This window comes from Roseicella sp. DB1501, assembly GCF_013112485.1.
Taxonomy (GTDB): domain Bacteria; phylum Pseudomonadota; class Alphaproteobacteria; order Acetobacterales; family Acetobacteraceae; genus Paracraurococcus.
In genome coordinates, this window is sequence record NZ_JABFHG010000006.1 from 1 (window position 1) to 56674 (window position 56674).

Genomic DNA, 56674 nt, shown 5'->3' on the forward strand with positions numbered 1-56674 from the left:
CGGAAGCCTACATCGCAGCCGTGCTCGACCGCCTCGCAAATGGCCACCCCATCACCCGTATCGACGAGCTGCTACCCTGGAACTTCAGGCCAAGCCGTCAACCCACCAGCGTGGGCTGACGCATACGGATGCCAGTCGATGGCGTCGCGCAGTGTCAGTGTTTGCATCGTTATTGTCAGCGGTGCAGTCGCTTGGGACGTACCGCCAAGATCCTTGGATTCAGTGAGTGTTGGGAATACTGCTTCAATCGACCGCGGCGCACAGCCGCACCATGGTGCGGCGCGCTGATCGATCAGACCCTTATCGGACCGCGTGGAACTAGAGCAGATCGCGTTCGGATGCGATCATCAGAACGTGTGAAGATGCCCTGAAAGCAACAAGCTGGAACATTTGCCGTGAACCTGAATGAACGGGAAATGCTCTAGTCCGGGCGCAAGGCAGGTGGGCGCGCGAGCACCCACCCGTGGTATTGGCCGGTCAGCCAAAGGTCAGTCGAGGCGCAGGTTGCAAGCAGACATCTTGCCCTGCTGGCCGCGCTGGACGTCATAGGTGATCTTGTCACCCTCATTCAGGGTGGAGATGCCGGCACGCTGCACATCGGAGATGTGGACGAACACGTCATTACTGCCGTCTTCCGGCTGAATGAAGCCATAACCCTTGGTCGCGTTGAACCACTTGATAGTGCCGTTGGACATAGAGAATTCCGCTTACGTATGGCGTGCCACCACGCGCAATCGCATGGTGGATCAATCTTCTGTAGGGGGCGGGCAGCGGGCTCGGCGCTCGATCACGAGCTTGGAGAGCAGGCCGAACCAAACGAGGCTGACCAGAGTGATATAAACCATCGCGGAGCGATTACAAGGAGTTTCGGTTGCCCCACGCTCTGCGCCCACCTGCGCCGCGGAATGGGTGCGAGCGTTCTCGGCGCAGGGGATCGGCGCCGCCACTGGCACGGTGGTGACCTGCAGATTACGCTGCAGAATTATAACGGCACGTGCGGTACAGTGACGCGGCTCAGGCCGCGGCCAGCGCTTCCTCCGCGGCGTCCCGCGTGGCGGTGAGGGCCGCCAGCATGTGCCGCGCCTGCTTCACCGCGCCTGCATCGCTTGCATCCACGTCGGACATGGCTTCCTCGGCCGCAGCGACGCCGGCCACCAGTTGCTCGCGCAGCTCGTCCATCTGCTCCTTGAGATCGGTGCCGTCCTCGCCCTCTACACCCCGCCGCCACTCAGCGGCGATGGCGTCCACCTCGCGGGCCATGCGGTTCGGAGACACGCCGCGGCCGGCGAGCGCCAGCAGGCGTTGCAAGCCGGTGTCGACGGGACGCGCCGCCCGGGGTTTCCGTGCAGCCATGGGGAAAGCTCCTGGGATTGGCGGCCAATGCAGCAGGTTCTCATTTTGTCCTAATAATGCAGCTCCGTCCAGGGCCGGGCTGCCCTATCACTACCCGGGCAGTCTGAAATCAGGCGATGGCCCGAGCTTGTGCCTGCAGTGCGGGCATCGGTTGGGCGTGACGAGGTCGACGAACGGCCGGATCATGATGACGTGGCGCAGGGCGGGCAGGCTCGGCGGTGGTGGCGATCCCGGAACCTGATCCGGCATTAGGAACAAGAAAGAATGCTATCCAACTCGCCGCCCAAACCAGGGTTATGTCCCCAGTTCTCCATCGGCCAAGTCCCAAGGTTTAGGGAGAATCCGCCATCCGGAGAGCGGCTTCCGGCCCGCCCTGGCCTCGGCGAGGTCTTTTCGCTGGCCCTGGCGAAACCTGCCGTTCCGCGCGCCAGCGGCCCAAACGAAGAGTGGTCGTAAAAAGTAGATGGTGTGGCGAGAGTAACCGGGAGCGAACACTCTCTGAACCGGCAGCCTGCGTGCGGGTCGTTAGTCACTCCGATGGCGGTTGATCGGCCAGAGCGGTCCCTGCGCGGGGATGAAGCGGATTGCCGCCTGCAAACCGGCCGGTTTGAAGTGCAGCTCGACGCTGCTGCCGGGTCCGAGGTCCATTGCGAGGCCGCGCTCCAGCAGCCGGGTGCCAAAGCCCCGCCGATCCGGCGGCCTTGCCACCGGCGGGCCCTCCGCCTCTGCCCCATGGATCGTCATAGCTCCGTCCGCTCCCGCCTCGCACTGGATCTCGACCTGCCCCTCGGAAACGGAGAGCGCACCGTACTTGGTGGCGTTGGTGGCCAGCTCGTGAAAGGCGAGTACCAGCGCCTGCGCCTGCCGCGGCGATACCGTCACGCCGAGGCAACCGCCCGAGATGTTGAGCTGAACGGCCCGGCCGGTCCCCAGCCACGGCGCCAGCGCATTCCGCGCGGTGTCCTCGATGCCGGCCGGCTCCCAGCCGCGCGCCGCCAGCATGTCGTGCGCCCGCGCCAAGGTGCGCAGCCGCGCTCCGAAGTGCTGGGCGAAACGCCGAGGATCACCACCGACTCCCTTTAACGTCTGCGCGGCAAGCCCCTGCACAGTGGCAAGGATATTCTTTACGCGGTGGTTCAGCTCGGCCAACAGCAGGTCCCGACGCCGCTCGCTCTCCGCCAGTTCGGCGTTAGCTCGGCGGAGCTCCGCGTTCAGCGCCTCGGAACTGGCGAGATCAATGTGCGCGCCGATGAGCTCGTGCGTTCCCACCTCGGCGTTCTTTGCAGCACGGCTCTCAGCGGCGGCAAGATCAGTCCGCAGACGCGCGTTCTCCGCTTCCAGCTCTGCCTCGTGCCGGCTTGATCGCGCGGTCATGCCAGCTCAAGGCCCTGGGGATTGACGTCGGCACGGAACCTCATCCCGGCCCGCTATGAAGGCGCGGTTCCCCGGCGGCCCGCACGGACGGGATGGTACTCGGCGTCGCCGAGTCAGTGCACATGCGAGTGCGACTGGCCCTGTTCGGGATGCGCTCAATCCAAAGCGGTCCGGTCAACGCGTCTTCCCTGGTCATCAATAACAGGCGCACCATTTTCCTTGCGGAAGGCGCCCTCTTGTGGAGCGGGCAGGATGTTCAAGACCGTTTCCGATGGCCGGCACAGCCGCACGCCAAGCGGACTGACCACGATCGGGCGGTTCATCAGAACGGGGTGCTGCAGCATCAGGTCGATCAGTGCGTCGTCAGCCCACTTGGCGTCATCGAGACCGAACTCCTCGTATGATGGCACTTCCTGACGCAGCAGGTCGCGCACGGGAATGTCCATGCGCCGGAGCAAGCCAACGAGCGTCTCGCGCGAGGGCGGCGCCTTCAGGTACTCGATGGTCTCCGGCTCCTCGCCACTGTTGTGAATGAGCGCCAGGACGTCGCGTGACGTGGCGCAGTTCGGGTCATGGTATATTGTGATCGTCACGATGTTCCCCCGATCCGGACTGCATCTTTGCAAGGACCCTGGCCCCACCGAGGGCCATCTCGCGCCCGGTGTTACGTCGCGCTGTTCCCATCGGTCACGCAGGTCTGCCTCAGAGCTGTTGGTGCGTCCGGCAGGGCGGCGCGGGCCTCGCCCAGGGCTAGGCGGCGTCGGAACCGGCCAGCGTGAGGGGCCGCCGACGAGGCTACGCTTCGGTTGAGCAAGCTTGGCCCGCCGCGAAGACCATCAAGCCCATCATTGGGCAGCGCCTCCTCGGCCTCCTTGAAGGTCACCATGCGGCCGGCCTCCTCGTCCCACAGCAGGTGGTCGAGCGCCGAGAAAGTCTCACGCAGCGTGACCACCCGCGCAGTGTCGAAGGCGGGGTGCGCGTCGTGGCAGGCCTCCAGCAGGTAATTCGGAATGCGCGGCGCGAGGTGGTGCACGTGATGGAAGCCGAGGCTCGCCGTCAACCACCGCAAAACCGCCGGCAATCGCAGGTAGGAGCTGCCCGCGAGCGACGCGGCCACCCGATCCCAGGCCGCGTGGCGAGCCCAATGCACCCCGTCAAAGCGGTGCTGCACCGAGAAGAGCCAGACGCCGGCGATGCTGGCCGGCATCATCACGGCGAGGACGCCGGCAGTCACCGGCCAGATGCCGAGCAGCGCCGAGAAGCCACCGTAAGAGGCGAGCAACGAAAGGTTCGTCAGGTGCACGCTGCGGTGCTCTCGGCCCCAGCCGACCGGTGCGTCATACGGGACACGGTAGAGCACGAGGAACACCAGGGGCGGGAATACCAGAAGCATGAGCAGCGGATGACGCAGGATGCGGTAGGCACGGCGGCGCCCGCGACCCATGGCCCGGTACTCGGCAACAGTCTCGCAGGTCGAGTAGATGTCGGTGCCGCGGTCGCGGCGGTCGAGGTCGTTCCAGACCGCGTGGTGCCCGGCGTGCTGCCGCCGCCAGTGCCCGTAGGGTGTGAAGGTAAACAGCGAGCAGATCCGCCCGACCAGGTCGTTCACACGCTGCGTGCGGAACAGCGAGCCATGCCCGCAGTCGTGCTGCAGGGCGAAGACGCGCACCGTCAACCCTGCCGCCGGCAGACCTAGTACCAGCGCCCACCACCAGCCTAGGGCAAGGCCAGCCTGCATCGCCGCGAGCAGCGCCAGCAAGGGCAGGAAGGTGGTGACGAGCTGCCACGCAGCGGTGCGCGGCACCGCCGTCTGGAAGCGCTGGGTTACGGTTCTCAGCTCCCGCAAGCCGACGGAGGGGAGTGGGGCCTCTCGCGCGCTGCCCGCCAGGGCGGCGGCACTAATTGTTTGAAGCATGGGGTCGACAACTCTCGATCAGGACGGGCGGCGCGACCGTTCCGGACCGGCGCCGTGGTCCAGGGCGGTGCGGGCGTGGGCTGGTGGAGAGGGGGCGGCACCAAATGACACCGCCCCCTTCCTACCCGGCCGCGGCCAACCTCATCGGTCAGCGACGCGACGCGGGATCCAGGCGACCCGACGATGATGCCGGCGCCGTGGCATTGCCCTTGGCATCGCTCACGCGGGTGTCATTCACCTCGACCTCGGTGCGCCGGACGGTGTCATGCACCGTCTCGACCCGCTCCTTCACGTCCTTCCGCACGATCACCTCCTCGGTGACGCGAGCGTCCTTAGCGATGACCGCTTCCTCGCCGGTCTCGGTCGCCTCAATCACGCGCTCAGCAAACAGTGCGTCATCGGCCGCGGTCGGGGCCCGGTCCATCGGCCGACGCTCGATCCCGATTTGCTCCTCGCGCAGGGATACCTGTTCCTCGACCGGGGTCTCGACCACGTAGGTGCGGACGCGCACCCGGCCACCCCCGACCTCCCGCTTGCCGACACGAAGCCTCTCCTCGACGAGTTCAATTTTCTCGTCGCCGGTCTCAGATGGACGATTCGCTGCGGGTGCCGAAGCGGCCGCCGTTGGGGGTATCGGCTGCGATACGGCCGGTGCGGCCGCGACCACGGTGCCATCGGCCAGGGTTGCCGCCGCGCCGGTGGACTGCTGACCGTTCATTTCCTCCATGCGCCAGGATTGTTGGCGATCGTCGATATCGACCGCCCCGTGCTCCTCCAAGATGTCTATGGCCCGCTCGGTGCTGCCCTGCCAGGCCCGCGCGGTCAGCAGGAAGCCGCCGCGGCGGACTGCCTCGGCATAGGTGTCACGGTCCTGGTCCGACACGAACAGGGATTTCAGGGAGGCTAGGAAGCCGCCCTCCTCTGCCGCGCCCGCGTCCTGTGTCGTCACGGTGATGTCGGACCGGGCAAGCCCGGCCTCCGTCATCAGCCGCTCGGCCGCGGTGTCGGCATCGCCACGCATATCATAGAGGGCGGTCAGGGTCGTCTGGGTCATGCTGGATCTCCGGTGCCGTCCTCGGGACGGGCTTGAGCATCGGGGCTGCGTGAGGCAGCCCCGGACAGGCGTTCCACGCTCGCCACCTGGCGGCGCAGCGGGACGGTCTCCTCGACAGTCTCGATCGTGGTAATGCGGCGGATCCGGAGCTCCTCCTTGAGGACGAGGCGGCGTTCCACCACCAGGATCTCCTCCAGCACGGGCACGACGAGGACCGCGCCGTCTTCCTCCTCCCGCACAGCCGGTGCAGTAGCGACCTCGTGACCGAGGGCGATGCGCTCAACCTCCAAGCGCTCGCCGCGCAGCGTCTCCCGCACCAGCGCGTCCTTGGTGGCGGTCGAGAGATGGACGCGGACATGCCCGGTCTCGACCAAGCGTCGCGCGATGGCCAGGTGCTCCTCGACCAGCGGGACCACCACCTCGGCATCGGCCTTCGCGTCATCTGCCACGCTGGGACATCTCCGGTTCCGGCACGGAGCCCGCGGCCTGGCCGGAGGGGCCGGATGGGCTGCTGGTCCAGCATCTGCCTCCCAAGGTGGTGGCTGGCAGGTGCCGCGGGCAGGCGGCAAAGGCGGTTAGTGCCTATGCGGAAATGCAACACCCCGCCCTCGGGCCGGGCAACGTTGGGTCGCTGAGCAGTTCATCCCTGAAAGGCACACCCATGCCATCCGACACGACCAGCACGGTCCGAGCCGCCGCCATCCTGCCCGAAGGCGGGCCGGCCCTGCCATCACGCATCTCCTGGGGCGCAGTCATCGCCGGCAGCCTCATCGCCGCCGTGATCGCGGCCATGCTCAACGTCCTCGGCGCCGCCATCGGCGCCACCACGGTGGACGCCGTCGCCCAGGCCACGCCGGGCGCGGCCCGGATGGGCATCGGCGCCGCAATCTGGCTCGTCATAGCGAACACCCTCGCCCTCGCAGCGGGTGGCTACACCGCGGCGCGGCTGTCCGGGACGGCCGACGACACGGATGGGATTCTGCACGGCCTTGCAGTCTGGGCCGTGGCCTTCCTGGTCTCCGCCGTGCTGATCGGCAACCTGCTCGCGGGCCTGGCCTCCACTGCTTCGACGGCGGTCGGCAGCGTGGCCGGGGGCGCCGGTTCGGCGATCTCCGGCATGGCCAGCCAGGCGGTGCCGGGCGTCTCGCCATCGGCCCTGGTCGATCGTGCGCGGGACACACTCCGTGGCACCGGCGGCGATCCGCAGGCGATGACCACCGAGCAGCGCAGCGCGGAGATCACCTCCCTGCTCGGGCGCCGCATCGCGCGCGGCGGTTTCGCCGACGAGGAACGTGCCCGGCTGGACGCGCTGGTCGCGGCCGAGTTTGGCATCGCGGCGGAGGAAGCTTCACGCCGAGTCCAGGCGATGGAGGCCGAGGCGCAGCGCACCGCGACGGAGGCCGCGACTCGCGCACGCCAAGCTGCCGACGCCACGGCGCGGGCCGCCTCGATCGGTGCCTTCGGGACTGTCGCGGCTCTGCTGCTCGGAGCGATTGCGGCGGTGCTCGGCGCCCGCCGTGGCACCCGCGACCGGATTGCCCTGCAGGCGCCTGATCTCGTCCGGCGCCCGGTCTGACCCCTGCGCGGCCGTGGTCTCCTTCACGGGGCCATGGCCGATGCAGCCTATACGCCCCCGAACCGAAGCATAGAGAGTCACCAATGAACCCCAATAATCAGGACGGGGCACTGGTTGCGCGGTTGGCATCCCGGCTGCAGGCCCTGCACGAGGCAAATGGCGGCGACTGGTCAGGCATCACACGGGACGCACTAGCCCTGATGCGAGAGACCCACAGGATTGAACCGCATGAGCTCCGGCGCCGGCCATTCTGACACCCCCGGACACCCCGCGCGAGGACGACTGAGCCCGCCCTCTCGAACCCGGTAACGCCTCCGCCCGTTACCTCCCTGTCCTGCCGATACACGGCAGATAGGGATGCATGAGCGAGCCTTGCTGGACTGGGATGACCTTCGCTTCTTCCTGGCCATCGTCCGGACCGGCAGCCTCTCCGCTGCCGCCCGGGATCTGCGTGTTACGCAGTCAACCGTTGGCCGCCGCCTCGCCTCGCTCGAGAGCGGCCTCGGGGCCCGGCTGCTGCACCGCACGCCGGAAGGCTACGTCCCGACGCTGGCGGGCGAGGCAATACTTGGTCAGGCGGAACGTGTCGAGGTGGAAGCGCTCGCGGTGGAGCGGACGGTCGGTGGCCGCGACGCCTTACTGGATGGGGTGGTGCGGGTCACGGCGATCGAGACGCTCGCCAGCCACGTCCTGGTGCCCGCCTTCTGCGCGCTGCAACTCGGCAACCCGGAGATCGGGATCGAGCTGCTGGCCAATGTGCGACATTTGAGCCTGGCCATGCGGGAGGCGGACATCGCGGTGCGCCTCACGCGCTTCGAGCAGCATGACCTCGTCGCGCGGCGGATCGGCACCATGGCGCACGGACTCTATGCCAGCCCTGGCTACCTGGAGCGCCATGGCGCACCGGACTTCGCGGCCGGCTGCCCGGGCCACCGGCTGGTGACCGGGTTGGACGGCGCGGAGGTGCCGCAGGTCGCCCACTGGCTCGCCGAGGTCGCTCCCCGTGCCACCGCGGCCTTGCGCACCGACAGCCCGGAGGCCCAGTTGCAGGCCACCGTGTGTGGCCAGGGCATGGCGTGCCTGCCGCGACTGCGAGGGGATGCCTTGCCGGACGGGCTGCGGCGCCTGCGGCCGCCCCGGGATCGAGTTCTGGTCGAGATCTGGGTCGCCGTGCACAAGGACAACCGCAAGATCCCGCGGATCCGCTTGGTACTGGACGCAGTGGCTGCCGCTGCCCGCGACCATGCCGGCCAGTTGGACCCGCCGGAACATCAGGACGCCAGGCAGCCCCGCGCCTAGCTGCCGTGCGCTGCGGACAAGCCGACGTTCAGTTCGGTCCCGTCGTGCAGCGTGTTGGCGACTGGTGACCGCAAGGTCGCCCGTGCCACCAGCGCGGCCAGTGCCTCCCGCGGAGCATCGGCCTCAATATGGACCGTGACACGCACTGCCTCGAGCCCGAGTGGTGCCGGCTGCCCCATGTCCATCGGGGCGGCGGCGATGTCCGCCTCCAGATCGAGCGCCAGGCGCGAGAGCGCGATGCCGCGGGCCATCGCGCCGACACGGATGCCGATGGTGAGATCGGAGCCGAGCGCGGCGAGCAGAACCTCCAGCGGCTCCGGCGCCGGCTCGGCATCGGCAATACCGCTCGGCTCATCCACGATCAGGGCCGGCAGGTCGCGGATCTGCGTGAATTGGCGGAAGCGGCTGCCCGCCACGGTCCGGGATCGAAGGGTCCGCAGCGCGCTCATGCCGGCATGCCGCGAGATCTCGGGGTCAGGATGCGCACCGCCGGCCTCCTCGTGTCGGCCGATCACCCTGGTGAGACAAGGGTCGGCATGTAGCTGCCATATGGCGCGCTCAGGGGTCTATGGCAGCCGTGCAAAGCCGCCGACCGGGTGTGCGCGGATGCGCGAGGGCCGCTACAACGCGAGCGCGTCCACCTCCCAGCCGCCGCGGACGAAGTCGCTGACCTCGAAGGTGCCATCGTCGGACCAGAGCATACTCAGCACCTTCGCGCCGGCGCGCCACACGTCGAGCCCGTAGGGCAGGTCGGGCGCGGTGTGCTGCCGCTGCAAGGCGTGGCGGTATCCGGGAGAGGAGGCCTCTCCCGGCATGAGGTCATTGAACGGAGTCCAGTGCTCGATGACCCACCCATCGGTCCTGAGCGCGATCAATCGGACCGCGTCGCGTTGGACTTCCAGGGTGCCGCGCTCCTGGACCAGCGGCAGGAGATGGTCGCGGATCTCCAGTGCCGGACTGTCGCCGGACGAGACCAGCCGAAGTGCCATGCGATTCTCCACCGGGTCGTAGCGCCGATCTCAACGCAGGGAAGGCTGTGTCGCTTCTTCTGCCCCGGGAGGGTGAGTCATTTCCCTCAGGACCGGTCCAGGAGCGCCCGGGACAAGCGTTGGCGCCCTCGTCAACCGAGCACCTTCCGGCGAGAGCATGCGACGGCGGCGCCTTGCGGCGTGCCATGTCACGCAGCGCCGGACGTCCACACGCTGTTATGTGATGATGGATCTCGGCCTCTCGTCTCCATATCGACGATGCAAACAGCCAGACGGCCCAGGTTGTCGCTTCGCCGTTGCATCCTCCTCCGTGGGAGGTCTTCCGCGATCCCAAGGGCGGGCTGCTCACGAACCCGGCCATCTCGGCAATCGGAGCGGCGCAGGCCTCGACGCAGGAGCGCCATCATGCCTACCCGCACCCACACCAGCACCCTCGTGTTCCGGCGCCCCTTCTCCCTGAAGAGCGTTCGGGAGCCGCTGCCGGCCGGCACCTACACGGTCGAGACCGAGGAGGAGTTGCTGGAAGGCCTTTCCTTCCCGGCGTACCGACGTGTTTCGACCACGATCACGCGCCAGGAAAACAGGGCCGGATCTCTTGTCCAGGTGCTTACCGTCGATCCGCAGGATCTGGCCAAGGCGCAGGCGGCAGACCTCGCCTGAGGCACATTCCGGGGTGGCCGGTCAGGATGGCGGTTGACCTGAGCCAAATGCCGCCCAGCAGTCTTCCGATGCGAGAGGAACTCCAGAGCATGGCTGGTTTGGGCACGAAGCCGATCGCCATGCACCCGCGAGGCGAGGGCAAGCGCGTGCTGTTTGAGATTGTGGACAGCGGACACCACGTCGTCCGCACCATCTCCACGATGGCTCTGGAGGATCTGAGGCACCGCCGGTGCTGCTACAAGCCAGCTGACCAGCTCAACTCCTCTGCCTTGGCGCGCCGGCAGATCGAGACCATCGCACTCGGCAAGATCGGGAGGCAGGTCCAGGATGCATCCGGCTTGCTGAGCATCCGGTCCAACGATGTCGATGATCTACTGTCGACGTCTCAGCGGTCCATCGCCGGGCGGCGGGCGAAAGGGTGCGGCTGAACTGCGTTGACCGAAACATCGGCATCGGAACATCATCGACGCCGGACTAACCAGCGGCCCTCCACCGGGCAGCCGCTCGCGTTACAGATCCCATCCGCAGAAGTTGGGTGAACTGGAGACTGCACGGCCTGCGACGACACCGCGATCTGTACCCTCATGGGGCCCATTCGGCTAGGGAGGCTGGCGCTGACGCTCGATCAGGTTCTCGTCTTTGCCATCCTGGCCGGGATGGTGGCGCTGTTCATCTGGGGCAGGTTCCGCTACGACCTCGTGGCGCTGCTCGCCTTGCTCGCCGCGATGATGTGCGGGGTCGTGCCTGTCGAGAAGGCCTTCGCAGGCTTCGGCGATCAGGTTGTGGTCATCATCGCCTCCGCCCTGGTGCTCAGCGCCGCAGTCAGCAAATCCAGCCTGATCGGGCGTTCGATCCGCCATGTCGAGCCACGGCTACGAACGACCAGCGCCCGGGTGGCAGCACTGACGACGGGCGTGACGGTTCTGTCGGCCGTCATGAAGAATATCGGGGCGCTGGCCATCTTCCTGCCGATCGCCGTCCAGGTGGCGCGGCGTAGCGGCACCTCCCCCTCCATGTTGCTGATGCCCATGTCCTTCGGTTCACTGGTTGGCGGCCTCGTGACCCTGGTCGGCACCTCGCCCAATATCCTCGTCTCGCGTGTGCGGGCGGAGCTGATCGGCCAGCCCTTTGCGATGTTCGACTTCGCGCCGGTTGGACTTGGGATCGCCGGCGCCGCGCTGGCCTTCCTGGCGTTCGGTTGGCGGTTGCTACCAGGCGGGCACGGCGCCCAGGCAGCCCGCTCAGCCATCTTCGAAGTTGAGCCCTACCTGTCCGAGGCGCGCCTGCCAGAGGGTTCGCCGCTCGTTGGCAAGAGCGTCGCGGAGCTCGAGGCACGCAGCGAAGGTGAGGTGACGGTAATGGCGATCCTTCGCGAGGGCGACCACCGCTACGTCCCGGCCGGGCACTGGACACTCTACGCCGGTGATCTACTGGTGCTCCGGAGCAATCCGCATGCGTTGCAGAGGATCGTCGCGCAGACGGGCCTGCGGCTGGGCGATGCAGGCAGCGGCCCGGTGAAGACAGTCTCCGGCAGCGACATCGGTGTGGTCGAGGCCGTGGTCATGCCAGGCTCCGCCCTGGTCGGATGCTCGCCAGCGCAGTTGCGCCTGCGCGAGGTGCATGGCGTGAGTTTGCTAGCCATCGCGCGACGCGGGCAGGCGATCGCGACACGGTTGCGGCAGCTCAGTTTCCAGGCCGGCGATGTCCTGGTGCTGCAGGGAGGCAGCGGGGCGATGCCGGACGCTCTCCGGACGCTCGGCTGCCTGCCACTGGTGGACCGCGCCACGGGATTGGGCGAGCGACGACACAATGTGCTGCCGCTGCTCCTGCTTGGCATGACCATGGCCGTGGTTTCGCTGGAGCTCGCTCCGGTGGCAGGCGCATTCTTCGGCGCCGCCGTGCTGGCCGTGCTGTCCGGCATCGTCACGCTGCGGGAGGCCTACGAGGCCCTCGACCTGCCGATCCTGGTGCTGCTGGCCTGTCTGATCCCGATCAGTGATGCGGTTGCCGGCACGGGCGGTGCCGGGATGATCGCCGGGGGACTCGCCGTCGTGGCCGGCGGACTGCCGCCGATCGGGGCGGTGGCACTCGTGCTGCTGGCCGCGATGGCGTTGACGCCGTTCCTGAACAACGCAGCGACGGCGCTGATCATGGCGCCGATCGCGGCGAGCCTCGCCACGAAGCTTGGCCTCAATCCCGACCCCCTTTTGATGGCCGTGGCGATAGGCTGCGCCTGCGACTTCCTGACCCCCATCGGCCACCAATGCAACACGCTCGTCATGGGACCCGGCGGCTATCGCTTCGGCGATTACTGGAGGCTCGGCCTGCCGCTCTCCATCACCGTCATCGTGGTCGCGACCACGTTGATTCCGATCTTCTGGCCGCTGCGGTAGCGAAATTCCCGGATTGACCGATCCGCTACCAGCACCGCTTGTCTCATCAGACCCATGCCCCTGCGACCGCCAACTTCTGTGATTCTTGATGAGTTGCTCGGCAACCTGCCCTCGGAGCAAGTGACCCTCGACTGGCTCATGGGCAGGCTCGGCAATCGGTCCTTCGGCATCGTCCTTCTTCTCCTCGCGCTTCTTGGCCTGCTTCCAGGAGTATCGGCCATCGCCGGCCTGCTGCTCACCCTGCCCGCGTCACAGATGGTCCTGGCGCGCCCCGGCCCGGTGTTCCCCCGCCGCGTCGCCGCGCGACGCTTCGAGGCACGGCGGCTGACCCCCGCATGGTCCGCCGGATCGTGCCGGCACTGCGATGGCTCGAGCGATTCATCCGCCCGCGCTGGGTCACGCCCTCCGAGACGACGAAGCGCGTGGTCGGCACCGTCGCCCTGCTGCTGGGTGGTGCCCTTCTTGCCCCGGTGCCGCTGAGCAATGTTCCTCCGGCTTTGGCCATCGCGCTGATTGCCTTCGCCTATCTGGAGGAGGACGGAGTCCTGCTCTGCGCCGGGCTGGCGGCGGCCGTTGCCATGCTCGTGGTGGCCGCGGCCGCCGTATGGGAGACCCTGAGCACGACCGGCATGGTGCCAGGTCTTCTGTAGGCGCCCACCAAGAGGTGCTCTTGGAACCGATCGTGCGGCAGGACCTTCAACCGGTGTCGCCGGCGACGTGCTGCCGGAAGCAGGAGTTGCGTCGTGACCATCATCGTCTCCGTGAAGATCAACGACGGCGTCGTCATGGCGGCCGACAGCGCCGGCACCATGGGCAGCGGGCAGATCTACGCCCATGCGAACAAGATCACGAACCTCTACCAGGGCCTGCCCATCGGGACGATGTCCACCGGCGCGGGCGGTATCGGTAGCGAATCCGTCGAGACCCTGCTGAAGGACCTGCGACAACGTTTCGACGGGCGTGACCCGATACATCCCGAGTGGCGGCTGGACCCGGCGGGCTACACCATGGAGCAGGTGGCCGCCCGGCTCCGCACCTTCCTGTTCGAGGAGAAGGCCGCGCCATGCTCGGAGCCGACCAACCTCCAGCTCCGGCTCTGCGGCTACTCCGCCGGCCGGCCGCTCGCCGAGGTCTGGGAGGTGAACATGACCGGGCAGGACTGCCCACCGCCGCGCCGGATCATGGAGGAGACCAGCTTCGGGGTGATGTGGGACGGGCAGTACGAGGCACTCAACCGGCTGATTCTCGGCCTCGGCTTCGACATCGGCGACGTCCTGGTGAAGCACGGCATGCCGCCACAGGAGGCCAGCCGGCTGCAGCAGGAGTTGGTCCGCGACCTCTATGCGACGCTGTCGGTTCCCGCCATGCCGATCCAGGACGCGATCGACCTCGCGCGCTTCCTGGTCGAGACCACGATCGGCTTCGTCCGCTTCGCCGTCTTCCTGCCGAAGAGCGTCGGCGGCGCGGTCGAGATCGCCGCTATCACCAAGCACGAGGGCTTCCGTTGGGTGCAGCGGAAGAGCTTTTACCCGGCCGGGGTCCCCCAGGACGACTGACGCAGGCGGCAGGGGGCGGGAGCGGGTGCGCTGCTTTCCACAGGCGCCTGTGCGCCACATGTGTGGGACGCGGCCGGCTGCGGCGGTCCCGATGCGGAGGCCCGATGCTCGATCTCGCCCTCGTCCTGGTCCTGGTGTTGCTGAATGGCGTCTTCGCGCTCTCGGAACTCGCCGTCGTCTCCGCCCGGCGGAGCCGCCTGCGCGCCATGGCCGAGGCGGGCCACTCCGGCGCGGCCGCAGCGCTGGCGCTTGCCGAGGATCCTGGGCGCTTCCTTTCGACGGTCCAGATTGGCATCACGCTGATTGGCATCCTCGCCGGCGCCTTCTCCGGTGCGGCCCTCGGCGGCCGGCTCGCCACTTGGCTGACGGGCCTCGGCGTGCCAACTGGGGTGGCGGAGCCGCTCGGCTTCGGCCTCGTCGTCGCGCTCGTCACCTATCTCTCGATCGTGGTGGGCGAGCTGGCGCCCAAGCGCCTGGCGCTCCGCCATGCCGAGGCGCTGGCCAGCGCCGTCGCCCCGACCATGACGATCATTTCGCGCATCGCAGCGCCCGCCAGCTGGTTGCTCGACGCTTCGACCGACCTGGTGTTCCGTCTGCTCGGCCGCGCGGAGGCGCCGGAGGAGAGGGTCACGGAGGACGATGTGCGCGCGCTTGTCGCCGAGGCCGAGCGGACCGGTTCGATAGAGACCGTCGAGCGGCGGATGATCGCGGGAGTCCTCAGGCTCGGCAACCGACCGGTACGCGGCGTGATGACACCGCGCGGCGAGGTGGACTGGCTGGACGCAACCGCCGGCGAGGCGGCGGCGCGCACTGTGTTGATGCGGACCGCGCATTCCCGCCTGCCAGTCGGCGAGGGCTCGACCGAGGCTATGCTGGGCGTCGTGCAGTCACGCGAACTGCTCGCGGCACTGCTGGCTGGGAATCCATTCGATTTGCGGGTGGCGGCCCGGCGGGCACCCGTGGTGCCGGACACGACGGACGCGCTCGATGTGCTCGCCACCCTACGGGCGGCCGAGGTGCCGATGGCGCTCTTGCACGACGAGCATGGCCATTTCGAGGGTATCGTGACGCCGACTGATCTGACCGAAGCGATCATCGGGGCTCTCCGCTCGGACGCCGAGCCGGACGAGGAACTGGCCGCGGTGCGCCGCGAGGACGGCTCCTGGATTCTGGCCGGATGGATGCCGGCGGACGAGATGGCCGAGACGCTCGGGATCGCCCTGTCGGAGGAGCGTGGCTACCACACCGCCGCCGGCTTCGTGCTAGCCGCCACAGGCCACCTGCCGCCGATCGGCGAGGCGGTGGAAGCGCAGGGCTGGCGGTTCGAGGTGATGGACCTCGATGGCCAGCGGATCGACAAGCTACTGGCGACGCCGGTGCGCGCCGCGGTCGCCCCTGCCACGAGGCGACCTGGCAGCGGCCCACCGGCCGGGTGACGCGCAGCCGCGCGGAGCCGGCCTTTTGCCGGCAGCTAAGCGGTGCCTTTCAGGTTCGTGTTGTGCTTCGAGCGGAAAGGCAGGCCGGCCCCGGCGTTGCCATGCAAGGACCCATAGCCGGGCGAGGCGGCCCACAGTTGGTGCCGAGGCAAGGCCGCCAATGGCGGGAGCGAGGCACCGTGCTTCAGGCAGCGAACATCACCGAGGCGGAACCAGGACCTGTGGATAGCGGGAGGGCGCCATCCTGAGTCAGGGCGCCCTCGACACTGCCGCCTTTCGGGCCGCGGTGGACATGACGCGCACGCCGATGGTGCTGGCGGATCCCAGCTTCACGGACTGTCCCATCGTCTACTGCAACGACGCCTTCTGCGCGATGACGGGCTATGAGCGGGCGGAGGTCCTGGGACGCAATTGCCGCTTCCTGCAGGGACCCGATACCGACCGAGTAGCGGTGCGGCGGATCGCCGAGGCTCTGGCCGGACATCGGCACGTCGAGGAGGAGATTTACAACTACCGCAAGGATGGGCGGGGAGTCTGGCTCGCCGTCCACATCAGCCCGGTTTTCGACGCGCAGGGCGCCCTGCGCTACTTCTTCGGCAGCCAACTCGACGTCACCCGGCGGCGGGGAGCCGAACGTCTCCAGGCTAGGCATATTGAGAGCATCGGTGCGCTGTGCACGGGCGTCGCGCACGAGTTCAACAATCTGATGACCACCGTCGTTGGCAGCGTCGCGCAAGCGCTGAAGCAGGCAGTTGACCCACGTCAGCGCCAACGTCTGGAACGGGCCGCCTGGGCCGCGCAGCGGGCGGGTGAACAGGCATCCCGGTTGCTCGACCTGGCCCAACGGCAGACCGCAGCGGGCGAGCCGGTTGACCTGAACTTCGCAGTTCAGGCGCTGCAGGGCACGATTGCGCGAGTGATTGGTCCTGAGGCGCGGATCGTGCTCGAGCTCGCGGCTCACCCGCTTGTCGCCAATCTCGACCACGGGCAGCTGGAGCGCGTCCTGCTCAGCCTCGTTCGCAATGCCGCCGAGGCGATGCCGGAGGGCGGAGCGGTGACGATTGCAACCTCGGCCACCGGTACTCCCGGCGTCGCGGCTACGGCCCAGATCGCGGTGTCGGATACGGGCTGTGGCATGCCACCGGAGGTCGTCGGGCGGGCGACCGAGGCCTTCTTCACGACCAAGGACGCCTGCACATCCGCTGGAATGGGTCTGTTCCTGGCCCTGGGCTTCGTAGAACAGGCGGGTGGCAGGCTCGCGATCGACACCCAGCCTGCGTGCGGCACCACGGTGAGGCTCTTTATTCCGTGCGACCTGAATGCGGCGTGAGTCGGGTTGGCACGCCGCTTCGCACCCCGACCAGCAAATTCACCGCTTCGGCGGGGGCTTCTCTCACCCCTGATGCCTTCCGGGCCGCGCGTCCTGCCCCGCCAAGGCCCTTTGGCCGCGTCGTGCTCAGGCGGTGCCGGAGCTCCTGGGCGCCCCCGGCGCCGTGCTACCCGGCCATCTCCTGGTCGGAGGCCGCATCGGCCGCCGCGGCTTCCTGCACCGTCTCCCTGCGTCGGCCGATCGCATGACCTTCATATCAAGCAGGCGTAACGATCGAGAAGGGCGTCGTTCGTGGCGGACCGCGTCCCCGTTCAGTGACGCACCAGCGCTGACGATCGACCCTGAGGTGCCCACGTCCGAGGAGCTGGATCGGCTCGGTTGCTCTGAGCTGCAGTGGTGGGCCGGCGTAGTCTGGGCCACAAGGTTCGTCACTGATGAGGTGCCGAGGCCTCCGAGCACGCGCTGCTGATCCGGCGCGGACGTGTCAATCAATGAGTTGAAGCTCCCCCCTCGATTCGGCTGGCCGCGGCTAAAGGGCGCCTCTAGACACAGGAGTGGAGGAACATCGGAAAGGGAGGTCGACCATGCCCCAAGACCCACGCGCCCTGACGCTGCGGATCCTGCAGGACATCTGGAACGCCAAGGACCCGAGCCTGATTGAGGAGGCGTACGCCGACGATTGCGTCATCCACACGCCGGATGGCGAGGTGCGCGGCGTCGAGGGAGCCAGGCGACTCTACGAGGCCTACACCTCGTCGTTCCCCGATGTTAGATTCGAGATCCGACAGATCGTCGCTGAGGGCGACACTGCGTCGGCGCAGCTGGTGTTCACCGGGACGCACGAGGGGCCGCTGGGTGCCGTGCCGGCCTCGGGGAACCGCGTGAGAGTTGCCAATAACTGCTTCTTTCGTTTTGTTAGTGGTAGATTGGTCGAACAGGAAGGAGTTTGGGATAGCTTGAGCCTGATGCGCCAGATCGGCGCCGACCTAGCCTGACGTGACGGTGGCGCCCCGACCCGCCGTCGACCCGTGAGCAGAGTGCGGACCTCGCGGCCGGGCGCCTCGGACTCAACGCCAAGGGCGCCGAGTTGGTGAAGCGCCCTCGGCGCTGACAGGCTCCCGTAACCTGTCCCGGCCTTGAGCCACGCCGTTAATTTTTGCCGGCAGCGGCAAGAACCAAGCGATCGCTTGCAAATTCAGGCGTCGAGCATGTGGTCGCTGCCGATGGAGACCCTCCTTCAGAGGGCCGATTTGGGCAAAGGGAATTCTCGTCAGCTTCACGTCAGCGCGGCACAGAGCGGAAGGTCGATCACGCGCCGTGATGGACGCCGGTGCGCTGCACCGACCGGCTTCTCCGGCGGGGCTATGGACGGTAGCACCCGGCGGGTCGGGTGCCGCATCATAAGCCAGAAATGGCCATCTCCGACACCGCGCTCCGCATCCTCACCGAGGCCCGCCAGCATCCCCTTCGGCTGGCGACGCCACCCATGCACCTTCCCGCCACTGCCTGCAACGCTGTGCTCTACAATCTCGTCGAGAGTGGCTACGTCGAGGAAGACCTCGCACCCTTCGAGAACATCAACCTCGGTGAGCGCCAGCAGCACGGCGCCTGCGCCGCGCTGCGAGTGTGCGGGTCAGGGGAACCGCCGCTTCGTCACCGCCAAGGACAATGCGGCAGTTGCGAGATCGAATGTCGCTCCTGGCGAAATGTTCCGCGCCATAATCCGGATGTTGTTGGTGGTCGAGGCCATCGCATCAAGCTCGATGAAGCGGGTCGATCAAGCTAGCGCGGCATCGGCCAAGTCGCCGACCCGGTAGTTGGACACCGTCAAGTTGAGTAGGCTGGTGACGCCTGGTCCCAGCGATGTCAGAGCCCAGGACACCTCAGCCAGAAGTTCCCGCGTGCCGATCGGCAGCGCTGGGGGTACCGCAGAGCAGCACCGGTGCCTCCCTCGGCAGGGCGTAAAGCCCGAGGGCCTCGAGCTTGATCATTCTATCAAACCGCAGATGCAAGCGCGATTTGTTCCCCCGCCGGGTTGCGCCAGACCGAGGCGGTCCGAAGCGAGATCTAAACAGTGATTGTCTTGCGTCGGGCCAACGGAAGAACGTAGTCCGCTAGCATCGAACCCGGCCCATGCGCCACGCTTTGCCCGACACCGCTCCGACGGCATCTGATTGCACCATGGCCCGGCAACAAGCATCCACTTCGAAAATGGCGAGTTGAATCTCCCGAATACGCGGGCGTAGTCTCGTAGAAAGGGGAGGACAATCCGATGCAATTAAGCGCATTACGCGCCGGACTTCTGGCGCTTTTGGTTGTGGCCCTCGGTCCTACCCCGCTCCGCGCGCAGCAGGTGAATGTCATCACCACCAGCTTCGGACCTGCCGCTGCTTCGGATCTCATCTCGCGGCTGCTTGCCACCGAATTCAGCCAGCAGTTCAACGAGAACTGGGTGGTGAAGAACATCGTCGGGGCTGCCGGCACGATTGCGGCCAATGAGGTGGTTCGCGCCAAGCCAGATGGCAGCAATCTGCTGCTCTCGCCGATAGGGCCGATCACCGTGCAGCCTTACTTCATGCGCAATGCCGGCTATCGTACCGAGGATTTGCTGCCGATCTGCATGACCACGCGCTCTCCGCTGGTGCTGATGGCGCACAAATCGTCCGGCCTGACGACAATGGCCGAGGTGATCTCACGCGCCCGCGGAAGCAGTGACCCAATGAACTTCGGCAGTACCGGACCCGGCACTCTACCGCACCTGTCGATGGTGACCTTCAGCCGCATGGCGGGCGTGCCATTGGTGCACATCGCCTACAAGGGGCCGTCAGAGGTGCAACTAGCGCTCGAGCAGGGCGGCGTACAACTCTACGCAGACCTACCTAACCTGGTGCTGAATGACCCGGCCTTTCGGGCCATCGCGGTCATGGCGCCGGCACGTCTCGAGCGTTACCCGGACCTGCCAACCTTCCGCGAAGCCGGCTACGAGATTGATTTCTCGATCTGGCTCGGCCTTTTTGCGCCGCGCGGCACGCCGCCGGCGATTGTCGCGCGCTACGAGGGCGCTTGCGAGCGGGCAACGCGGCAGGCCGCGGTGATCCTGGGGCATGAGCGCCTGCAGATGCCCATCACCTATCGCAACGCGAAGACATTCGCTGCCATCGTGCAAGCAGATGCCGAGCGAAACCGCAGCATCGTCGAGGAAGGCAACCTGCGCCAGGCGGAGTGATTCCGCCGGTGCCCTGGGCCGCGCATTCGGGCAAGCCAAGGACGATCTGCGCGACGATAATCGAAATTAATGGAAGGCGAGTAACGGTGCAGCTAACGGCGGAAGAACAGAGAATGTTGGCAGGTGCCGAGGGCGAGGCGGTGCAACGCGCGGTGGCCTACCAGATCGAGGTCGGGCGGTTCTTCGGCGCCGAGCGACTAGTGCCCGTCACCAACGCCCACATGATGGGCGATATTGAGGTGTTAGGTGACACCGGTCTTGCCTTCCTTCAGGAGATGCAAGCGCTCGGCGCCCGAGCTCGCATTCCCATCACCACCAACGCCCGCTGCATCGATTTTGCCTGGGCAAACAAGCTGGGCCAGGATCCCGGCGAATGCGCCAAGGAAAAGCAGGTTATCGGCGCCCTACAGGGAATGAACGTCCTGACTACGGACACCTGCATCAACTATCAGACGCTCTATCAGCCGCATCTCGGCGAACGAGTGGCCTGGGGCGACACCGGCACCTGCATCTACGCCAATGGCGTGTTCGGTGCACGCACCAACTTCGAGAGCGGGCCAGCGGCCCTGGCCTCGGCGATCACCGGCCGTACCCCGGCCTACGGCTTCCATCTGGACGAACACCGTCGCGGCAGTTTCGTCGTCGATCTCTCCGGCGCCACGTTGGCGGACCTGGCGGACTGGGGTGCCGTTGGCAAACTCGTCGGCGAGAGCCACCAAAGCTATTACGCGGTGCCTGTCTTCACCGGGTTTCGCCGGACGCCGTTGGCGGACGAGCTGAAGCAGTTGGGCTGCGCGCTCGCCTCCTACGGTTCGATGGGCATGTTCCACATGGTCGGCGTGACGCCCGAAGCACGCACCTTAGAGGACGCTCTCTGCGGCTCAGTGGCCACCGCGGTGGAGCGCGTGGCGGTGGACGATGCCGCTATCGACACGGTGTATCGTGGCTACTCGCTCGGCGCGGGTGATGCAAGGTTGGTGGTGTTCTCGGGCCCGCAACTCTCGCTCTTTGAGATGAAGCAACTTTCCCTGCTGTTTGCAGGACGAACCGTGGCGCGGGGCACATCGTGCTTCGTCACGGCCAGCAATGGCGTCATCAGCGCCTCCCGCAAGCTTGGCTATCTCGCACCGCTCGAAGCGGCGGGCGTGATCGTGCTTGAGGGCGTGTGCTTCTACATCCTGCAGAATCTGTCAGTCATGCGGGAGAAGAATGGCTGGCAGAACATGGTCAGCAACAGCGCCAAGATCGTGAACATTATCGGCGCACACCGGTTCAATACCATCCTGCGACGCAGCGCGGACTGCGTCGAGATCGCCTGCACAGGGAGGCTGACATGAGCGACACCGTGCTCGCGAGCGTCTCCTTGGCGCGCGCCTTCGGGCCGATGGTCGAGGGCGAGGCCGTACTGTCCGAGGAAGGCTTCTCCCCGCGCTACGATCTCGACCGCTGGACCGGCTACATCACCAAGCCGGGCCACAAGCTGGAAGGCACCAACATCAAGGACAAGATCTGCTTCTTCCCCACTGCGAAGGGCGGCATTGCCGCCGGCTGGGCCTTCAACGACATCAAGGGCAAGGGCATCGCGCCGAAAGCTTTCCTGTTCGGCGTCACCAACCCCGTGATGGTGCAAGGTGCTGTGCTGGCGAACATTGTGATTTCCGAAGGTTGGTCGCAGGACCCGCGCCAGGTGTTCCGCACGGGCGACTGGGTGCGAGTCGACCCCGCGCGCCGTGTGGTGGAACTGCTGCGCCGCACCGGGTGATGCATCGACGTCCACTGCTCGCCGGGCTGCTGGTCCCCAGCTTGGCGCGGGCCGACGGCTGGCAGCCCGATCGCCCGTTGCGCCTTGTGGTCCCCTTCCCGCCGGGCGGGCCGACCGACCTAGTCGCCCGCCCGCTGGCGCAGCGGCTCGGTGAAGCCCTGGGGCGGCCCGTGGTGGTGGACAACCGCGGCGGTGCAGGCGGCAACCTGGGTGCCGAGGCGGTGGCGCGGGCAACCCCCGACGGCATCACGCTGCTGCTGTCGAATGTCGGCGTGCTGGCGGTGAATACGACGCTGTACCGCAGCTTGCCCTTCGATCCCGTGGGCGACTTCGTGCCCATTGCGCTGATCGCCGGTGCCCCGGTTGCGCTGGTGGTGCGCGCCGACTTGCCCACGCCGACACTGCGCGACTTCGTCGCCTGGACCCGATCGACGCCGCAGCCCGTCCCCTATGGTTCTGCTGGCGCCGGGTCGCCGGGGCACCTGGTCGGTGAGGTGTTCCGCAGCGTCGCTGGCGCAGCGCTGGTCCACGTACCGTATCGCGGTAGCGCGCCAGCGCTGCAGGACCTGCTTGCCGGCAACATCCCGGCGGTATTCGATCCCGTACAGTCACCGCTGGCACAGGTGCAGGCGGGGCGGCTGCGGGCCCTCGCGGTGGCCGCCGCCGCCCGAAGCTCGGCACTGCCGGAGGTTCCCACCATGGCGGAGGTCGGCGTGGCGGGTATCGAAATGACGGCCTGGTGGGCGGTAGTAGCGCCTGCCGCAACGCCAGCTCCAGTGATCACCCGGCTGGCCGACGAGTTCGCCCGCATCGACGCCAGCCCCGGATGGCGCTACGACCTCGGACGACAGGGTATTACCCCAATGTACCGCGGCCCATCCGAGATGCCAGCTTTCCTGAGTGAGGAGAGGCGCCGTTGGGGTGCCGCCGTCCGCGCTTCCGGCGCAGTGCTGGAGTGATCGAGTGGAGCTGCCCCGGTGTGCCACCGCGATCCTCTTTTGATATCACGCCCTATGCGGGCAGGCCGTGTTAACGGCCGATGGAGATGCCCTTCCTCCTACAGCCGAGTGGCGAGTCCGCTTTCGGGATGGGGTGCCGAGTCGTTTATCAAATCAAGAGCTTGGCGAAGAGTAGAGCAGATAGGGCATGGTCAACGAGTTGGGGCGAATTAAAGGTGGTCACGCCTCACCCTGTGGCCAATGCGGCGCTCAAAGAATGTAATTAGATGGCCGACTATCCGCTTCACGTCAGCTGGACACAGAGCGAATGGTCAGACGCGCGCCACGGCGAACGCCGGCGCGCCGCCCTGACCGGCTCCCCGGTGGGGCTCGGGCTCGTAGCACCCGGCTCGTCGGGTGCCGCCCCCAGGAGCCCCGACCATGGCCATTTCCGACACCGCCCTCCGCGTCCTCGCCGATGCCGGCCATCATGCCCTGCGGCTGGTCACGCCGCCCAAGCACCTCCCAGCCGCTGCCTGTAGTTCGGTGCTCCGCAGTCTGCTCAGAGGCGGCTATGTCGAGGAATGCCCTGCGCCCTTCGAGTACATCGGCCTCAGCTGGCGCCAGCAGGACGGCGCCTGGACCGCGCTGCGCGTGACCAACGCCGGGCTGCTAGCCATCGGCGCCGCTCTCCCGGCAGTGCCAGCAGAGGCCTACAGCGCGTCGCCCACGGCATCGGCTGACCTGGAAGGGCAGCAAGCGCCAGACGCCGCGGACCCCGCACCTGACGCCGCTACGGTGGCGCCGGCACCAACCACCCAAGCCAGCCTCCGCAATGCTGCCTGGCGCGTGGTCAGTGCCTGGGACGGCGAGGCCAGCCAGCGCGCCGACCTGCCCGACGCCATCGCCGGCCTCCGCGCCATCGTGGTGAAAGCCGCACCGGCATCCCGCGCCACCGGTCCCCGCAAGCCGCGCGAGGGCACCAAACAGCACCAGGTTTTGGCGCTGCTCCGCCGGTCGGAGGGCGCCACCGTCGCCCAGGTGGCCGACGCTACCGGCTGGGCCAACCACACGGTCCGCGGCTTCTTCGCAGGCTTGAAGAAGCGCGGGCTCGAGGTCAGCGTGCTGGAGCGGGTCCGCAAGGTCGGACCGGGCAAGGAGGGCGCCAAGGGCAGCTACACCGTCTATCGCATCGCCGAGGCGGGCTGATGCGGCCGGCGCTGCCCCACGGCGTCGCCCGGCTGGCGGTCGGGTACCTGCGGGTCTCGACCGCCGAGCAGGGCCAGAGCGGCCTCGGACTGGAGGCGCAACAGGCGAGCGTCCGGTCCTTCGTCGCGGCGCAGGGCTGGACGCTGGTGGCCGAGCATCAGGACGTGGCCAGCGGCAAGGACGACCGCCGGCCGGGGTTTCAGGCAGCATTGGCCCGCAGCCGCCAGCTCGGGGCGGTGCTGGTCGCGGCGAGGCTCGACCGGATCACCCGGCGTGCCCACACCCTCTCCGGCCTGCTCGAGGAGGGCTACCAGATCCGGGCCGCCGACATGCCCGGCGCCGATGACCTGATGATGCGGATCTACGCCGCCATGGCGCAGAAGGAGCGTGAGCTGATCAGCGAGCGGACCCGCGCCGCGCTGAGAGCCGCCAAGGCACGTGGGGCGGTGCTGGGTGGCGACCGGGGCTACCGACCGGCCGAGGGCCCGAGCGCCGCGGCAGCGGCCAAGGCGCGGCGGGTGGCGGCGGAGCGGGCGGCGCACCGGCTGGCGCTGGAGGTGGAGCGGCTGCGGGCGGAGGGTATCACCGGCCAGGCGGCGATCGCGCGGGCGCTGACTGAGCGCGGGGTGCCGACGCCGCGGGGTGGGGCGGCCTGGACGCACACGACGGTGACAAGGGTGATGGCGCGGGCTGCAGCGGGCCAATAGCGCTCTTTGCGCCTGCAATGACCACCGTTTTGCCACGGCCAGATGGTGGACGAAGGGTCAATCGAGGTCCGACAGGATTCAGCTACGCAACCAGGGAGCCAACCCCATCCGTTACCTTCTCCCAGTCGTCGACATTTCGGTCCTGAGGCGCCACCAGAAGATGCTCGACGCCGATTGCAGCGTAGTCATCGACTAACGCCCGCAGGACGCCACGATCCTGACCGTCCCACTGCACCCTCATGGAGATCGTGAATTCCGACTCTGGGCGCGCCGCTCGCAATCGCCGCACAATCGGGGCCGCCTCATCCGCCGACAGCGCGCTGCCATGCCAGCCGTCCCCAATCCTGATGGTCCGCCGCAAGGCTGGCTCTGAGCTACCGCCGAACCAAAGCGGGATCCGACTGACCGGCATCGGGGTCATGGTCATCTCTTTGATCTCGGCCGAGATGTAGCGGCTCTCGAACGTCACCGGATCCTCGGACCAGACGGCCCGCATCATGGCGATGCCCTCGTCGAGCCGCCGGCCCCGTTCCTCGAAGGGTACACCGAGCGCCGCGAACTCCTCCTTCAACCAGCCAGAGCCGGCGCCTAAAATCAGCCGTCCCTCGGAAAAGTTGTGCAGCGTTGCAAGCTCCTTCGCCAACGGCAAGGGATGGCGCATCGGCAGCACCAGCACCGATGTCCCCAGCTTGACCCGCTTGGTTACCGCGGCGGCCCAGGAGAGGGACAGGACAGGGTCGAAAAACAATGGCGAGCGTGGAAATTTGTCGCGCGGAACGATGATGTGCTCGCTAACCCACACATCCTCGATGCCTAAATCCTCCGCGCGCTCGGCATGCTGCCGAATGAGCGCCGGCACCGCCTGCTCGCCGGCGTGGGGCAGATGGATGCCGTATTTCATTGCGGTTCTAATGCCTTCCTGGCCACGGCAGCATGTTCAGCCCTTCCCTGCGAGGGCGCAATCCCTCGATCGGAGCCGGCAGGTCTAGTTGCCCGCTGCGGAAGTGGATCCTGGGCGGAAGCTGCAATCTTGAAGTCAAGCCGCGTCTCGGTCCACGGCTTGCGTGTCGCATGTTCACCACCGAGCAACGGTCGTTGGTCCGTGGTGAACAGGCTCACGTCAGTCGGGCTCACCATCCTCGTGAGCGATGAGACCACCCGCTCCCTCATCTGCTTCTACGAGCGTGGTGTTCGAGGCGGGCGTATCGGTAACCGGATCACCGCCGATCGACAGATGGATCACTGCCGCCGGCAGCACAGCCGTCCCGTCGGCTCCCGTGTGCTCGACGCTAACCTTCTCCCGCCAGCCGGCGCGAGCCTTCAGCCAGAAGATGGCCGCCGAGACATTCTTGTCGACGGTGGCCAAGTGGAACAGCGACTGAGCCACCTTGGCATTCGCCTCGATCACGCCACGGTCCAGCTCCTCGCGGAAATGCCGGCGCAGAGTTTTCGGATCTATCCCGAGATGAATGGCGATGTCGTCCTGACGGATGCCAAAGCCTGCCAGGGCCCGCACGGTCCGGCGGTGCTCGTCGCTGGGCTCAAACGCCTGCATCAGCTTCACCCTCCTGCCGCGTTCGGATATTCGCCGTGGCCTGGAAGCTCTGCCCGCTCCCTTCCAGCACGGCTTCCCGGCCGGTGAAGGCCTTCCAGCGCTGGACAGCGACATCGACATAGGCGGGCGAGAGCTCGACGGCATGGCATATGCGGCCGGTCATCTCGGCGGCGATCAGGGTGGTCCCAGAGCCAGAGAATGGCTCGTAGACGGCCTGGCCAGGGCTGGAGTTGTTCTCGATCGGGCGCCGCATGCACTCGACCGGCTTCTGGGTGCCGTGCACCGTCTCAGCATCCTGGCCGCGGCTGGCGATCTGCCACAGGGTGGTTTGCTTGCGGTCGCCGGTCCAATGCCCAGTGCCGCGAACAGCGTACCAGCAGGGCTCGTGCTGCCAGTGGTAGTGGCCGCGCCCGAGGACCAGGCGGTCCTTCGCCCAGACGATCTGCGCCCTGATGCCAAAGCCGCAGGCAACCAGGCTCTCGGCCACTGTGGTCGCGTGCAACGCGCCGTGCCAGACATAGGCCACCTCGCCCGGGAATAAGGCCCAGGCCTCGCGCCAATCGGCCCTGTGGTCATTCTTCACCGCCCCGGTGCGGCGGGTGGTGCTGAGGCCGGCCCGGTTCCGCCAGGCGGGGTCGTATTCGACGCCATAGGGCGGGTCGGCGACCATGAGGAGCGGCCGCACGCCACCCAGCACCTGCCCCACCACGCCCGGGTCGGTGCTGTCACCGCAGATCAGCCGGTGATGGCCCAGGAGCCAGAGGTCGCCGGGGCGGCTGACCGGCTCAGCCGGAGGCTCCGGCACGTGGTCAGGATCGGTCAGACCTCCAGTGCTGGCCGCCAGCAGACGCTCGACCTCGCCCAGGTCGAAGCCCGTCAGGCCGAGATCGAAGCCCTCATCGCGGAGCTCAGCCAACTCCAGCCGGAGCAGCTCATCGTCCCAGCCGGCGTTCAGGGCGAGCTTGTTGTCGGCCAGCACGTAGGCGTGGCGCTGCGCCGGCGTGAGATGGCTCAGCTCGATGGTGGGCACCTCGGTGAGGCCGAGCTTGCGGGCGGCGAGCAACCGGCCATGACCGGCGATGATGCCGCGCTCACCGTCGACCAGGATGGGGTTGGTGAAGCCGAACTCACGGATGGAGGCCGCGATCTGGGCAATCTGCGCGTCGGAATGCGTGCGGGCATTGCGGACGTATGGGACCAGCTCATCGATACGCGCCGCCCTGTAGGGCGGGAAGGATGAACTGGCGTGCACAGCAGTCATTCACCAAACCCTCGCCGCCGCGGATGGCTGTCGGCTGTGCAGGATACCGCGACGCATATCGGGGCAACAACCGACCGCAAATGCGACCCGATGCGCTTGCCTACCACAATCGGCAGGAACATGAGAAAATCGTGCTGGCTTCGAGCGGCTTTGTAGTGCGGGACGATGCCGCCTCACGGCCATCGGTGTGACGCACGTGACGCATATGACGGACCGCTCTATATAATCCCTAATAACAAAACCACTTCATAACCACTCAGTATAGGAATGCGTCACTGTGCGTCATGCGTCACCTCTGGCGCGCGCACCCAGTACCTCGCCTTCCCGGTCCTTGCTCCGCGGCACCAGCCGAGCCGCTGAAGGATCTTTGCGATGCGTCGCTGATCGGGAGTGCCGATGCTCGGGGTTTGAATCTTCAGGCCGTTCTTGGCGACCTGCAGGATTGTCACCCTAGTCTCACCCTCGACAAACTCAGCGATTTGCTCCTGCCAGACATCCTCCTCGTAACGCGCCTCCTGCTGGGGCACGATGTGCAATGCCTCGAACTGCGCGTCGGGCCACCAAGGCTCCCCCCGACGGTAGAGTGCGACGGCCTCGGCAAACAGCTGATCGCGGTCCCGCTTGAGGGCCTCGAGGTCGATCCGGCCGACGCGCACCGGCCAGAACCGCCGTCCGCCGGTCTCATCGCGCAGATACGTCTCTTGGTTGGTCGTTCCGATGAGGATGCATTGCCGCGGCTGCACGACCTCGTGCCGGCCATAGCTCGGTCGATATTGCTCGATCGGACGGGTGATGAACGCCTTCAACGCCGCAGTCTCACTCCGATCCAGGGCCGCGAGTTCGGCCACCTCGATCAGCCATTTGCCGTTCAGGTGCTGCGAGACGTCTTTCCCTGCTCGGCCGAGATCCGGCAGGGCATCGGAGAACCACTTCCCGGCGAGGATGGCGCAGGCGCTGGACTTTCCGACGCCCTGCGGCCCTTCCAGGATCACCATGTAGTCGGCCTTACAGCCGGGCTCGAAGATCCGAGCCACCATCGCCAGGATAAACATCTGGCCGATGCCGGAGGCATAGTCGCTCGCGGTGACACCGAGATAGGTGGACAGCCACCCCTCTAGCCGAGGTTTGCCATCCCACCGGAGCCCGTCGAGGTAGTTTCGGACCGGGTGGAAGGCCGCCTCCCGCGCCCGCGCGTCGACTGCCTGATGGGCGACGTCTTTCGACAGACCCGGTAGGCCGGTAAGCTGCAGGTATTCCTGGATGGCCGTGACATCGATATCGCGGATCGGCCGCGGGTAGGGCCCGTCGGAGCCTGCCGGGCCGGGGACCTTCCGCCGAATCAGGGCGCAGCGCTGCATCTCGTCATAGGCCAGGAGGTCCCTCAACGCGGGGTCTTCGCGCAGGCCGAGCAGCGCGTTTGCCAAGTTGGCCCTCGGCTCGCCTCTCGCGGACTTCTGGCATCTGTTCAGCCAGTCGGCTTGATCGCCGACATTGGCCTGTTTGGCCAGGTGCTTGCTGTAGATATCCTGGACGCACCTCGGAATATCTTGGCGGCGCTCAGCCCACCGTTCATCTCGAAGGGCCTCGGGCACGGCCTCCATCGCCAGGGTCAGCCTGCTGATGGCCGTGTCGGCCGGCATTCCTTCTGCTGCCCAATAACCAGCGAGACGAACCATCGGTTCGTGAAAACTCTCGCCCTGGCGGATGGCGCGCAACGCCGCTTCGCAGTCGAGGCGGCCGCGTTTCGACTTCTGATCCGGAGTGGCAGGCAACGTCGCTCCAGCTGTTCCGGGCTTTCCCAGCCAGCCCTTGTCGAGCCCCTCCAGCTGATCGATCGGACGACCCTGCACGAGAATGACTCGGTGGGCAGGGTTCGCGTTCACCGCGCCGTAGTAGTAGCTCTGCGACTTGCTCCAGCTTTCGGGACTGAAGATGCCCCCGAACAAGCCGTTGAGGCGCCCCATCAGGTGGTCTCGTTGATCGGGCGCCAACTCAGCGGAGGTCGGACAGAGGATACGCCAGCGAGGCGCCTGCTCGGTATGGCCCGGGGAGGTGTAAGCCAGGGCCAGCAGACCCGCCTCCGTGAGGATAGCGGCCGCTCGCTCGATGGCCATTTCGCCACCGTCGTAGTCGGCCTCGATCCCTGTGATGATGTGGAGATTGGCATCGTGCCGCAAACTCCCCCGGCGGCTGCGGAAGTCACCGAAGCGGGCGAGCTTTAGCCAGGGCAACGCGCCCTTCTCCGGCCCGCTAGTCTGCTCGATCAGCTGCGCGAGCGTCCGGAGGCTGTGCGACTCCTCCTGCCTGGCTGATGCTGCGGCATTCACAAAGAAAGTGACGCAGAAGGGGCGATCCAGCCCCTCAGCCTCGCTCGCCTCGACCATTGGACTTGGATCGAGGGTTTCCGGCGCGCTCACGGACACGCTCCTGGCACGAAGGAGCCCTTCCCCCAGGAGCGCTCACGCAGCGTCAGCTGGCCTGTCGGTGGCAGCGCATCCCTGCCCCAGGCGGTGGCGGCCATCAGCGCCTCCCCTGGAGATGCGTGGCTTCGAAGTGCTCCACCTCCTCCAGCGGATAGACGACGCGCCCACCCAGCTTCAGGTGCCGCGGCCCGCGCCGGCCCTGGCGCCATTTCTCCAGCGTCCTGGTGCTGAGGCGCCAGCGCTCGGCCAGCTCACTCTGCGTGAGATGGGTATGGCCAAGGTTGGTCCCCCCGGCCTGTGTGTGGGTCGGGCGTGGCAAAACGTAGGGCATGGTCGCGGCTCGGCGCAGTGGATCGGGCTGGAGGAAGCCGCCGCTCCGAGGACGCGATCCAGACCCGATATTCAGGGATTCGATTTTTGAATCTCGGCCGTGGATCGCTGTTTTAGCGCTTTGTACTCGTTACCCAACGTTTTCTCGATCGTCTTCGCAGTGGGGAACTGATGCAGCGTAACCTTCGACCTGATCCAGGCTTCCAAAGCGCTCGCTTCAGCCGCGAGGGTAGTGCAAAGCTCCCCATTCTCGGCCCGCGCGCGCATCTTCCCCTTAACAATGGGCAACAGCGAGATTTTGCCGGGAGCGATCAGCTTCGCATCAGGACCGGCAATCACCCGCTTAGCATGCTCCTCCAGCAGGAGCAGGATCTCGTCATCGGTCAGGTCTCCGACATTTTCTACGGTAATCCGGGATCCAAGAGGGGGGAGCTTCTCGCCATCGAGGCGATGGGAGCTGACCCTCACCGCGGTGAACCGATGTCCATGGCCACTAACCGCGCCCACGGCGACGTCGACAGTGAGATCAAAGATCCAGACGCTCGGAACTTCCACCCTTTCGGTTTCCGGGTTGGGTTGAGTTCGGACTCCAGAGAGATAGATCTGGCCATCGCGGACACGGCCGCGGAAGTCATCGAGCAAATCGGTCCACACGTCTTTCGCTTCAGTCCAGCAATCTTCGAACTCGCCTTCGGTAAGCTCAGCGTTCTTCTCGGGCTTCGAACCTCCCGCCAGCCGGATCTGTTTGAGCTGGCGAAGCTGTCCGTTCGACAGGTTGGCCTGCACCTGCCGAACAGCGTCCTGCAGCGCCGAATCGCACCAATGGCTCAGCGCATCAGCAAGAGATATCCCCTGGCTGCCCGTGCTGTCGATCATCCCCCAAGGCTTCCTTCCGGTAACGGTGCTGCAGCATTCGGCAAAGGCATTGGCCAGGACAGGACGCAGCCCACCCGAAGCGGGATCGGCTCATGATTCCGCTAACCGATCCGAGAATGAACCACCTTCCGCCACATCTCCGCGAGGTTTGCATCCTGCTAGCCAAAGGGTTGGTGCGGCTTCGGCGCCGCACAGCCGAGGAGGCTGCCCGAGAGGCGGAGAAGGTTGGGCCAGGGGGAGAGAACGTCCTACACTTCACCGCCGACCAGAGCGTGCATGCGGTCCCCTTGGAGAGGACTTCCGCATGAAACGACGCCAAGCAGATGATCCAACCCAGCTCAGCCCGGGTCCAGTCATCACCACCATTCCACCGGCACAGGTACTATCCCGCCTTGCCGCCCTTCCAATGGCGCCAATCGCGGACCTGAAGCAGCAGTGGCGCGAGCTCTGCGGCACCGAGCCACCGTCATATAATCGCAAGTTCTTGGAGAGCCGCCTCGCCTACCGGATTCAGGAGGCCGCCTATGGCGGGCTGAAGGCGGAGACCGTCGCCCGGCTGGAAGCGCTCGGCGAACAGCTGGACGGCGGCAACGTCGTCCTCCGCCGCATCCGCGCCGGCGACGACCGACCCATCGCCGGCACCCGGCTGGTCCGGGAGTACCAGGGCGTCCAGCACACCGTCACCGTGCTGCAGGACGGCTTCGACTATGAGGGCCGGCCCTACCGTTCCCTCTCTGCTATCGCACGGCACATCACCGGCACGCGCTGGAACGGTTGGAGCTTCTTCGGCCTGAAGAGCCAGCGGGGGCAGGCATGAAGCGCAGGGCCACTGTAACAGCCGAAGCCCCCATGCCGGCTACGGTGAAGAAGCTCCGCTGCGCCGTCTACACCCGGAAGTCGACCGAGGAGGGGCTGGAGAAGGAGTTCAACAGCCTCGACGCCCAGCGCGACGCCTGCGAGGCCTTCGTCGCCAGCCAGCGCGCCGAAGGCTGGGTGCTGGTGCCGGACCACTACGATGACGGCGGTGTCTCCGGGGGCACCCTGGAGCGGCCGGCCCTGCAGCGTCTGCTGCGCGACATCCAGGCCGATCGGGTCGACGTGGTGGTGGTCTACAAGATCGACCGGCTGTCTCGATCGCTCATGCACTTCGCCAAGCTGGTAGAAGTGTTCGACGCCCACAACGTCACCTTCGTCTCGGTGACGCAGAGTTTCAACACTACGACGAGCATGGGCCGGCTGACGCTCAACATCCTGCTCAGCTTCGCCCAGTTCGAGCGTGAGGTCATTAGGGAGCGGGTGCAGGACAAGATTGCTGCCTCGAAGGCCCGCGGCATGTGGATGGGCGGCCCGGTGCCGCTCGGCTACGAGGTCCACGACCGCAAGCTGGTGGTGAACGAGGACGAGGCGGCGCGGGCGCGGCGGGCGTTCGAGCTCTTCGCTGCAACCGGCTCCGGCGTGGAGGCTGTCCGGCAGTTGCGCGCGGAGGACGTGCTGACCAAGACCGGTCGGCCCTTCGACAAGGGGACGCTGTACCGGCTGTTGAATAACCCGACCTACCTCGGCGAGGTGGCGCACAAGGGCAAGCTCTACCCGGGCGAGCACCGGGCCATCGTGCCGCGCGAGCTGTGGGACCGGGTCCATGCCATCCTACAGGAGAGCCCGCGAGTGCGGGCTAACCAGAACCGCCGGCAGACCCCGGCGCTGCTGCGCGGCCTGATCTTCGGGCCGGACCGGCGGGCGATGTCGCCCACCCACACCCGCCGACGCGGGCGGCTCTACCGCTACTACGTCAGCCAAGCCGTGCTGAAGGGTGAGACCAGCGACTGCCCGGTTCGGCGGCTGCCCGCGGCCGAGATCGAGGCCGCGGTCATCGATCAGGTCCGGGCGCTGCTGCGGCAGCCGGAGGTGGTGGTCGGGACCTGGCGAGCTGCGCGCGCCGAGGCGCCGGACCTGACCGAGGCCGAGACCCTTGCCACCCTGGAGCGGCTGGACCCACTCTGGGACGAGCTGTTCCCGGCCGAGCAGGCGCGCATCGTCCGGCTGCTCGTAGAGCGGGTGGAGGTCAATCCCGCCGGCGCCGAGATCCGGCTGCGGCTGGAGGGGCTGGCCAGCCTGGTGCGGGACCTCGGCGGCATCGGGGCCGAGACCCGGAGGGCAGCGTGACGGCGGCCACCAGCATCACGGTCCGCGTCCCACTGGCGATTCGCCGCCGCGGCGGGCGGAAATTGGTCATCGCCCCGGACGGCGGCGCGCTTGGCGCCGCGCCGGCGCGCACGCGGGCCGAACCGGCCCTGGTGAAGGCGCTGGCTCGGGCGCATCGGTGGAAGCGGCTGCTGGAAAGCGGCCGCTACGGCTCCCTTGGCGAGCTGGCCGCCGCCGAGAAGATCGACCGCTCCTACCTCGGCAAGATGCTACGGCTGACGCTGCTGGCCCCGGATATTGTCGAGGCTGTTCTGGACGGGAAGCAGGCAGAGACGATCGCCTTACCAACACTTCTGGGGGCAGGCTGGGCAGACTGGAGCGACCAACGCAGGCTCCTTGCATGCGGCCCCGCCTGCGTTCAGTGAGGGCAAGTATGCTCCGATCCGACGCTCGTAAGTTTCACGGCACAATATTTTCTTGACAGCGTCTTTCTTCCTGCTTTCAGCCATTCGTTGCGCAATGCTCCATATTCACGCAACCCGATCAGGGCGATAGTCTCGCTCCAAAGTAGCAGCTTGGGGCCAGCTTGGATGAGTGGTGGGTTTTTCGCGCATCCGATCCTGAATTCGCCCTACGACCCGCCATTTCGGCATTGGGAGCTCGATCCGGACGGGCAACCGACGTCGCGTATCCTCGAAAGCCGGCGCCGCTCCGATCTGATCACGCCCGTGCCCAAGCCGAAGAAGCGACGGGCCGGTCGCGGCCAGTCCCAGATGATCTTCGACGGTGGTGACGGGCTCTCCTCCGAGGCTCAGGAGTACAATCCTACGCCCATCATCAACGAAGTGCGCGGCTTCGTTGAGGCCTGGCGAAACCTGCCGAACCCGGACCAGTGGCTGGTTTCGCCGGAGACCGCCCGCCTGCTGCAGCACTGGCGGCATCACCCCTTCCAGGGCGTCCGCCCCTTCTTCTGCCAGGTCGAGGCGGTCGAGACCGCGATCTGGCTCGCCGAAGTCGCCCCCAAGCTCGGCACCCGCGCGGCGAAGTTTGCGGCCCACCTGAAGGGCGCCAACGCCCAGGCGAACCCGGAGCTGATGCGCCTCGCGCTCAAGCTCGCCACCGGCGCCGGCAAGACGACGGTCATGGCCATGCTGATCGCCTGGCAGATGGTCAACGCCGCCCGCCATCCGAACAGCAAGCAGTTCTCCCGAGGCTTCCTCATCGTGGCGCCGGGCATCACCATCCGGGATCGGCTCCGCGTGCTCCTGCCGAACGACCCGGACAGCTACTACCGGCACCGGGAGATCGTGCCCCCGGACATGCTGCCCGACATCGACCGGGCGAAGATCGTCATCACCAACTACCACGCCTTCAAGCTGCGGGAGCGCATCGACATCGCCAAGGGCACCCGCTCGGCCCTGGAAGGCTGGCGGGGAGAGAAGCTCGAGACGCTGGAAACCGAGGGCCAGATGCTCCAGCGGGTCATGCCGGGGCTGATGGGCCTGAAGAACATCGTCGTCCTGAACGACGAGGCGCATCACTGCTATCGCGAGCGTGTCGCTGATGACAGCATAGAGGATCTCAAGGGCGACGAGAAGGAAGAAGCCAAGGAAAACAACGAAGCCGCCCGCATGTGGATCAGCGGGTTGGAGGCGGTGAAGCGCAAGCTCGGCATCGCCACTGTCTACGACCTCTCCGCGACGCCCTTCTTCCTGCGCGGCTCCGGCTATGTCGAAGGGACGCTGTTCCCCTGGACCATGAGCGACTTCTCCCTCATGGACGCGATCGAATGCGGCATCGTGAAGTTGCCGCGCGTGCCGGTGGCCGACAACGTCCCGGGCGGCGACACGCCGCGCTTCCGCAACCTGTGGGAGCACATCGGCAAGGAGATGCCGAAGAAGGGTCGCGGGGCGGCCGGCGCCCTCGATCCGCTGAAGCTGCCGACCGAGCTGCTGACGGCGCTCGACGCGCTCTACGGCCACTACCGCAAGACCTTCGATCTCTGGCAGGAGAACGGCCTCGGCGTGCCGCCGGTCTTCATCGTGGTGTGCAACAACACCGCGACCTCGGAGCTGGTCTACAAATACATCTCCGGCTTCCACCGCCAGAACGAGGACGAGAGCGAGAGCTTCGAAAACGGAAGGCTGGAGCTGTTCCGCAACCACGACGAGTACGGCAACCGCCTGGCCCGCCCCAACACCATCCTGGTGGACAGCGCGCAGCTCGAATCCGGCGAGTCCCTGGACAAGAACTTCCGGGACATGGCCGCCGACGAGATCGAGCGCTTCCGGCGCGAGATGGTGGAACGCACCGGCGACGCCCGCGCCGGCGAGACCATGGACGACGCCACCCTGCTGCGCGAGGTGATGAACACCGTCGGCAAGAAGGGGCGCCTCGGCGAGCAGGTGCGCTGCGTCGTCTCCGTCTCCATGCTGACCGAGGGCTGGGACGCCAACACCGTCACCCACATCCTCGGAGTGCGCGCCTTCGGCACCCAGCTCCTCTGCGAGCAGGTGGTGGGCCGCGGGCTACGCCGGCAGTCTTATGATCTGAACGAGGAGGGGCTGTTCAACGTCGAGTACGCCGACGTGCTCGGCATCCCCTTCGACTTCGCCGCCAAGCCCGTCATCGCCCCGCCGGCCAAGCCGCGGGAGACGGTGCGCGCCCACGCCGTCCGTCCCGAGCGCGACGCGCTGGAGATCACCTTCCCCCGCGTGGAGGGCTACCGCGTCGAGCTGCCGGACGAGCGGCTGGAGGCGAAGTTCGGCCCGGATTCGGTGCTGGAGCTCACGCCGACGCTGGTCGGCCCCTCCGTCACGCAGAACCAGGGCATCATCGGCGAGGCGGTGGACCTGACGATCCAGCACCTGGAGGATGTCCGCGCCTCGACCATCCTGTTCAACCTGGCACGGCACCTCATCTACCACACCTACCGCGACCCGGGCGCGGAGCCGAAGCTGCACCTGTTCGGTCAGATGAAGCGGATCGTCCGTCAATGGCTGGATGGCGGCTATCTGCGCTGCACCGGCGGCACCTTCCCGGCGTAGCTGCTCTACCGTGAACTGGCGGACATGGCGGCGGCGCGCATCAAGGCGGCCATCACCGAGACCCTGGCCGGCGAGCGACCGGTGAAGGCCATCCTGGACGCCTACAACCCCACCGGCTCCACCAGCCATGTGAACTTCACCACCTCGAAGGCGCTGCGCTGGCAGACGGCGCCGAACCGCAGCCACGTCAACTGGGTGGTCTGCGACAGCGATTGGGAGGCGGAGTTCTGCCGCGTCGCCGAGGCGCATCCGCGCGTGCTGGCCTATGTGAAGAACCAGGGGCTGGGCTTCGAGGTGCCCTATCTGCTCGGCTCCACCCCGCGCCGCTACCGCCCGGACTTCCTGCTGCGCATCGATGACGGCGGGACGGAGCCGCTGAACCTGGTCGTCGAGATCAAGGGCTATCGCGGCGAGGACGCGGTGGAGAAGGCCAACACCATGCGCGCCTACTGGGTGCCGGGCGTCAACAACCTGCAATCCTTCGGCCGCTGGGCCTTCGCAGAGTTCACCGAGGTGTTCGAGATCGAGGCCGAGTTCGGCCGTCTGATGGACCAGTTCAGCGCGGCCCAGCCCGCGGCGGCCGAGTAAGGGGGCGGGTCGTATGGCTTACGAGGCACAACAGGATCGCTTCCTCGCCGCGCTGCGCGAGCGCGGCGGCTCGGCCGGCAATGGCGCGCTGCGGGAGGCGCTGGGCTGGGCCGACAGCACCTATGACCGGGTGAAGCAGGCACTGCTGGACGCCGGCGCGATCCTGCCCGGGCGCGGCCGCGGCGGCTCCGTGCGGCTGGCGGACGCGGAGGCGGTCACGCCCGACCTGCCCCTGCCGTCGCCGGCGGCCGCGCCGCGCGCCGCCGCCATGGCCCAGGCGCCCCGCACCCGCACCGCGGCCGCGCCACGCGCGGCCCCCGCCGCCGGCCCCGGCCGCCCGGTGCAGAGCTACCGGCACGATGACGCCACGCGGAAGAACATCCCCACCGCCGAGTTCGAATCCGTGATGCGGGCAGAGGACAAGACGCCCATCCAGCTTGCCTATGAGCGGCGCAGCCGCGACCTGGACCCGCAACTCGTCTGGCGCGGCAAGGACGAGCAGGATTGGTCCGACCTGATCGTGCAGGCACCGCCGCTCTACATTCAGGAGAAGGTGCACCCGCAGGTCCTGATCGAGGATCTGAAGCGCCAGAGCCGGCAGCGCACGCAGGAGGCACCGGGCGCGATGCCCGACCTCTTCGCCGACTTCAATGGGCTGCTGGACAGCGCGGCGGCGACGGAATTCTACCGGCACGACCAGCACTGGTCGAACCGCATGATCCTGGGGGACTCGCTCTCCGTCATGGCCAGCCTGGCAGAGCGGGAAGGGCTGCGCGGGCAGGTGCAGTGCATCTATTTCGACCCGCCCTACGGCATCAAGTTCAACTCCAACTTCCAGTGGAGCACGACGAGCAAAGACGTGAAGGATGGTGACCGCGATCATGTGACGCGGGAGCCTGAGCAAGTGCGCGCGTTCCGCGACACTTGGCGCGACGGCATCCATTCATATCTGACCTACCTGCGAGATCGGCTGACGGTGGCGCGCGACCTGCTCCATGAGAGCGGCAGCATCTTCGTGCAGATCGGTGATGAGAACGTCCATCGCGTGCGGGCGCTGATGGATGAGATTTTTGGCGAGACCAACATCGTAAGCGAAATTGTAGTTCAGAAGACATACGGGTTTTCTAGCGATGCGATCTCAAATGTTTCGGACTACGTTCTTTGGTACTCTAAGAAAAGACCATCTCTTAAGAGCCGCCCCCTTTATCGAGAAAAGCCGTATGAACTTGGAAAAGGGAATGCTACTTGGCTCATGGCGGCAGATTTCTCTTATCGAGGCGTGACTGCCGCTGAAAGGGAGGGGCGTGCGCCTATCCCAGCGGGGGCTAAGCCATACAACCCGGATAATCTAATTTCGCAGGGTCGAGCAGCTGATCCCCAACCTTTTGAATATCGCGGGGTTGGGCAAGATCCATACGGTAGAAATTCTCATTGGAAGCCTAATTATCCAGCCGGTATGCAGCGTCTCGTGAGATCCGAACGCGTTCACGTTGCAGAGAATAGCTTTCGCTATCGACGCTATCATTCTGACTTTTCTGCGCTACCATATTCAAATATTTGGACAGACACGGGAACGGGCAATTTCACCGACGAAAAAATATATGTCGTCCAGACTGGCGCAAAGATTGTTGAGCGCTGCCTTCTCATGGCTACTGACCCTGGCGACCTCGTGCTCGATCCTACTTGTGGTTCGGGAACTACTGCTTACGTCGCTGAGCAATGGGGCCGTCGCTGGATTACCATCGACACCTCCCGTGTCTCCCTGGCGCTGGCCCGTTCGCGCCTGATGGGCGCGCGCTATCCCTATTACCTGCTGGCCGACAGCCCCGAGGGTCAGCGCAAGGAAGCCGAGGTCACCCGCGCCCCGCCCAAGACCACGCCGACGCAGAACCGCCTGCGCCAGGGCTTCGTCTATGAGCGTTTGCCGCACATTACCCTCGGCGACATTGCCCGCAATGTCGAGATCGACGTGATCTGGGAGCAAGCGCAGACGATCCTGGAACCGCTCCACGCTACGCTCAACCAGGTCCTCGGAAAGGCCTGGCAGGAATGGGAAATCCCGCGCGAGGCCGGGCTCGACTGGCCTGCTAAGGCGAAGGAGGTCCATGCTGCCTGGTGGCAGGCGCGCATCGCCCGGCAGAAGGAGATCGACGCCTCCATCGCCGCCAAGGCCGATGTCGAATACCTCTACGACAAGCCTTATGAGGACCGCTCGCGCACCCGCGTCGCCGGCCCCTTCACGGTGGAGAGCCTCTCGCCGCACCGGACGCTCGCGGTGGATTGGGATGACGAGCTGATCGACACCCTCGCCGCCGCCGAGGGCCGCCGCGCCGCGCCAGACCGGGACACGGCGGTGCGCGACTTCGCCTCCATGATCCTGGAGAACCTGCGCACCGCCGGCGTGCAGCAGGCTGACAAGGCCGACCGCATCAGCTTCACCAGCCTCACCGGCTGGCCCGGCAGCTTCATCGCCGCCGAGGGCCGCTTCATCGAGGGTGGGCAGGAACGCCGCGCCGGCATCTTCATCGGCCCTGAATTCGGCACCGTTGCCCGCCCCGATCTGGTGGCCGCGGCGCGTGAGGCCGGCGATGCTGGCTTCGACCTGCTGATCGCCTGCGCCTTCGCCTACGACGCCCACTCGGCCGAGTTCGACCGCCTCGGCCGGGTGCGGGTGCTGAAGGCGCGCATGAACCCCGACCTGCACATGGCGAGGGACCTGAAGGCCACCGGCGCCGGCAATCTCTTCGTCGTCTTCGGCGAGCCCGACATCCGCATCGACACCCTGCCGGACGGCATGGTGCAGGTGACGATCGAGGGCGTGGACGTGTTCAAACCGCAGACCGGCGAGGTGGTCTCCGAGGGCAAGGAGGGCATTGCGCTGTGGATGATCGACACCGACTACAACGAGGAGAGCTTCTTCATCCGACACGCCTACTTCCTTGGCGCCAACGACCCCTACAAGGCGCTGAAGACGACACTGCGGGCGGAGATCGACGAGGAGGCGTGGGCCAGCCTGAACAGCGACGTCTCCCGCCCCTTCCCGAAGCCGGCATCGGGGCGGATCGCGGTGAAGGTGATCAACCACCTCGGCGACGAGGTGATGAAGGTGTTCAGCGTGGCATGACGGAATTCCGCATCGCCGACACCTTCACCAGCAGCCTGGCCCGCTTGACGGCGCAGGAGCAGAAGGCGGTGAAGACCACCGCCTTCGACCTGCAGATGGACCCGTCCTCGCCGGGCCTGTCCTTCCACAAGCTGGATCGGGCGCAGGACAAGAACTTCTGGTCGGTGCGGGTGAACGCCGACATCCGCCTGATCGTCCACCGCACGCCGTCCAGCCTGCTGCTGGTGCATGTGGACCACCACGACAAGGCCTATCGCTGGGCCGAGCGCCGGCGCATCGAGCGCCACCCCACCACCGGGGCGATGCAGCTGGTGGAGGTGCGGGAGCGGGTCGAGGAACTGCCTGCCGCCGCGCCATCGCCCGCGGCGGCTCCGGGCCTGAAGCTGTTCGCCGGGCTCCGCAAGCTGGAGCTGATGAGCTTCGGCGTGCCGGAGGACTGGGTCGAGGATGTGCGCGCCGCCACCGAGGCGTCGCTCTTCGAGCTGCTGCCCCATCTGCCGCAGGAAGCGCAGGAGGCGCTGCTGCGCCTGGCGGTGGGCGAGAAGCCCGAGGCTCCGAAGCCCGCCCCTGCCGAAACCGACCCCTTCGCCCATCCCGACGCCCAGCGCCGCTTCCGGGTGCTGCAGGACGTGGAGGAGCTGCGGCGCGCGCTGGATTTCCCCTGGGATCGCTGGGCCGTCTTCCTACACCCCGCGCAGCGCGAGCTGGTGGAGCGGCGCTATTCCGGCCCGGCCCGCGTGACCGGCTCTGCCGGCACAGGCAAGACCATCGTCGCGCTGCATCGGGCGGCGCATCTGGCGCGGCGGAATCCGCAGGCGCGGGTGCTGCTGACCACCTTTTCGAAGCCCCTGGCCAAGGCGCTGGCCATGCGGCTGGCGAGCCTCGTGGAGGGGGAGGCGGGGATCACCGGCCGGATCGAGGCCCAGTCCCTGACCGGCGCCGCCTACGAGCTGTACGGCAAGCTCTTCGGCCAACCCAACATCGCTTCGGGCGGCGTCGTCCAGGGGCTGCTGCGGAAGGCCGCGGCCAAGGCGGAGGGTGCCAAGTTCCCGCTCCCATTCCTCGTGAACGAATGGACCGAGGTGGTGGACGCCCAGCAATTGATGTCCTGGGACACCTATCGGGAGGCGCTGCGCTTGGGCCGTAAGACCCGCCTCGGAGAGAAGCAGCGACGCGCGCTGTGGTCGGTCTTCGAGGAGGTGCAGGCCGGGTTGCGGGCGCAGAAGCTGGTGACCTGGGCGCAGGTCTTCGGCCGCCTTGCCAACCTGGCTGGCTCGGGCAAGGCGCTGGGCTACGACTTCGTGGTGGTGGACGAGGCGCAGGACCTCAGCATGGCCGAGGCCCGCTTCCTGGCAGCCATGGCGGGCGGCAAACCCGATGGGCTGTTCTTCACGGGCGACCTCGGCCAGCGCATCTTCCAGCAGCCCTTCTCGTGGAAGGCCATGGGCATCGATGTGCGCGGCCGCTCGCACGGCCTGAAGATCAACTACCGCACGTCGCATCAGATCCGCACCCAGGCGGACCGGCTGCTGCCCGGCATGGTATCGGACGTGGACGGCACCCGGGAGAGCCGCCGCGGCACCGTCTCGCTGTTCGACGGCCCGGCGCCGGTGATCGGGCTGTTCCAGGATGAGGCGGATGAAGCAGCCGCCGTCGGCACCTGGATCGCCGAGAGGCTGCGGGAGGGATGCGCCCCGGAGGAGGTCGGCATCCTGGTCCGCTCGCAAGGCGAGGTCGCCCGCGCCCTGGCTGCGGTCAAGGCGGCCGGCGCGAAGGGCACGGAGTTCGACGAGAAGGTGGAGGTGGTGCCCGGCGCTGTCTCGATCAGCCAGATGCACTTGGCGAAGGGGCTAGAGTTCCGCGCGGTGGCCGTCATGGCCTGTGACGACGAGGTGCTGCCCCTCCAGGAGCGCGTCGAGAGCGTGACGGACGAAGCGGACCTCGAGGAGGTCTACGAGACGGAACGGCACCTGCTCTATGTCGCCTGCACCCGGGCACGGGATAATTTGTGGGTGTCGGGCGTGGGACCGGGATCGGAGTTCCTGCGCGACGTCACTGGCTGACTGAGGAGCATCGGGGCGCAGAAGGCCGGCAATGGAGATCGAGCTGGGGGCAGTCTCGCACCAACCTCCCAACCGAGATTCGAAACGTCCGGCCCGGTCTGCCCTGGTAGGCCTCTGTTCTGCATAGCTTTTGAAGCTTGGGACTAAATCGGCCAAGTCCCAAGGTCTGGAGAGAATCCGCCGTCCGGAGAGAGATTCGGGCTCTCGTTGCGGCGCCGCACTCCCAAGGTCCCTTCGCCAACCCTGGCGCAACCTGCGGTTCCAGATGCCGGCCGGCCAACCGGAGAGCGAGTTTGTGGAAGGAAATGGTGTCCCCGGCGGGATTCGAACCCACGGCCCCCAGATTAGGAATCTGGTGCTCTATCCGGCTGAGCTACGGAGACGCGGCATCCTGCTTAGCATGCCGGGCCGGGCGCTTGAAGCGCCTGCCCGATCCGCTGGCCTGTCCGCCGGCGCAAGCAACCGCCCTGGCCCCTTGCCCGTTGGCGCGGATAGCATCATCAGGACAAGTTCGAACATGGCCAGTTCCATCCAGGACATCTACCTCACCGGCCTGCGCAACGCGCACGCCCTGGAAGCGCAGGCGGATCAGCTGCTCTCCCGCCAGGTGGAGCGGATCGAGAATTACCCGGCCATGCGCCAGCGCCTGCAGCAGCATATCGAGGAGACGCGCCGCCAGTCGCAGCGGCTCGAGCAGATTCTGCAGGCGCACGGCACCAGCGAGAGCACGCTGAAGGACCTCGCCACCGGCTTCATGGGCAACATGGCGGCCCTCGCCCATGTCCCGATGCAGGACGAGATCCTGAAGAACAGCTTCGCCAACTACGCCTTCGAGCATTTCGAGATCGCCTCCTACAAGGCGCTGATCGAGATGGCGCGCATGGCGGGCGACGCGCAGGCCGAGCCGCTGCTGCAGGAATCGCTGAAGGAGGAGGAGGCGATGGCCGAATGGGCCGGCCAGGCCTTGCCCGAGGTGGTGCGCACCTATGTGCAGCGCGAGACCGAGGGCAAGACCTCGGGGATCTGACAGGGGGAGCCAAACGGGCGGGCGCGGCGGCCCGTCCCCTCTACCCCCGCCGCCGGAACCGCTCGACGGCGCTCACCAGCGCCGTGCGTACCCCGGGCTCGAGTGCCGAATGCCCGGCATCCGGCACCACCGTCAGCCGCGCCCGCGGCCAGGCCGCCACCAGGTCGAAGGCGGTCTCGGCCGGGCAGACCATGTCGTAACGGCCCTGCACCACCTCGGCCGGAATATGCGCGATGCGGTCCATATGCGCGAGCAGTCCGCCTTCCGGCAGGAAGAGGTCGTGCGCGAAATAATGCGCCTCGATCCGCGCCAGGCCGAGCGCGGTGCGGTCCTGCGCGAAACTTGCCACGGTGTCGGGGCTTGGCAGCAGGGTGCTGCAGCTTCCCTCGTACTGGCTCCAGGCGCGGGCCGCCGGCAGGTGCAGCAGCGGGTCGGGGTCGCAGAGCCGGCGCAGATAGGCGCCGAGGATGTCGCCCCGCTCCTCCGCCGGCAGGTGCTCGACGAAGGCGGCCCAGGCATCGGGGAAGACCCGGCGCAGCCCGGTCAGGAACCACTCCACCTCGGCGCGGCGGCCGAGGAAGACGCCGCGCAGCACGCAGCCGGTGACCCGCTCGGGATGCGCCTGGGCATAGGCGAGGGCGAGCGTCGAGCCCCAGGAACCGCCGAAGAGCAGCCAGCGCTCGATGCCGAGGGAGCGGCGCAGCGCCTCGATATCGGCGACGAGATGCGGCGTCGTGTTCTCCCGCAATTCGCCGAGCGGGCGCGAGCGGCCGGCGCCGCGCTGGTCGAAGATCACGACGCGCCAGTGGCCGGGGTCGAAGAAGCGCCGATGCACCGCCCCGGCCCCGGCGCCGGGGCCGCCGTGCAGGAACAGCGCCGGCTGGCCGCGGGGATTGCCCACCTGCTCCCAGTACATGACATGGCCGCCGGACAGCGGCAGCAGTCCGGTCTCATAGGGTGCGATATCGGGGAACAGGTCGCCGCGCGGCATGCCGGCAATATCCCCGGCGCACGGCCCGCCGGCAACAGCGGCGTCACCGGAAAGACGCCGCCCGGGCATGCCGTCCCGGCCATGCCGCCGGTATCCGCCCGCGGGGGCGCCCCGCCGGTCTCCCCTGCGCCCCTTGCGGGACACGCCGCCGGGGAATCGTCAGCGGGCCGCCCGCCGCCCCTTCGGTTTTCCCCCGGCCATGCCTACCTTCGTGCAAATGCCGGCCCCGTCCTCCGCATCGTCCCGGCCCTCCGCGGCCGAAGCCCTGCCGCGCTGCGCCGTTTGCGGCACCGGCAGCCGCCAGCCGCCCTTCCGCCCGAACCCGCCGGAGCAGGCGCCGGACCTTGACCTGCGACCGGGCGAGCCGGTGCGCTCCACCATGGCGCGCTGGCTGCAGCAATGCCCCTCCTGCGGCTATGCCGCGCCGAACATCACCAAGGCGCATCCGGCGGCGGCGCAGGCCGTGGCCGCCGCCCCCTTCCGCGCCCTGCTGGCCGAGACGAGCTACCCGCCGCTGGCCCGCCGCTTCCTCGCCTGGGCGCATGTGCTGGAGGAGACGGGGGCGCTGCACGCGGCGGCCGAGGCCACCCTGCAGGCCGCCTGGGTGGCGGATGACCTCGAGCGGGACGAGTTGGCCCGCCACTGGCGGCTGGAGGCGGTGGCGCTCTGGCGTGGCGGCCCGCCGCTCGATTCCGAGCAAACCGTGCGCGTCATCGATGCGCTGCGCCGCGCCGGGGCCTGGGCAGATGCGGCGGCGACCGCCGAGGCGCTCGGCCTGTCCGACCCGCCCGAGGCGGTAGCACAGGTGGTCGGGCTGGAGCTGCGGCTGATCGCCGCGCATGACGCCGAGCGCCACACCGTGGCGAGCGCCCTGCCGCCGCCGGCGCGGCGGCCGCATGTCGCGCACCAGAAGCTGGCGCCGCGCGGCGAGGGGCTGATGGGCCGGCTGCGCCGCTGGTTCGGCCGCGGTTAACGCCCCACAAAACCGGTTCGCGGCTTTGCGGGGCCCCAGGCGTCCCCTCGGCCCCAAGCCGCGGCAGGGCAACGGGAGGCGCCTGCGGATGGCGGGCGCCTCCCACGCTCCCCGATCTGGCGGGCGATCGGGCAATGCAATATTATAACATCATGCCAGCCCCTCTCCCCCGACGTGCCCTGCTGCCGCTCGCCGCCGCCGGCCTCCTTCCCGTCCGCGTCCGGGCGCAGGCCGGGCCACGCGTCATCGCCTCCTTCTCCATCCTCGGCGACATGGCGCGCCAGCTCGGCGGTGCGGCGCTGCCGCTGCAGGTGCTGGCCGGGCCGGGGGCCGACCCGCATCTCTTCCAGCCCCGCCCCTCGGAGGCGGAGGCGATCCGCGGCGCCGGCCTCGTCATCCGCAACGGCCTCGGCTTCGAGCCCTGGCTGGACCGGCTGCTCGCCGCCACGCGCTATGCCGGACCGCTGGTCACCGCGACCGAGGGCATCACGCCGCGCCGCGCCGCGCCCGATGCGCACGGGCATGCGCATGGGGCGGAGGCGCCCGATCCGCATGCCTGGCAGGATGTGCGCCTCGCCCAGTCCTATGCGCGGGCCATCGCCGCCGGGCTGCGCCAGGCCGATCCGGCGCGTGGCGAGGCGATCGGCGCCGCCGAGACCGCCTATCTCGACCGCCTCGCCGGCCTCGATGCCTGGGTGCGCGAGACGCTCGGCGGCATCCCGCCGGCGCGGCGGGTGATGCTCACCAGCCATGCCGCCTTCGGCTATTTCGCCGCGGCCTACGGGGTGCGGATGCTCTCGCCGCAGGGCCTCTCGCCCGAGGCGCAGCCCTCGGCGGCACAGGTGGCGGCGCTGATCCGCCAGGTGCGGGCCGAGGGCATCACCGCCGTCTTCCTGGAGGGCCAGGGCAGCCAGGCGGTGATCGAGCGCCTGGCCGCCGATGCCGGGGTGCGGGTACGCGGCCGGCTCTACGCCGACACCCTCTCGCCGCCGGACGGCCCGGCGCCGAGCTACGAGGCGATGATGCGGCACAATGTCGGGCTGATGGCGGCGGCGATGCGGGGGTAATACCAAGCGCACGACGTTCCGACCTGCGGCCCATAGCGCCGAGCGCCCGAATGGGCGCTGCCGGGATCGCCGGAAATTGCGCGCGGCCGGGCCGCCGCCCGCGCCATGCTGCCGCCGCCAGCCGCCGGGACCCACCCTGCCCCTGGAGCATCCGCCGTTCACCCAGGTTCACGGCAAATGCTCTAGCCTGTTGTTTCCAGAGCAGAGTCACGCGTCCGGGCGTTCGCGCCCTCCCGCGATCTGCTCCAGCGGGAGGCCCGACGATGCTTGGCCTGATGCAGCAGCATCCGCTGCTCCTCTCCTCGATCATCACCCATGCGGCGCGCCACCATGGCCGGACCGAGGTGGTCTCGGCGCTGGCCGATGGCGGCACGCACCGCATCGGTATGCCGCGCTCGAACGGCGCGCGCGGCAACTCGCCGGGGCGCTGCGGCGGCTCGGCCTGGAGCCGGGCGACCGGGTCGCCACCCTGGCCTGGAACGACCACCGGCATCTCGAGCTCTACTACGCCGTCTCCGGCATGGGCGCGGTCTGCCACACGGTGAATCCGCGGCTGTCGGAGGAGGACATCGCCTTCATCCTGAACGATGCGGCGGATGCGGTGCTCTTCGCCGACCCCGGCTTCGCGCCGCTCGTCGCCGCCCTCGCGCCGCGCGTGCCGGCCTTGCGCGCCGTGGTGTTGCTCGGCGAGGGGGCGCCGCCGCCCCTGCCGCCCGGCATCGCGCTGCACGACTACGAGACGCTGCTCGCCGCCGAGGCCGGGGAGCAGGCTTGGCCGGTCTTCGGCGAGAACACCGCCAGCGCCCTCTGCTACACCTCGGGCACCACCGGGCGGCCGAAGGGCGTGCTCTACAGCTACCGCTCCGCCATGCTGCACGCCTATGCGGCCAACACCGCCGATGCCTTTGCCTTCCGCGCCACCGACCGGGTGCTGGTCGGGGCGGGCATGTTCCACGCCACCGGCTGGGCCATGCCCTATTGCGCGCCGATGGCCGGGGCGGCGCTGGTGCTGCCGGGCCGGCATCTCGACGGCGCCTCGCTGGTGCGGTTGCTGAATGCCGAGCGCGTCACCTTCGCCTCCGCCGTGCCGACCATCTGGCTCGACGTGCTGCAGGCGCTGGAGCGCAGCGGCGCGCGGCTGGAGACGCTCCGGCGCGTCGCCAGCGGCGGCTCCGCCGTGCCGCGGGCGATGATCGAGGGGCTCGGCCGCCATGGCGTCGCGGTGCAGCAGGCCTGGGGCATGACCGAGACCAGCCCGACGGTGACGATCAACGCGCCGCTGGCCGCCCATGCCGAACTGGACGCCGAGGCGGCGATGCGGGTGCGGCTGAAGCAGGGCCGCGTCCTCTGCGGCGCCGATATCCGCATCACCGATGCCGAGGGCGCCGAGCTGCCCTGGGACGGCATCGCCTTCGGCGATCTCGAGGCGCGTGGCCACTGGGTCTGCCAGGCCTATCTCAACCGCGGCGAGGAGGGCGCCGCCGATGCCGATGGCTGGTTCCGCACCGGCGACGTCGCCAGCATCGACGCGGAGGGCTATGCCGAGATGGTCGATCGCTCCAAGGACGTCATCAAGTCGGGCGGCGAGTGGATCAGCTCCATCCAGCTCGAGAACATCGCCGTCTCCCACCCCGACGTGCTGGAGGCGGCGGTGATCGCCGCGCATCACCCGCGCTGGCAGGAGCGGCCGCTGCTGCTGGTGGTGCCGAAGCCGGGGCGGGCGCTGGCGCCGGACTCGGTCGCCGCGCTCTACGAGGATGGCCGCGTTGCCCGCTGGTGGCGGCCGGATGCGGTGCTGCTGGTGGAGGCGTTGCCGCATACCGCGACGGGCAAGCTGAACAAGCGGGCGCTGCGCCAGGACTACCAGGACTACCTGCTGCGGCAGCCGCCCGGCTGAACGGAACCTGTCCCGCTTCGCCGGGTTCGCCCTGGACGAGCCGGACAGGGAGGATGCGGCGGAGATGGAGCAGGCCGGCACGGATCTTCGCGCCCCCGGCATCCCGCCGGACTGGCTCCTGCCGCCCGACCTCGCCGCCGCGAAGGCGGCGCAGATCGAGCTCGCGGCGCGGGTGGTGCCACGGGACGCGCATCCGCCGGTGCGGCTGCTGGGCGGCGTCGACATCAGCACCACCCGCTTCGACCCCGAGGGCTGGGTGCATGCCGCGGTGGTGGTGCTGGACTGGCCCGGGCTGCAGGTGGTGGCGCGGGCCGGCGCCTCGATGCGCGCCAGCATCCCCTACATCCCCGGCTATCTCGGCTTCCGCGAGGTGCCGGCGCTGCTCGCCGCCTGGGCGCGGCTGGAGCCGAAGCCCGACCTGGTGATGGTCGACGGGCATGGCGTGGCGCATCCGCGCGGCCTCGGCATCGCCGCGCATCTCGGCGTGGTGCTCGACATCCCGAGCATCGGCGTCGCCAAGTCGCCGCTGGTGGGCCGCCTCGAGGCGCCGCTCGGCGAGGAGCCGGGCGCGGTGCAGCCGCTGCTCTGGAAAGGCCGCCGGCTCGGCACGGTGCTGCGCAGTCGGCGACGGGCCAACCCGCTCTGGATCTCGGTCGGCCACCGGGTCTCGCCGGAGGGGGCGGTGGACTGGGTGCGGCGCTGCCTCACCGGCTACCGCCTGCCGGAGCCGACGCGGCAGGCGCATCTGGCGGCGAATGCGGTGCGGCGGGCGGCGCTGGCCGGGGCGGCCGAGCCCGAGGCATCAGGGTAAGGGCCCGTCGCGCCCCCGCCCAATCCGCTCTACATATCCCCGCCGCCCCCGCCCAACCGCTCCTGTCCCGGAATGCCCGAAGCCCCTCCCATGCACCGTCTCTGGCTCGCCCTCGGCGCCCTGTTCGGCCTTGCCACCGTCGCCCTCTCCGCCTGGGCCGCGCATGCCGCGCCGGCCCGGCTCGACGCGCATGGGCTGACGGCGTTGCAGAGCGGCCTCACCATGCAGGGCTGGCACGCCCTGGCGCTGGTCGGCGCCGCGCTCTGGGCGGAGCGGCGCGGCGGCGCGCTGCCGAACCTGGCGGCGGCCGGCTTCGCCCTCGGCCTGCTGCTCTTCTGCGGCGGCGTCTATGCCAGCGCCCTCGGCGGCGTCTCGCTCGGCCCGATGGCGCCGATCGGCGGCACGCTGCTGATGGTCGCCTGGGGGCTGCTCGCCGCCTCGGCCGTGATCCGTGTCTGAGTCGGTGTCCGAGTTGGGGCCCGAGCCGGCGCCGCCGGCGGGCGGGATCGGCGCCGCCTATCTCGCCGCCGAGGGCTTCGAGGCGCCGCTGGCCGAGGAGTTGCGCCGCGCCGGCCGCAGCATCGTCGCCTGGCATGGCCGCCTCGCCCTCTCGCCGGAACCGCCCGCCGCCGCCGCCTGGGCGCTCGACACCTGGACCGCCCCGCGCGAGCTGCCCGCCCCCTCGGTGAAGGCCGCGGCCGATGCGCTGCGGGGGATGCAGCGCAACTGGGCGCTCTACGCCGCCGGGCAGCACCGCCGCGCGGCGCTGATCGCCGAGCGCCTGCCGCCCGTGAAAGCCCGCCCCCTCGCCTTCCCCGAGCCGGCGCCCGCCGGGCATCTCGGCGCCTGGACCCTGCTGGCGCCGGACCGGCTGCTGGCCAGCCCGACCAAGACCAGCCCCTTCGTCAATGGCGAGGTCCGCTTCCTGGAGGACCGCGAGGGCCCGCCCTCCCGCGCCTATCTCAAGCTGTGGGAGGCGCTGACCCGGGTCGGGCGCTGGCCGCTGCCGGGCGAGACCTGCCTCGATCTCGGCGCCGCGCCCGGCGGCTGGAGCTGGGCGCTGGCCCGGCTCGGCGCCCGGGTGACGGCGGTGGACAAGGCCCCGCTCGACCCGGCCATCGCCGCCCTGCCGCATGTCGAGACGCGGCAGGAGAGCGCCTTCGGCCTCGACCCGCTGAGCCTGCCGCCGGTGGACTGGCTGTTCAGCGACGTCATCTGCTACCCGGCGCGGCTGCTGGCGCTGGCGCGGCGCTGGCTGGAAGCGGGGCGGGCGCGGCACCTGGTCTGCACGGTGAAGTTCCAGGGCGAGACGGACCACGACATCGCCGCCGAATTCGCCGCCATCCCCGGCGCCCTGCTGTTCCACGGCGCGCACAACCGGCACGAGCTGATGTTCGTCCGGCTGGGGCCGGGCTGAGGCGGGCCTGGGCCGGCCAGCGGGCCAGAGCTCTGCAACCCCGATGCCACAGTGTCGTTCCCCAGCAGGCACAACGCCGCACCGGGGCGATCAACCCTCCATTCGCTCCAGCGCGGAGGAAGGAGCATCAGCCGATGTGGAAGATCGTCGCCCTCGCCTTCATGCCGGTCGCCGCCGTCTGCTTCGGCGCGCTGGCCCTGCCGCTGGCCGTGATCCCGGGACTGCGCGAGCAATTCGGCCTCGCCGCCAGCCTCTATTACGGCGCCGCGGCCCTCAGCCTGCTGATCGCCCTGCCGATCTCCTGGCTGGTGGCGCGGCGGATGCTGACGCGGCGCGAGCGGCGGCTGCTGGATGCGAATGCGGGCGGCGCGGGCATGGGCGCGGCGGCCCGGACACGCGGATCGGCCCTCTCGCAAGGCTAGGGCGTGATCGCTTGCGGTGGCCTCACCGAAAAGCGTGACTCACGCGACCAAACAACGGCCTGGATCCTGATCCGCGACTCTGTGTGAGCGGATCATGGTCCAGGGCGCCGCCCTTCCGACCCTCGACCCCGCACCGGCGATCCGGCAGCATCCTCGCCAACAGGCCGAGGAGACGCCGCCATCACCCCGTCGCTGACCATCCGCAGCCTCACCGCGCGCGCGGTCGATGCGCCGCTCGACCCGCCGCTGCGCAACAGCCTCAACACCATCCCGCGCGCGCCGCTGGTCATCGCCGAGGTGCAGACGGCGGAAGGGCCGGCGGGCTGCGCCTATGTCTTCCCCTACACCCCGGCCGCGCTCGGCCCGACCGCGGCGCTGGTGCGCAACATCGGCGCCGGGCTCGCCGACCGGCCGCTGGCGCCGGCGACGCTCTGGGCCGAGCTGCATGACGGGTTGCGCATCCTCGGCACGGAGGGGCTGGTGCAGATCGCCCTCTCGGCCATCGACATGGCGCTGTGGGACGCGCTCGGCCAGGCGGCCGGCCAGCCGCTCTGCCGGCTGCTCGGCGCCGCGCCGCGGCCGCTGCCGATCTACGCCTCGCTGCGCGGCTGGGGCGCGGCGATGCTGGCCGAGGAGGCGGGCCGCGCCGTCGCCACGCTCGGCGCCCGGGCGGTGAAGTTCAAGCTCGGCCAGGCACGGCTGGAAGATGACCTGGAGACGGTGCGGGCGGTGCGCGGCGCGGTCGGCGACGGGGTCGACATCCTGGTCGACTACAACCAGGCGCTCAGCCGGCCGGAGGCGGAGCGGCGCGGCCGTGCGCTGCAGGCGCTCGATGTCCGCTGGCTGGAGGAGCCGCTGCCGGTCGATGACGATGCCGGGCTGGCGGCGCTGCGCGGGGCGCTGCACCTGCCGGTGCAGGGCGGCGAGAATTGGTGGGGGCCACGGGGCATGGCGCGGGCGCTGGCGGCGGGCGCCGTCGATCTCTGCATGCCGGATGCGATGAAGATCGGCGGCGTCACCGGCTGGCAGCAGGCGGCGGCGCTGGCCGCGGCGCATCGCGTGCCGATGTCCTCCCACATCTTCATCGAGGCGAGCGCGCAGTTGCTGCCGGCGACGCCGACCGCGCATCTGCTGGAGCATCTCGACATCGCCGGGCCGCTGCTGCGCAGCCCGCTGGTGGTGCGGGAGGGCATGGCGCAGGTGCCGGAGCGGCCGGGGCTTGGCCTGGAGTGGGACGAGGCGGCGCTGGCGCGGTGGCGGGCCGAGGTTTGATCCCCACGACGTCGCTGCGCGCCGCCGCGGAGGGCCCGTGAGTCGTCTCTGGTCGAAGATCCGTCACAGCCTGCCGTGGCGAAGCCGCGGCAGGGCAACGGAAGGCGGCTGGGTGGGCGGCAGGGCTTTCGTCCTGCCGGCCTTGTTGCTCGGCCTCGCGGGTTGCGGGCCGGTCGTCGGGCTGCGGCTGCCGGGCGGGCCGATGCGGGGCAGCATGACCTATGACGAGGCGATCGGGGCGCGGGACGGCCTCACCTCGGTGGACCGGCTGCCCAGCACCGAGGGGCGGCGCTGAGCCCCCCATCGGTGCCGCGGACTGGACCGGCCCGGCCGCGCCGCTACCATGCCCGCACCGAACCGGGGGAACAGGCTGCCATGCGCGCACTCTTCGTCGATGCCAACCCGTCGCTGGCGGCGGTGACCGAGCGGCTGCTGCGCCCCGGTGACCCCGAGGTGGCGATCCACCGCGACCCGGACACGCGGCCGGAGGCGCTGCCCAACCTGCTCAAGGGCCATGCGATCGCCATCGACGACCACACCCCCTTCCCCACCGACATCGTGCGGCAGTGCCCCGACCTGAAGCACATCGTCTTCCTCGGCACCGGCGCGCGCAGCTACATGAACCCGGACGAGCTGGCCGAGCTCGGCGTCACCGTCCACATCATCAAGGGCTATGGCGACACCGCCGTCGCCGAGATGGCCTTCGCCCTGATGTGGGACGCGGCGCGGCAGACGGCGATGATGGATGCCGCCATCCGCGGCGGCGACTGGCCGCGCGTGGTCGGCACGCAGCTCACCGGCAAGACGGTCGGCCTTGTCGGCACGGGCGGCATCGGCGCCGAGATGGCGCGGCTCTGCGCCGGCATCGGCATGCGGGTGCTGGCCTGGAACCGCTCGCCGAAATCCCTGCCCGGCGTCGAGTTCGTCGCGCTGGACCGGCTGCTGGCCGAGAGCGACGTCGTCTCCATCCACCTGCTGCTGAGCGACGAGACGCGCGGCTTCCTCTCGGCCGGGCACCTGGCCCGCATGAAACCGGGCGCCATCCTGGTGAACACGGCACGCGGCGCCATCGTGGACGAGGCGGCGATGATCGCGGCGCTGCAGGAGGGGCGGCTCGGCCATGCCGCGCTCGATGTCTTCGTGGAGGAGCCGCTGCCGGCCGGCCATCCGCTGACCCGGCTGCGCAACGCGACGCTGACCTCGCACGCCGCCTTCCGCACGCCAGAGGCGAGCGACAACCTGATCGGCGCCGCGCTGGAGCATTGCCGGCGCATCGTGCGGGCGGGCAAGTAGGCCCGGCACCATCAGGCCCGCCTGGCGGAATGGTAGACGCAGCGGACTTAAAATCCGCAATCCGCAAGGATGTGGGGGTTCGAGTCCCCCGGCGGGCAGTCCCTCGCCGATCCCACCACCCGGGAGAGCCACCATGGAACCCCGCTGGCTCGCCCTCGCGGTCCTCACCCTGGCGCGGACCAGCATGGGGTTCCAGTTCCAGTCGCTCGCCTCGGCCGGGGCGCCGCTGGTCGCCGATCTCGGCCTCTCCTATGCCGATCTCGGCGCGCTGATCGGCCTCTACTTCCTGCCCGGCCTCGCCCTCGCCTTGCCCGGCGGGTTGCTCGGCCGCCGCTTTGGCGACAAGCGCATCGTCGTCCTCGGCCTGGCGCTGATGACGATCGGCGGCGCCGTCACCGCGCTCGCCGGCGGCCAGGCCAGCCTCGCCGCCGGCCGGCTGCTCTCCGGCCTCGGCGCGGTGCTGCTGAACGTGCTCATGGCGAAGATGGTTACCGACTGGTTCGCCGGGCGCGAGATCACCCTCGCCATGACGGTCTTCGTCAACTCCTTCCCCATCGGCCTCGGCCTGGCGTTGCTGGTGCAGGGCGGGCTGGCGGCAAGCCAGGGCTGGCGCGTCGCCCTCGGCGCAACGGCGCTCGCCGCCGCCGCGGCGCTGCTCCTGGTGCTGCTCGGCTATCGGAGGCATCCGAATGATCGCGGGGCGGCGGGGCCGGGCGGCTGGCGCATCCCGTGGCGGGAGGCGGTGCCGGTCTCCCTCGCCGGCGCCATGTGGGGCATCGTCAACGGCGCCTTCACCATCACCGCCGCCTTCCTGCCGCTGCTGCTGATCGGCGCCGGCCGCACGCCGGCGGCGGCCGGCTCGCTGGTCGGGCTGATCACCTGGATCAGCGTCGCCGCCGGACAGGTCGGCGGCATCCTGGCGCAGCGCCCGGGCTGGCGGCCGGCGCTGCTGGTCGGCAGCTATGCCGGCTGGGCGGCCTGCCTGCTGCTGCTGCCCCTGCTCCCGCCCGAGGCGCCGCCGCTGCCGGTCCTGCTCCTGCTCGGCCTGGTGCAGGGGCTGCCGGTCGGGGTGATCATGGCCATGCCCGCCGAGACGCTGCGGCCGGAGAGCCGGGCCACCGGCATGGGGCTGTTCTACACCTGGCTCTATCTCGGCCATGCCGGCCTGCCGCCCATCGCCGGCTGGTGGCAGGACCGCCTCGGCGGCCCGGCGGCGGCGCTCGCCTTCGCGGCGGCGCTGCTGCTCGCCTGCCTGCCGCTTTATGTCGCCTACCGCGTGCTGCGGCGCCGCCCGGCGGCGGCCTGAAGCCGCGTGCCGCCCACGATCCACTGGGCATCACCACGCCCATCGAAACCGTCGCTATCCGTTGCCCTGCCGCGGCTTGGCCGCGGCAGGCTGTGACGCGCTCAGGGCCTGCGGCGAAGCACGGCGCCCCCGCAACGCCGCGCAGCGGTGTTGCGGGATCTACGCATCCCCTGACCCCCGCTGCGGCCCGGTCTCGGCCAGTGCCGCGGTCAGCGTCACCAGCGGCTCGGCGCCGGGATGGCCGGGCAGCAGCGCGGCAAGCGCGGGCGGCACGGCGAGCAGCAGCGCCTCCGTCGCCGCCCGCACCGGCGGGTCGGCGGCGAGCCGGCCGGTCGCGTCGCGCCGGGCGCGCAGCACCGAGCCGGCGCCGAGCGAGGGCTCCTCCTCCTGTCCCACCTCCGCGAGGAAGCGGGCGCGCCGCGCCGGGTCCTCGATCTCCCGCGCCACCTGCCGCCGCAGCGCCGCCAGATCCGGCGCCGCGGCGGCGAGGCGGTGCACGGCATGCTCGGCGAAGGGGCCGATATGCTGCGCCAGGGCATCGGCGGTCCGGCGCAGCGTCGCGGCGCGGCCGAGGCGCTGGATGGCCAGCGGCGGCACCGCCGCCGCCCCGGCGAGCAGCCCGCCCGTCCCCGCCTCGGGCCGCAGCCTCCCGGCGAGCAGCAGCAGCGCCCAGCCCTCGCAGGCGGCGGGCAGGATCAGCCGCTCATCCGGCGCGTAGAGCAGCGGCCGGCCGCCCTCCGCCAGGCGCTGCGCCGCCGTGCCGGGCAGCAGCGCCGCCACCGCCGCCGCCAGCCCGCCGGGCGCCTCCGGCACGGGCTGCCGCGCCTCCGGCAGGGCGAGGCGGGAGGCCGGCAGCGGGATGCCCTCGCGGCGGAAGGCGTAGAGGATGCGCCGCAGCACCTCGCTGTTCATCTCCGGCCGGTCCCAGAGCTGGCGGACCCAGTAGCGGGCGCGGTAGCGGATGGCGGCGTGCTCGGGCTCCTGCCCGTCCACCATCACCATCACCGCCATCGCCGCATCCACCTGCGGGAAATCGGCGATCAGGTCGGTGACGAGGTCGGTGACGCGCTGCGCCGGCAGGCCGGCGGGCGCGTGGAAGAGCACGTCGCTGCGGATCGGCCGGCCGCCCTGGTGGATCACCAGCGTCTCGTTGCTGATCCGCGCGTTCGGGATCACCAGCAGCGCGCCGTCGCGCCGCCGCCCGACCGCGGTGCGCCAGTCGAGCCGCACGATCTCGATCAGGTCGCCATCCAGCACCACCGCATCGCCGACGCGCAGCACCCGGTCCATGTGCAGGGCGAGGCCGGAGATCAGGCTGCCGAGCGTCGGCTGCATCGCCAGCCCGACCGCGGCGGTGAGGATGGCCGAGGTGGTCAGCACCGCTGTGATGTCGAGGCCGAAGGAGGCGAGCACGGCGGCCGAGGCGGCGAAGGTCAGCAGCGCATAGGCGATGGCGCGCTGCAGCCCGGTCGGCTCGACGCCGAGCGTCGCCGAGAGGCCGAGGCCGAGCACGAGACGTCCGCCCGCCAGCACGGCGAGCAGCGCCGTCGCCAGCACCGCGGCGATGCGCAGGCCGAGCTGCACCGGGCCATGCCCGAGCACGGCATCGCCGCCGATTCCCCACCAGGCGAGCCAGAGCCCGCCGGCGAGCAGCGCCAGCAGGGCCAGCGGCCAGGCGGCGGGCAGGCGCGGCGCCAGGCCGCTCATGTGGAGCGCAGGACGGATTCACCGTCCCGCCCCTCGAACGCCGGGCGCTGCCAGCGGCAGCCTGGCCTCGCCGCACCGGTGGCGGCGCCCGTTCGGTCGCTTGGCTCTGCGGGCCGCGGGTCGGAATGTCGTGCGTCCGGCGTCATTCAGCGGGCTCCGCCGGAATGGGCTGGCCTGGGGCCGCCGCGCGCCGCGCCGGGGAGCGCGGTCCCGCCTCCTCCGCCCGCAACTCCGCCATCGCCTTGCCGAGCGAGGTGCGCAGCCGCTCGATCGCCTCGGCGAGCGCGCGCAGCTCGCCGGCGCCG

54 protein-coding genes, 2 tRNA genes and 2 pseudogenes (1 of these 58 cut by a window edge) are annotated in these 56674 nt (G+C 68.8%); 39 read left to right on the forward strand and 19 right to left on the reverse strand.

Going from position 1 to position 56674, the window contains the following annotated elements:
- Nucleotides 1-11 precede the first annotated feature (11 nt).
- Nucleotides 12-119, forward strand: coding sequence for a transposase domain-containing protein (locus HJG45_RS12775; RefSeq protein WP_408902020.1), 108 nt, complete (start codon nt 12-14; stop codon nt 117-119).
- A gap of 369 nt (nt 120-488) precedes the next feature.
- Here the strand turns inward: HJG45_RS12775 and HJG45_RS12780 are convergent, their stop codons facing one another.
- From HJG45_RS12780 to HJG45_RS12810, 7 genes are all read right to left on the reverse strand, one after another.
- A complete protein-coding gene (locus HJG45_RS12780; protein ID WP_171612521.1) occupies nt 489-695 on the reverse strand; it encodes a cold-shock protein in 207 nt (68 codons plus the stop codon).
- Nucleotides 696-1014: 319 nt separating this feature from the next.
- Entirely contained in the window at nt 1015-1353 is a 339-nt protein-coding gene (locus HJG45_RS12785) for a hypothetical protein (RefSeq protein ID WP_171612522.1), read from the reverse strand.
- Nucleotides 1354-1878: 525 nt separating this feature from the next.
- A complete protein-coding gene (locus tag HJG45_RS12790; RefSeq protein WP_171612523.1) occupies nt 1879-2727 on the reverse strand; it encodes a sensor histidine kinase in 849 nt (282 codons plus the stop codon).
- Nucleotides 2728-2882: 155 nt separating this feature from the next.
- The gene (arsC, locus tag HJG45_RS12795) at nt 2883-3323 is read right to left on the reverse strand and encodes an arsenate reductase (glutaredoxin) (protein WP_171612851.1); all 441 of its coding nucleotides are present in this window, start codon (nt 3321-3323) and stop codon (nt 2883-2885) included.
- Between the two features lie 68 nt (nt 3324-3391).
- Nucleotides 3392-4531, reverse strand: coding sequence for a fatty acid desaturase (locus tag HJG45_RS12800; protein WP_171612524.1), 1140 nt, complete (start codon nt 4529-4531; stop codon nt 3392-3394).
- 259 nt (nt 4532-4790) lie between these two features.
- Nucleotides 4791-5696 (reverse strand): YsnF/AvaK domain-containing protein, encoded by a 906-nt coding sequence (locus HJG45_RS12805; protein ID WP_171612525.1) that lies wholly within the window; start codon nt 5694-5696, stop codon nt 4791-4793.
- Nucleotides 5693-6145 carry a YsnF/AvaK domain-containing protein gene (locus HJG45_RS12810; RefSeq protein WP_217362915.1) on the reverse strand — a complete coding sequence of 151 codons (453 nt, stop codon included), beginning with the start codon at nt 6143-6145 and terminating at the stop codon, nt 5693-5695. Before HJG45_RS12810 ends, HJG45_RS12805 begins: the two co-directional genes overlap by 4 nt.
- Before the next feature lie 143 nt (nt 6146-6288).
- Here HJG45_RS12810 and HJG45_RS12815 point away from each other — a divergent pair, with 143 nt between their 5' ends.
- Both HJG45_RS12815 and HJG45_RS12820 read left to right on the forward strand, forming a co-directional pair.
- Nucleotides 6289-7272 (forward strand): hypothetical protein, encoded by a 984-nt coding sequence (locus HJG45_RS12815; protein ID WP_254452491.1) that lies wholly within the window; start codon nt 6289-6291, stop codon nt 7270-7272.
- Nucleotides 7273-7644: 372 nt separating this feature from the next.
- The gene (locus tag HJG45_RS12820) at nt 7645-8571 is read left to right on the forward strand and encodes a LysR family transcriptional regulator (protein ID WP_171612526.1); all 927 of its coding nucleotides are present in this window, start codon (nt 7645-7647) and stop codon (nt 8569-8571) included.
- Here HJG45_RS12820 and HJG45_RS12825 read toward each other — a convergent pair.
- Together HJG45_RS12825 and HJG45_RS12830 are read right to left on the reverse strand one after the other, a co-directional pair.
- Nucleotides 8568-9020: an OsmC family protein gene (locus HJG45_RS12825; protein ID WP_171612527.1), complete on the reverse strand. Its 453-nt coding sequence runs from the start codon at nt 9018-9020 to the stop codon at nt 8568-8570. The two genes, HJG45_RS12820 and HJG45_RS12825, sit on opposite strands and share 4 nt — an antisense overlap.
- 171 nt (nt 9021-9191) lie before the next feature.
- A complete protein-coding gene (locus HJG45_RS12830; RefSeq protein ID WP_171612528.1) occupies nt 9192-9560 on the reverse strand; it encodes a hypothetical protein in 369 nt (122 codons plus the stop codon).
- A 405-nt stretch (nt 9561-9965) separates the two neighbouring features.
- Between HJG45_RS12830 and HJG45_RS12835 the strand changes: the two genes are divergently transcribed.
- The 16 genes and pseudogenes from HJG45_RS12835 (at nt 9966) to HJG45_RS12905 (ending at nt 24777) form a co-directional block, all read left to right on the forward strand.
- The gene (locus tag HJG45_RS12835; RefSeq protein WP_171612529.1) at nt 9966-10220 is read left to right on the forward strand and encodes a hypothetical protein; all 255 of its coding nucleotides are present in this window, start codon (nt 9966-9968) and stop codon (nt 10218-10220) included.
- Nucleotides 10221-10288: 68 nt separating this feature from the next.
- Nucleotides 10289-10648: a hypothetical protein gene (locus HJG45_RS12840; RefSeq protein ID WP_171612530.1), complete on the forward strand. Its 360-nt coding sequence runs from the start codon at nt 10289-10291 to the stop codon at nt 10646-10648.
- Between the two features lie 156 nt (nt 10649-10804).
- The gene (locus HJG45_RS12845) at nt 10805-12613 is read left to right on the forward strand and encodes an SLC13 family permease (RefSeq protein WP_171612531.1); all 1809 of its coding nucleotides are present in this window, start codon (nt 10805-10807) and stop codon (nt 12611-12613) included.
- A 54-nt stretch (nt 12614-12667) separates the two neighbouring features.
- Nucleotides 12668-12883: pseudogene (locus HJG45_RS28760) on the forward strand (exopolysaccharide biosynthesis protein); the annotation flags it as partial.
- 65 nt (nt 12884-12948) lie between these two features.
- Nucleotides 12949-13263 (forward strand): exopolysaccharide biosynthesis protein, encoded by a 315-nt coding sequence (locus tag HJG45_RS28765; protein WP_254452492.1) that lies wholly within the window; start codon nt 12949-12951, stop codon nt 13261-13263.
- 93 nt (nt 13264-13356) lie between these two features.
- Nucleotides 13357-14169 (forward strand): hypothetical protein, encoded by an 813-nt coding sequence (locus HJG45_RS12855; protein ID WP_171612532.1) that lies wholly within the window; start codon nt 13357-13359, stop codon nt 14167-14169.
- A gap of 104 nt (nt 14170-14273) precedes the next feature.
- Nucleotides 14274-15605 carry a hemolysin family protein gene (locus tag HJG45_RS12860; protein ID WP_171612533.1) on the forward strand — a complete coding sequence of 444 codons (1332 nt, stop codon included), beginning with the start codon at nt 14274-14276 and terminating at the stop codon, nt 15603-15605.
- Nucleotides 15606-15849: 244 nt separating this feature from the next.
- A complete protein-coding gene (locus HJG45_RS12865; protein WP_302479758.1) occupies nt 15850-16935 on the forward strand; it encodes a PAS domain-containing protein in 1086 nt (361 codons plus the stop codon).
- Nucleotides 16936-17519: 584 nt separating this feature from the next.
- Nucleotides 17520-17930: an ester cyclase gene (locus HJG45_RS12870; RefSeq protein WP_171612535.1), complete on the forward strand. Its 411-nt coding sequence runs from the start codon at nt 17520-17522 to the stop codon at nt 17928-17930.
- Between the two features lie 416 nt (nt 17931-18346).
- Nucleotides 18347-18721, forward strand: a complete 375-nt coding sequence (locus tag HJG45_RS12875; RefSeq protein ID WP_171612536.1) for a hypothetical protein — start codon at nt 18347-18349, stop codon at nt 18719-18721.
- Between the two features lie 486 nt (nt 18722-19207).
- Complete coding sequence (locus HJG45_RS12880) at nt 19208-20161, forward strand: tripartite tricarboxylate transporter substrate binding protein (RefSeq protein WP_171612537.1); 954 nt, start codon at nt 19208-19210, stop codon at nt 20159-20161.
- 86 nt (nt 20162-20247) lie between these two features.
- Nucleotides 20248-21498: an aconitase X gene (locus tag HJG45_RS12885; RefSeq protein WP_368040590.1), complete on the forward strand. Its 1251-nt coding sequence runs from the start codon at nt 20248-20250 to the stop codon at nt 21496-21498.
- Nucleotides 21495-21923, forward strand: a complete 429-nt coding sequence (locus HJG45_RS12890) for an aconitase X swivel domain-containing protein (protein ID WP_171612539.1) — start codon at nt 21495-21497, stop codon at nt 21921-21923. Before HJG45_RS12885 ends, HJG45_RS12890 begins: the two co-directional genes overlap by 4 nt.
- Nucleotides 21923-22882, forward strand: coding sequence for a tripartite tricarboxylate transporter substrate binding protein (locus HJG45_RS12895; protein WP_171612540.1), 960 nt, complete (start codon nt 21923-21925; stop codon nt 22880-22882). The genes HJG45_RS12890 and HJG45_RS12895 overlap by 1 nt, the downstream gene beginning before the upstream one ends.
- Nucleotides 22883-23302: 420 nt before the next feature.
- Nucleotides 23303-24070: a DUF3489 domain-containing protein gene (locus HJG45_RS12900; RefSeq protein WP_171612541.1), complete on the forward strand. Its 768-nt coding sequence runs from the start codon at nt 23303-23305 to the stop codon at nt 24068-24070.
- The gene (locus HJG45_RS12905; protein WP_171612542.1) at nt 24070-24777 is read left to right on the forward strand and encodes a recombinase family protein; all 708 of its coding nucleotides are present in this window, start codon (nt 24070-24072) and stop codon (nt 24775-24777) included. Before HJG45_RS12900 ends, HJG45_RS12905 begins: the two co-directional genes overlap by 1 nt.
- An 82-nt stretch (nt 24778-24859) precedes the next feature.
- On the opposite strand, the gene HJG45_RS12910 is transcribed toward HJG45_RS12905, so the two are convergent.
- The 6 genes from HJG45_RS12910 to HJG45_RS12935 all read right to left on the reverse strand — a co-directional run bounded on the left by HJG45_RS12910 (nt 24860) and on the right by HJG45_RS12935 (nt 31222).
- Complete coding sequence (locus tag HJG45_RS12910; protein ID WP_171612543.1) at nt 24860-25678, reverse strand: TIGR03619 family F420-dependent LLM class oxidoreductase; 819 nt, start codon at nt 25676-25678, stop codon at nt 24860-24862.
- Nucleotides 25679-25897: 219 nt separating this feature from the next.
- On the reverse strand, nt 25898-26332 hold the full coding sequence (locus tag HJG45_RS12915) for a hypothetical protein (protein WP_174890462.1): 435 nt from the start codon (nt 26330-26332) through the stop codon (nt 25898-25900).
- Nucleotides 26319-27593 carry a site-specific DNA-methyltransferase gene (locus tag HJG45_RS12920; protein ID WP_171612544.1) on the reverse strand — a complete coding sequence of 425 codons (1275 nt, stop codon included), beginning with the start codon at nt 27591-27593 and terminating at the stop codon, nt 26319-26321. The genes HJG45_RS12915 and HJG45_RS12920 overlap by 14 nt, the downstream gene beginning before the upstream one ends.
- 272 nt (nt 27594-27865) lie before the next feature.
- Nucleotides 27866-30010 carry a virulence-associated E family protein gene (locus HJG45_RS29440; protein WP_217362916.1) on the reverse strand — a complete coding sequence of 715 codons (2145 nt, stop codon included), beginning with the start codon at nt 30008-30010 and terminating at the stop codon, nt 27866-27868.
- 103 nt (nt 30011-30113) lie between these two features.
- On the reverse strand, nt 30114-30347 hold the full coding sequence (locus HJG45_RS12930) for an AlpA family transcriptional regulator (protein WP_171612545.1): 234 nt from the start codon (nt 30345-30347) through the stop codon (nt 30114-30116).
- Nucleotides 30348-30418: 71 nt separating this feature from the next.
- Nucleotides 30419-31222 (reverse strand): hypothetical protein, encoded by an 804-nt coding sequence (locus tag HJG45_RS12935; protein ID WP_171612546.1) that lies wholly within the window; start codon nt 31220-31222, stop codon nt 30419-30421.
- Nucleotides 31223-31628: 406 nt separating this feature from the next.
- Between HJG45_RS12935 and HJG45_RS12940 the strand changes: the two genes are divergently transcribed.
- The 6 genes and pseudogenes from HJG45_RS12940 to HJG45_RS12965 all read left to right on the forward strand — a co-directional run bounded on the left by HJG45_RS12940 (nt 31629) and on the right by HJG45_RS12965 (nt 42186).
- Nucleotides 31629-32039 (forward strand): DUF2924 domain-containing protein, encoded by a 411-nt coding sequence (locus HJG45_RS12940; RefSeq protein WP_254452493.1) that lies wholly within the window; start codon nt 31629-31631, stop codon nt 32037-32039.
- A 32-nt stretch (nt 32040-32071) separates the two neighbouring features.
- Nucleotides 32072-33385 carry a recombinase family protein gene (locus HJG45_RS12945; RefSeq protein WP_254452494.1) on the forward strand — a complete coding sequence of 438 codons (1314 nt, stop codon included), beginning with the start codon at nt 32072-32074 and terminating at the stop codon, nt 33383-33385.
- On the forward strand, nt 33382-33789 hold the full coding sequence (locus tag HJG45_RS12950; RefSeq protein ID WP_368040579.1) for a hypothetical protein: 408 nt from the start codon (nt 33382-33384) through the stop codon (nt 33787-33789). The genes HJG45_RS12945 and HJG45_RS12950 overlap by 4 nt, the downstream gene beginning before the upstream one ends.
- A gap of 165 nt (nt 33790-33954) precedes the next feature.
- Nucleotides 33955-36999, forward strand: a pseudogene (locus HJG45_RS12955) (BPTD_3080 family restriction endonuclease).
- A gap of 13 nt (nt 37000-37012) precedes the next feature.
- Nucleotides 37013-40123 (forward strand): site-specific DNA-methyltransferase, encoded by a 3111-nt coding sequence (locus HJG45_RS12960; protein WP_171612549.1) that lies wholly within the window; start codon nt 37013-37015, stop codon nt 40121-40123.
- On the forward strand, nt 40120-42186 hold the full coding sequence (locus HJG45_RS12965; RefSeq protein WP_171612550.1) for a 3'-5' exonuclease: 2067 nt from the start codon (nt 40120-40122) through the stop codon (nt 42184-42186). Before HJG45_RS12960 ends, HJG45_RS12965 begins: the two co-directional genes overlap by 4 nt.
- A gap of 306 nt (nt 42187-42492) precedes the next feature.
- Here the strand turns inward: HJG45_RS12965 and HJG45_RS12970 are convergent.
- Nucleotides 42493-42569 (reverse strand) — tRNA-Arg (locus tag HJG45_RS12970).
- A 134-nt stretch (nt 42570-42703) separates the two neighbouring features.
- Between HJG45_RS12970 and HJG45_RS12975 the strand changes: the two genes are divergently transcribed.
- Nucleotides 42704-43213 (forward strand): ferritin-like domain-containing protein, encoded by a 510-nt coding sequence (locus tag HJG45_RS12975; protein WP_171612551.1) that lies wholly within the window; start codon nt 42704-42706, stop codon nt 43211-43213.
- Nucleotides 43214-43253: 40 nt separating this feature from the next.
- On the opposite strand, the gene pip is transcribed toward HJG45_RS12975, so the two are convergent.
- Nucleotides 43254-44204 carry a prolyl aminopeptidase gene (pip, locus tag HJG45_RS12980; RefSeq protein ID WP_171612552.1) on the reverse strand — a complete coding sequence of 317 codons (951 nt, stop codon included), beginning with the start codon at nt 44202-44204 and terminating at the stop codon, nt 43254-43256.
- 199 nt (nt 44205-44403) lie between these two features.
- On the opposite strand from pip, the gene HJG45_RS12985 reads away from it, so the two are divergent.
- The 13 genes from HJG45_RS12985 (at nt 44404) to HJG45_RS13040 (ending at nt 54662) form a co-directional block, all read left to right on the forward strand.
- Nucleotides 44404-45177 (forward strand): hypothetical protein, encoded by a 774-nt coding sequence (locus tag HJG45_RS12985; protein ID WP_254452495.1) that lies wholly within the window; start codon nt 44404-44406, stop codon nt 45175-45177.
- A gap of 152 nt (nt 45178-45329) precedes the next feature.
- Complete coding sequence (locus HJG45_RS12990) at nt 45330-46244, forward strand: metal ABC transporter solute-binding protein, Zn/Mn family (RefSeq protein ID WP_171612553.1); 915 nt, start codon at nt 45330-45332, stop codon at nt 46242-46244.
- Nucleotides 46245-46507: 263 nt separating this feature from the next.
- On the forward strand, nt 46508-46789 hold the full coding sequence (locus HJG45_RS29445; RefSeq protein WP_368040595.1) for a hypothetical protein: 282 nt from the start codon (nt 46508-46510) through the stop codon (nt 46787-46789).
- Nucleotides 46672-48141, forward strand: a complete 1470-nt coding sequence (locus tag HJG45_RS12995; RefSeq protein WP_368040591.1) for a long-chain fatty acid--CoA ligase — start codon at nt 46672-46674, stop codon at nt 48139-48141. The genes HJG45_RS29445 and HJG45_RS12995 overlap by 118 nt, the downstream gene beginning before the upstream one ends.
- A 64-nt stretch (nt 48142-48205) precedes the next feature.
- Nucleotides 48206-48952: a deoxyribonuclease V gene (gene nfi, locus HJG45_RS13000; RefSeq protein ID WP_171612554.1), complete on the forward strand. Its 747-nt coding sequence runs from the start codon at nt 48206-48208 to the stop codon at nt 48950-48952.
- Between the two features lie 90 nt (nt 48953-49042).
- Nucleotides 49043-49411 (forward strand): DUF423 domain-containing protein, encoded by a 369-nt coding sequence (locus HJG45_RS13005; RefSeq protein ID WP_171612555.1) that lies wholly within the window; start codon nt 49043-49045, stop codon nt 49409-49411.
- Nucleotides 49404-50369: an SAM-dependent methyltransferase gene (locus tag HJG45_RS13010; protein WP_171612556.1), complete on the forward strand. Its 966-nt coding sequence runs from the start codon at nt 49404-49406 to the stop codon at nt 50367-50369. The genes HJG45_RS13005 and HJG45_RS13010 overlap by 8 nt, the downstream gene beginning before the upstream one ends.
- Nucleotides 50370-50503: 134 nt before the next feature.
- Nucleotides 50504-50791: a hypothetical protein gene (locus HJG45_RS13015; protein ID WP_174890463.1), complete on the forward strand. Its 288-nt coding sequence runs from the start codon at nt 50504-50506 to the stop codon at nt 50789-50791.
- Between the two features lie 198 nt (nt 50792-50989).
- Nucleotides 50990-52063, forward strand: a complete 1074-nt coding sequence (locus HJG45_RS13020) for an enolase C-terminal domain-like protein (RefSeq protein WP_368040592.1) — start codon at nt 50990-50992, stop codon at nt 52061-52063.
- A 112-nt stretch (nt 52064-52175) separates the two neighbouring features.
- The gene (locus tag HJG45_RS13025) at nt 52176-52358 is read left to right on the forward strand and encodes a hypothetical protein (RefSeq protein ID WP_171612558.1); all 183 of its coding nucleotides are present in this window, start codon (nt 52176-52178) and stop codon (nt 52356-52358) included.
- 80 nt (nt 52359-52438) lie between these two features.
- Nucleotides 52439-53356, forward strand: coding sequence for an NAD(P)-dependent oxidoreductase (locus HJG45_RS13030; protein ID WP_171612559.1), 918 nt, complete (start codon nt 52439-52441; stop codon nt 53354-53356).
- Between the two features lie 15 nt (nt 53357-53371).
- Nucleotides 53372-53454 (forward strand) — tRNA-Leu (locus tag HJG45_RS13035).
- Between the two features lie 35 nt (nt 53455-53489).
- Nucleotides 53490-54662: a CynX/NimT family MFS transporter gene (locus HJG45_RS13040; protein WP_171612560.1), complete on the forward strand. Its 1173-nt coding sequence runs from the start codon at nt 53490-53492 to the stop codon at nt 54660-54662.
- 159 nt (nt 54663-54821) lie between these two features.
- Here the strand turns inward: HJG45_RS13040 and HJG45_RS13045 are convergent, their stop codons facing one another.
- Together HJG45_RS13045 and HJG45_RS13050 are read right to left on the reverse strand one after the other, a co-directional pair.
- Nucleotides 54822-56369, reverse strand: coding sequence for a mechanosensitive ion channel family protein (locus HJG45_RS13045; RefSeq protein WP_171612561.1), 1548 nt, complete (start codon nt 56367-56369; stop codon nt 54822-54824).
- 142 nt (nt 56370-56511) lie between these two features.
- On the reverse strand, nt 56512-56674 hold the final stretch of the coding sequence (locus HJG45_RS13050) for a DUF3365 domain-containing protein (RefSeq protein ID WP_171612562.1). Its footprint extends 779 nt past the window's final position; the window shows 163 of its 942 coding nt (coding positions 780-942); its start codon lies beyond the right edge, outside the window; it ends in the stop codon at nt 56512-56514.

Bases quoted from the DNA above. Each gene is read 5' to 3' on its own strand.
- HJG45_RS13015 (WP_174890463.1), top strand. From the start codon at position 50,504: ATGTGGAAGATCGTCGCCCTCGCCTTCATGCCGGTCGCCGCCGTCTGC.
- HJG45_RS12825 (WP_171612527.1), bottom strand. From the start codon at position 9,020: ATGAGCGCGCTGCGGACCCTTCGATCCCGGACCGTGGCGGGCAGCCGC.
- HJG45_RS29445 (WP_368040595.1), top strand. From the start codon at position 46,508: ATGCTTGGCCTGATGCAGCAGCATCCGCTGCTCCTCTCCTCGATCATC.
- HJG45_RS12930 (WP_171612545.1), bottom strand. From the start codon at position 30,347: ATGCCCTACGTTTTGCCACGCCCGACCCACACACAGGCCGGGGGGACC.
- HJG45_RS12815 (WP_254452491.1), top strand. From the start codon at position 6,289: ATGCAACACCCCGCCCTCGGGCCGGGCAACGTTGGGTCGCTGAGCAGT.
- HJG45_RS12835 (WP_171612529.1), top strand. From the start codon at position 9,966: ATGCCTACCCGCACCCACACCAGCACCCTCGTGTTCCGGCGCCCCTTC.
- HJG45_RS12785 (WP_171612522.1), bottom strand. From the start codon at position 1,353: ATGGCTGCACGGAAACCCCGGGCGGCGCGTCCCGTCGACACCGGCTTG.
- HJG45_RS12915 (WP_174890462.1), bottom strand. From the start codon at position 26,332: ATGCAGGCGTTTGAGCCCAGCGACGAGCACCGCCGGACCGTGCGGGCC.
- HJG45_RS12845 (WP_171612531.1), top strand. From the start codon at position 10,805: ATGGGGCCCATTCGGCTAGGGAGGCTGGCGCTGACGCTCGATCAGGTT.
- HJG45_RS12895 (WP_171612540.1), top strand. From the start codon at position 21,923: ATGCATCGACGTCCACTGCTCGCCGGGCTGCTGGTCCCCAGCTTGGCG.
- HJG45_RS12975 (WP_171612551.1), top strand. From the start codon at position 42,704: ATGGCCAGTTCCATCCAGGACATCTACCTCACCGGCCTGCGCAACGCG.
- HJG45_RS12965 (WP_171612550.1), top strand. From the start codon at position 40,120: ATGACGGAATTCCGCATCGCCGACACCTTCACCAGCAGCCTGGCCCGC.
- nfi (WP_171612554.1), top strand. From the start codon at position 48,206: ATGGAGCAGGCCGGCACGGATCTTCGCGCCCCCGGCATCCCGCCGGAC.
- HJG45_RS12880 (WP_171612537.1), top strand. From the start codon at position 19,208: ATGCAATTAAGCGCATTACGCGCCGGACTTCTGGCGCTTTTGGTTGTG.
- HJG45_RS12900 (WP_171612541.1), top strand. From the start codon at position 23,303: ATGGCCATTTCCGACACCGCCCTCCGCGTCCTCGCCGATGCCGGCCAT.
- HJG45_RS12870 (WP_171612535.1), top strand. From the start codon at position 17,520: ATGCCCCAAGACCCACGCGCCCTGACGCTGCGGATCCTGCAGGACATC.
- HJG45_RS12960 (WP_171612549.1), top strand. From the start codon at position 37,013: ATGGCTTACGAGGCACAACAGGATCGCTTCCTCGCCGCGCTGCGCGAG.
- pip (WP_171612552.1), bottom strand. From the start codon at position 44,204: ATGCCGCGCGGCGACCTGTTCCCCGATATCGCACCCTATGAGACCGGA.
- HJG45_RS12860 (WP_171612533.1), top strand. From the start codon at position 14,274: ATGCTCGATCTCGCCCTCGTCCTGGTCCTGGTGTTGCTGAATGGCGTC.
- HJG45_RS12920 (WP_171612544.1), bottom strand. From the start codon at position 27,593: ATGACTGCTGTGCACGCCAGTTCATCCTTCCCGCCCTACAGGGCGGCG.
- HJG45_RS12780 (WP_171612521.1), bottom strand. From the start codon at position 695: ATGTCCAACGGCACTATCAAGTGGTTCAACGCGACCAAGGGTTATGGC.
- HJG45_RS12940 (WP_254452493.1), top strand. From the start codon at position 31,629: ATGGCGCCAATCGCGGACCTGAAGCAGCAGTGGCGCGAGCTCTGCGGC.
- HJG45_RS12890 (WP_171612539.1), top strand. From the start codon at position 21,495: ATGAGCGACACCGTGCTCGCGAGCGTCTCCTTGGCGCGCGCCTTCGGG.
- HJG45_RS13030 (WP_171612559.1), top strand. From the start codon at position 52,439: ATGCGCGCACTCTTCGTCGATGCCAACCCGTCGCTGGCGGCGGTGACC.
- HJG45_RS12985 (WP_254452495.1), top strand. From the start codon at position 44,404: ATGCCTACCTTCGTGCAAATGCCGGCCCCGTCCTCCGCATCGTCCCGG.
- HJG45_RS12910 (WP_171612543.1), bottom strand. From the start codon at position 25,678: ATGAAATACGGCATCCATCTGCCCCACGCCGGCGAGCAGGCGGTGCCG.
- HJG45_RS12830 (WP_171612528.1), bottom strand. From the start codon at position 9,560: ATGGCACTTCGGCTGGTCTCGTCCGGCGACAGTCCGGCACTGGAGATC.
- HJG45_RS12805 (WP_171612525.1), bottom strand. From the start codon at position 5,696: ATGACCCAGACGACCCTGACCGCCCTCTATGATATGCGTGGCGATGCC.
- HJG45_RS12945 (WP_254452494.1), top strand. From the start codon at position 32,072: ATGCCGGCTACGGTGAAGAAGCTCCGCTGCGCCGTCTACACCCGGAAG.
- HJG45_RS12790 (WP_171612523.1), bottom strand. From the start codon at position 2,727: ATGACCGCGCGATCAAGCCGGCACGAGGCAGAGCTGGAAGCGGAGAAC.
- HJG45_RS13005 (WP_171612555.1), top strand. From the start codon at position 49,043: ATGCACCGTCTCTGGCTCGCCCTCGGCGCCCTGTTCGGCCTTGCCACC.
- HJG45_RS12990 (WP_171612553.1), top strand. From the start codon at position 45,330: ATGCCAGCCCCTCTCCCCCGACGTGCCCTGCTGCCGCTCGCCGCCGCC.
- HJG45_RS12875 (WP_171612536.1), top strand. From the start codon at position 18,347: ATGGCCATCTCCGACACCGCGCTCCGCATCCTCACCGAGGCCCGCCAG.
- HJG45_RS13045 (WP_171612561.1), bottom strand. From the start codon at position 56,369: ATGAGCGGCCTGGCGCCGCGCCTGCCCGCCGCCTGGCCGCTGGCCCTG.
- HJG45_RS12935 (WP_171612546.1), bottom strand. From the start codon at position 31,222: ATGATCGACAGCACGGGCAGCCAGGGGATATCTCTTGCTGATGCGCTG.
- HJG45_RS12840 (WP_171612530.1), top strand. From the start codon at position 10,289: ATGCGAGAGGAACTCCAGAGCATGGCTGGTTTGGGCACGAAGCCGATC.
- HJG45_RS12905 (WP_171612542.1), top strand. From the start codon at position 24,070: ATGCGGCCGGCGCTGCCCCACGGCGTCGCCCGGCTGGCGGTCGGGTAC.
- HJG45_RS13040 (WP_171612560.1), top strand. From the start codon at position 53,490: ATGGAACCCCGCTGGCTCGCCCTCGCGGTCCTCACCCTGGCGCGGACC.
- HJG45_RS28765 (WP_254452492.1), top strand. From the start codon at position 12,949: ATGGTCCGCCGGATCGTGCCGGCACTGCGATGGCTCGAGCGATTCATC.